This window comes from Maribacter sp. Hel_I_7 (assembly GCF_000688315.1).
Lineage (GTDB): Bacteria > Bacteroidota > Bacteroidia > Flavobacteriales > Flavobacteriaceae > Maribacter > Maribacter stanieri.
The window spans coordinates 1,899,969-1,957,639 of the sequence record NZ_JHZW01000002.1 but is presented as its reverse complement, the minus strand read 5'-3'; the positions used below and the strand labels follow the sequence as shown (position 1 = coordinate 1,957,639).

The window sequence follows — 57,671 nt, the reverse complement described above, 5'->3', positions numbered from 1 at the left end:
TGAGAATAATTCAAATATCGATAACAAGTTGATAGATGAAATGGAGAAAATTTATACTAAAACAAGAGATATTTCGAGAGAAAATAGTGCAATTGACCTTAATCAAGATTTTGGCATTCAATTAAATGATTTGCTGTTAGGTTATAAAAACGGTAATGTAAATGTAATAACCCGTAACCTGTCTAAAATACCTTGGAACACTATTCATGAACTAAATAAAACTGCTATTTACAGGGTATTACAAGAGTTAATGACAAATATGCGTAAACATAGTCAAGCGACTTTTGTAACCTTGGTCTTTAAAAAAGTGGGATCAAAAATTCATATAAATTACCGTGATAACGGAGTGGGATGTGATCTTTCTAAAAAAAATGGACTTCAACATACGGAATCCCGTATCGCTTCTTTAAAAGGAACTATTATTTTTGAATCTAAGCAAGGTGATGGCTTTAAGGCATCAATAATAATTTAGCGCATGTTCAAAAAAGTTTTAATCGCAGAGGATATGGAAGACATCAATAAAGGTGTACATACCCTACTGACAGAGTTAGGAGTTTCACATATTGATCAGGTTCAATATTGCGATGACGCGTATTTAAAAATCAAAAGAGCTGATCTTGATCAAGAACCTTATGATTTGGTCGTCTCTGATTTGTCTTTCAAAGTAGATCATAGATTACAAACGTACACTTCTGGACACGCTTTGGTGGAGAAGTTAAAGGAAGAATTCCCCGACCTTAAGGTAATCGTTTACTCTGTAGAGGATAGACTGCAAGCCGTTAGAACCCTTTTCAATCAACATAATATAGATGCCTATGTTTGTAAAAGTAGAAACGGACTTAAAAACTTAAGTCTTGCCATTAGCGAAATAGCTGAGGGTAAAACTTTCTTATCTCCCGAAGTGTCCAATGCTTTTAGCAGCGCAAACGAATTAGAAATTGATGACTATGATATCTCCCTGTTAGACAATCTAAGTAAAGGATTATCACAAGATGAAATAAGTGCTTTGTATAGAAAAGAGAATATTTCACCTGCCAGCCTAAGCTCTATAGAAAAACGACTTAATAAATTACGTATCCAGTTCAATGCCAACAATGCCATACATCTTGTGGCAATCGTAAAAGATTTAGGTCTAATATAAAATTAGAATTTTTACATCACTCTTACGGAAAACCGTAACTCCGTTTTACAAAATGCGCTTAGTTTTGAAATCGTATAACTAGAAATTTAAACACTAAACATAAACTATAACTTTTAATACTATGGCCATCCTGCTGAAGAGGTATTTCGGGGGAACTAACCAACTTGGCAGGTATGGCTTTTATCTAATATTCAAAGAGACTAAATACTTATCTGCCGAGGTTGTTTTTCTAAATTTCATCAATTCCTTTTTAACAAAAAAAATACAACTACATCATTAATCTCATCAAAATTTCACCCCTAGTATATCAATATCACATTAAACTCTTGAATGTGTAAATATCCTTTCAATTTTGGCTTTTTCAGAATTGGTGCTTACCTTGTTTGGCAGTCTATTTTTTAAGCAACCATAAACCATGATAACATTAATTGAAAGAGCCAATTCGTTCAGCGAACGAATTGCCATTAAAAGTGATGGCCAAAAGTATACATACAATCGATTATTAGAGCAGTCAACATCCGTTGCCGCTTACCTTCTACAAGACCAAAAAGATTTAGACGAAGCTAGAATTGCATTTCTAGTTCCTTCTAGTTTTTCATATGCCGCCGTTCAATGGGGAATTTGGAGAGCTGGTGGTATTGCTGTTCCTTTATGCGAAAAGCATCCCTTGCCATCAATTCAATATGTACTAGAAGACACTAAAGCAACTACAGTCATCTATACCGAAGCATTCGAAGAATTGCTTTCGCCTCTTTTTAAAAGCACCAATATTCAATTTCTAAAATATGCAGATATTACTCCTAAAAAATGTGAGTTACCCACAATAACCTTAGACCGAAGAGCACTTATCTTATATACAAGTGGCACTACTGGGCTACCTAAAGGTGTGGTAACCTCTCATGCCAATATTGAAGCACAAATTACGGCGCTAACAACGTCTTGGGAGTGGAACAAAAATGACCATGTGCTGAATGTTTTACCACTGCACCACGTACACGGTATCATAAATATGTTGAGTTGTGCCTTATGGAGTGGTGCCTGTTGTGAGTTCTTACCAAAATTTAGCCCGAAAGCTATATTTGATATTTTCTCAAAAGACGCGGTTAATGTATTCATGGCCGTACCCACCATTTATTTTAAATTAATCACCTACTTCAATGAACTTCCCCAAAATGAACAATTAGCAATTTCCGACCATTTGTCCAAATTTAGGCTCATGGTATCAGGGTCTGCTGCATTGCCGGTTAGTGTTTTAGAAGAATGGAAAGATATAAGCGGACATACATTATTGGAACGTTATGGAATGACAGAAATGGGCATGGCAATCAGTAACCCATTCAACGGCACACGTAGACCAGGTCATATTGGTCAACCATTACACGGGGTATCTATTCGACTTGCAGATGAAAATAACAATGCTGTTGCTGTTGGTGAACAAGGAGAAATTCAGATTAAAGGGCCTAATGTATTTAAAGAATATTGGGGGAAACCAGATGCCACGGCAGAGACATTTACGCAAGACGGATGGTTTAAATCTGGCGATATAGCCATTTTCGATATTGATAGCTATCAGATTTTAGGTAGAAACTCTGTAGACATTATTAAATCTGGGGGTTATAAAATCTCGGCATTGGAAATTGAAGAAGTACTGCGCACACATCCGAATATTAAGGATTGTGGCGTAGTTGGTATTCCAGATTTAGAATGGGGTGAAATTATTGGTGCAAGTATCATCTTAAAATTCGGAGAGTTATCTACCGATGATTTAACCTCGTGGATTCAAGAAAAATTACCAGCTTACAAAACTCCTAGAAGGTTTTTTTTTCAAGATGACTTACCTAGAAATGTTATGGGTAAGGTTACCAAAAACGAAATTAAAAAACTGTTTATTTAAAAAATCATCCAATGAAAATTTACGGGGTAGCACTATTGGCAGCATGTTTTTTAGTTGGAAAACTATTAGGGAATCTCTTAGGAAAACTGATTAACATTAATAGCGATATTGGAGGAGTTGGCTTTGCGATGATTCTATTGATCGCATCTAGTATTTACCTTCGAAAAAAAGGATGGTTAGTTCCTGAGACAGAGAAAGGCATCTTGTTTTGGAGTTCCATGTATATTCCGATTATTGTTGCAATGGCCGCAACATTGAATGTAAAAGCAGCCGTCTCTGGTGGCTTCGTTGCTGTCGTTGCCGGCATTGTAACCACTTTTGCATGTATGATGCTTGTACCGGTACTTTCCAAAATTGGTAAAAATGATACTAGCCCTAAAAACTAAGTATGGAAATCATTGATAAAGTCATTGCTAAAAACGGACTCATATTTGCCTTTCTCTTTGTTGGTTTTGTAATGCTGTTTTCATTTTTAATTTCTAAAAAGCTCTTACGTAATAAAATACCTGGTGTTGCCATTGCCATTCTCATTGGTTTGGCGCTCGCATTTACAGGTAATAAAAAAGGTATGGCCGATATTCCGCTTTTTGCTGGCATGGCAATTTTAGGCGGTTCCATGTTTCGAGATTTTGCTGTTGTAGCTACAGCCATGAGTGCCGATATTTCAAAAATTAAACAGGCCGGACTTGCAGGTATTATTTCGCTATTTATTGGGGTAACCGTGACCTTTTTTTTAGGTGCAACCATTGCTTATTTCATGGGGTACACCGATGCTGTAAGCATGACCACCATTGCTGCGGGCGCAGGCACCTACATTGTAGGACCTGTAACCGGTACAGCATTAGGAGCCAGTTCAGATGTGATTGCTATAAGTGTAGCAACGGGTGTTATTAAAACAATTTTTACAACTATCATCACACCTGTAATCGCAAAAAGAATAAAATTGGATAATCCGCATGCGGCAGTTGTATTCGGCGGTCTTATAGGTACTACGAGTGGTGTAGTAGCCGGTTTGGCCGCAACTGACGAGAAGCTTGTGCCTTATGGAGCTTTAACAGCTACATTTTATACTGGGGTTGGATGTTTGTTATACCCTTCAGTTTTTTATCTGATCTTAAAGTTCTTCGGGTTTTAGTTTTACAGTTAATAAACTAGCTATATAATTTATCATACGGAAGCTATATCAACTGATACATGCAATTTACTCTGTCCACTGCCGTACACTACTCCTTTTAAAGGCGGTACATCATAATAATCTCTGCCCCAACCCACTACAATATGCTGGTCTTTGGGTATTTGGTTATTGGTAGGGTCAAAATCTACCCAACCAAAACCTGGTATAAAAACAGCGAACCATGCATGCGATGCATCGGCACCTACCAACTTCTTTTTACCCGGTGCAGGTAATGTTTCTATATACCCACTTATATATCTCGCAGGTAAACCAATCGAACGAATGCAGGCAATGGCTATTTGGGCAAAATCTTGACAGACACCCTTCTTCTCTTTCATTACCTCTTCTATCGGAGTAGATATTGTAGAGAATTCTGAATCAAAATCAAAATCTGTATAAATACGTTGCATCAATTCATAAGCGGCTTCAAATACAGACCTTTCCCCTTTAAAAGAAACCTCAGCATAATCACGTATCGCCTTATCTGTTCTTCTTATAAAAATAGACTCTAATATGTATTGCTTAGCCTCTAGAATTTCTGGGTGCATGCCATTTAATGCTGCTAATGCATCGTTCATCGTTATACTCATACAGGCATCACTATTGAAAGATTCTTGAAATTGAGCATACGCTCTTTTAATTTTACTTCGAGTAGTAACCTTTAAGGTTTTATGTTCTGTCTGTATAGAAAAACGGGTAATATAATTACCGAAGAAATCTACTCGCTCACTTATCTCTGCCGGCTCTGGCGAAATATCAATACTGTATTCTAATAACTCTTGCCCTTTAGATTCTCTTGGGCGTAGCGTGGCTATATTATGACAATAGCTTACAGGAGCATTATAATCGTACTTAGTAATATGTGTAACGTTAAATATCATAATCAAATAGGAAAAGACTGCGTAAACAATTGGGTTTGCTTGTCTGTATGATTGAAATAGGTATTGGAAATGGACTGCGATGCCTTGTACAACAAATCTGAAAGCTCCTTTAAAAGCGTATCTAAATCTTCTCTTTTAAAATCTGTTTCTGATTTGGTCATTGCCAACTTTGTAGACTCTGCCAACCTCAACTTAGAAAATGCCTCGAAAATATACTTTTGATAATTATTTAATTGATGGTCATGCTTAGAATGTGGCAAACGTGCAATATCTTTTTGAATTCTATTAATCATAAAGGTCAACGAACGTGCATAGTCTAAATCTAACACTACCAAATCTAACACATGTGCCAACTCTATATGAGAGCGATAACTGTATCTATAAATATTTAAGCTTTCATGACTGGTCAATAAATATTCTAGCAGATCATACTCAACCTGCTCATCATACTTTATAGTCAATAAGGCTCTACATTTGGTAATATTTAAAGTGCTTTGCTCTAATTGTAAGCCTATGAAGTATAATAACAAACCTTGTTGTACCATAATGCTTTCTTCAATCAATCCCATAAATGCAATTAAGCGGGTAATTAATTGATTCAACACTTTTAAAATTTTATTGATTGAATGGTCTTCACCTTCTACCAAGGCATTCCATAGTTTTTGTATATTGTCAAACACACGCCACATGTCTGATGACCAAAGATTGCGAATGGAGTAATAGGAATTACTGAACATACTAATAGTATGTGCCAAACTACCTATTCTATTTTTATCTAAAATAACGGATAGCATCTCTTCATACGGATTGTCCATTGCCAGATTACCGTTCTTATCCTTTTCTACAAAACCTGGGTATGTACCCGTTAACTGAGTAACTGCTTTAAACAGTACTTTAAGCTTCTCAGAATCTGGCTTTTCATCTCTGTTCTGCACTATTGCCATTTGGCGCATTACCGTACGCAGAAACCGTGCATTGACCAATGTACGACCTACATAACGACCTGCCCAATATAAATTCTCGGCTGTTAAACTTGGCAGATCATCAAGACCAGAAATAGCAATCGATGATTTCTTTTGCCACTGCCTGTTTTTGTCTTCTTTTATTTCTGCATCATCCAAAATCCAAAAATCTTTACTTGTACCGCCTCTTTGGTTTGAAACTCTTACGGTTTCACCATCGGGTGCTACTCTTACCAAACCGCCTGGCATAACTGAATATTCACCTTTTGATGCAATACAAAATGATCTAGCGACCACATTTCTAGGTTCTAGTTTATCTTTGGAAAGATTAGGTGCGGTTGAAAAATTAATTCGCTCTTGCGCAACAAAACGATAAGGGCGCTCTATAATAACTTTTTTAAGCTCTTCTAATTCTTTAGCGCTCATTTGCTCACAAAAGTATATACTCTCTCTATTGGTGCGATCTATTCTCTTTATTACCAATTCAGATATATGCTCTAGCACATAGTTTCTTTCTTTCTCTTGCCCACACCACCACGACGCAATCTGAGGTAATTTTAATTCTTCCTCCAAAAAATACTTTGCAATTGCAGGCATAAAAGGAATCAATCCTGGATTTTCAATTACTCCGCTACCAATAGGATTGATGACAGCTACATTTTTTCTTCGTACTACATCTAGCAATCCGGCAACGCCCAAATGGGAATCTTCACGCAATTCTAACGGATCTGTAAACGCATCGTCTACTCTACGTAAAACTACATCTATCTGCTTTAAACCTTGCAATGATTTCATCCACAGAAAACCATCTCGCACTACCAAATCATTACCCTGAACTAACGGGTAGCCTAAGAACGAAGCCATATAGGCATGCTCAAAATACGTTTCGTTGTGCGAACCGGGAGTTAATATTACAATTGTTGGATTCTCTTTTTTACCTGGTGCCGCATCAATAAGCATTTGATTGAATTCTTGAAAGAAACCAGACAATCGCTTTACCTTCATTTCGGCGTACATATCTGACAGAATTCTACTTGTAGTAGATCTATTCTCCAATGCATACCCCATACCTGAAGGTGCTTCTGTACGATCATTAACTACCCACAATCGCCCATCTGTACCACGACAAAGATCTGCTGCATAAATGGATAGATACTGTTCTAATTTAAGTTCCATACCAGAACATTGCCTTAAAAAACCACGGTGACCATAAATAACTTCATAGGGCACAATGCCATTTTTTATAAGCTTTCGTTCGCCATAGACATCTTTAAGAACCAAATTGAGCAGTTCTGCCCTTTGCTTTAAGCCTGCCTCTACTTTTGTCCACTCATCTTGGTGCAACATAAAAGGAACCACGTTCAGGTTCCAAGGTCTGTGCATCCCTTTTGGGTCATTATATACATTATAGGTGACACCGTTCTCTGATAACAACCAGTCAATATCTTTTTGACGGGCGGTCAATCCTGTTATTCCTAAAGTGTCAAATTCGGTTAATAATTTATTCCAATAGGGCTTCATTCCACTGTTCAATGAATACATTTCATCATTGCCCTTTTGGGTATCATAATTATTAAACCCGCTGGTTTTCGTTGTTGGCATTACTTTTTTCGTAAATCGGTTACATGTGGATATTCAGGATTGACTGGCATTTCCTTATACACAAATGTATTTGAACCTGACTTAGGTTTTACCATTCTACCTTTAAAATTTGTTGTAGCGACCAATTCTTTCGGTGTCTCTTCATCTTGGGTCAAACCAATATCCCAAAACCTATTTATTCTTCTTGATTCCGCCTCAAGACTGTTTATAGGATAATTATCATAGGAAAGTCCGCCAGGGTGTGCCACAAAATAAGTACATCCTCCAATAGACTTTTGATTCCAATCATCTACAATATCAAATACCAATGGCGTATCTACACCAATAGTTGGGTGTAACGCCGACCAAGGGTCCCAAGCTTTAAAGCGCACACCTGCTACATATTCACCTTTTGTTCCGGTCGGACTAAGGTCTACTTTTATTCCGTTACAGGTCAGCGTATACCTTTCTAAAATGAAATTGTTAAGTTTTACCTGAATGCGTTCTAATGAAGAATCTACATAACGCGAAGTACCTCGCCCAGTCATTTCCTCACCCAATACATTCCAAGGTTCTATGGCCATACGAAGTTCTAATTGCATCGCATTTATTTCTACCATGCCATATAATGGAAAACGGAATTCGAAAAACGGGTCGAACCAATCTAACTTAAACGGATAACCCGCATCGTTTAATTGCCCAACAATATCTTTTATATCTTCTTTTACGTAATGCTCTAACAAAAATTTATCATGTAGTTCAGAACCCCAACGCACCAACTTATGCTTATAGGGCTTTTTCCAAAACCAAGATACCAATGTACGCACCAACAACATTTGCATTAAGCTCATTTGTGCGTGTGGCGGCATATCGAATGCTCGAAGTTCTAATATTCCCAACCTACCTGAAGAAGAATCTGGGGAATATAATTTATCGATACAAAATTCGGCCCTATGTGTGTTTCCTGTAATATCGGTCAGTAAATGACGAAACAACCTATCGGTCAACCAAAATGGCACTTCTTTATCGTCGGGTATTTGCGAAAATGCAATCTCTAACTCATATAAGTTTTCTAATCTAGTCTCGTCGACTCGTGGCGCTTGACTAGTTGGTCCTATAAATGCTCCTGAAAATAAATACGATAACCCAGGGTGATGCTGCCAAAAGGTCAATAAACTTCGTAGTAATTGTGGATTACGCAATAGCGGACTGTCTGCAGGAGAAACCCCGCCCAAGGTAACGTGATTTCCACCTCCTGTACCGGTATGCTTACCATCTAGCATAAATTTCTCAGTACCTAAACGTGCTTTTTTAGCTTCGGCATAAAGCGTCAATGTATTGTCGGTTAGCTCTTGCCAGTTGTTTGCCGGATGAACATTTATTTCAATAACCCCAGGGTCAGGTGTAACTTTCAATACTTCTAATCGATTATCGCGTGGCGGCTCGTACCCCTCTAAAATAACTGGAGTCTTCAGTTTTTTAGCAGTTGCCTCGATACTCGCAACCAAATCTAAAAAGTCTTCTGCACTATCTAAAGGGGGTAGGTACAAGTATAATTTATCTTCTCGAACCTCTGCACAAATCGCCGTACGTACAAAAGGTTGATTTTTGAGATTTCTTGTTGCATTTTTCCTTCTTCTTCTTCGTTTTAAATCGATGCCATAGGCTGGTAAATCAGGTCGTTTCTCAAAAAGTTCTGGCTCGGCAGTAGGTTCAGAAGGAATTTCAGGGTTTTTTGGTAAAGAGTCTAATGGTAATCGAAGCCCTATAGATGAATTACCAGGGGTCAACAATAAATGTTTACCTCTAAATTTCCATTGATTGGTTATCCATCTGCCTTCTTTTTTCACTAAAGGAAATACATGACCCACAGCTTTGCCAATACCTTGCTCTAAAATATCACCCAACTTACGACGCAGGTGCGTATCGTTCTTATTATATTTTTTTGGATCTACATCAATAGGCAATTTACCTTCTTCCCATAAAAAGTAAAAAGCATCTTCGTAAGCAGGTATGACAGATTCATTATCTGCTCCTAAAAATTTAGCCAATGTATTCAAGAACGCTTCTGTAATATTTACAGGCAGTTTATATTTTTCTGCAAAGGATGCCAATAATTTCGGTTCTCTCCAAATTGGCTCTCCATCCTTACGCCAATGAATTCCTATCAACCAACGGGGTAATGGTTCACCAGGGTACCATTTTCCTTGGGCATGATGCAAGACTCCACCTTTACCGAACACATCCATTAATTGTAAAGACAATTTACTTGCCAACTTACGTTTGTGCTCACCATCGGCCTCGGTATTCCACTCACCCGACTCCATATCGTCTACAGAAACAAATGTTGGTTCACCACCCATGGTTAATCGTACATCATTTGCCTGTAATTCATCTTCTACCACAAAGCCTAAATCATAAATGGCTTTCCATTGCTCTTCAGTATATGGTTTGGTAACCCGTGGAGATTCGAATATACGCGTAACAGAATTTTCAAATTCAAAAGTAGTTTCGGCAAAATCAGAAAATCCACTTACAGGCGCTGCACTTTCATAAGAGGGTGTACATGCTAATGGTATGTGACCTTCACCCGCCAAAAGACCAGATGTTGCGTCTAAACCGATCCAGCCTGCTCCTGGCAAATACACTTCTGCCCACGCATGTAAATCAGTGAAATCTTCTTCAGGACCCGATGGACCATCTAATGACTTTTCGTCGGACTTCAATTGTACTAAATATCCAGAAACAAAACGTGAAGCCAAACCTAAATGACGTAGTGTCTGCACCAACAACCATGCATAATCTCTACATGAGCCTAATTTACTACTTAAGGTTTCTTCACAGGTCTGTACCCCTGGATCCATGCGTAAGGTATAGTTCAAAAAATTGTATAAATCGCTGTTCAAACCAATTAAAAAATCTATACTACGCTTAGGTGTCATATCAATTTTACCCAACCACTCTTTTAAAAGCGGACCACTTTCAACCTTCTCTAAATAGGGTAGTAATTCCTTTTTTAATTCTTCGGAATACGTAAAAGGAAATTCTTCAACAGCTTCTTCAACAAAGAAATCAAACGGATTAATCGTTTTTAGATCAGCAATGATCTCAACATCTACCGAAAGTTCTGTAGTCTTTTCTGGAAATACGATTCGTGCCAAATAATTACCGAAAGGATCTTGTTGCCAATTAAAGAAATGATTCTCTGGTTTTATCTTTATTGAATACGATTCTATCGGAGTTCTACTATGTGGCGCAGGCCTCAATCTAAATATGTGTGGAGATAGGTTTATGCTTCTATCATAAATATATTTTGTCTTATGCTTAATTGCAACTTTTAACGCCATAGGTCGGTCTTATTTGTGTCTTACCTAATATAAGCACTTATAATCATAAGTATGCTTTGTAAGAAGCTAATCATCAAATTTTTGTCCATAAAATAATTGATGTGCCATAAATTGATAGATTGATAATGTTTTACCCGATTATATTATTTTTATACAGTTCTAATCATCCCATTTAAGAAAGAATTCATTCGTTCTTTTTTAGAAATATGGTAACTTGATAGTCAATCATAAAATATACCAATGAAGTATTCCATTTCCGCAAGTTCGACTTCAAAACAAAATGCCGCCCTCCATATTAAACAATCTGAAATTACTTTTGGAACTATTGCTGAATCATCGGATACGTTACCAAATCCAGCAGAATTATTTTTAGGTTCACTTGCTGCTTGTATTCTTAAAAATGTAGAGCGTTTCTCTGACTTTATGAATTTTGAATACACATCTGCTGAAATAAAAATAAGCGCTACTAGATTGGAAAAACCTCCAAGAATGGATGAAATCAATTATGAATTAATAATTAATAGTCAAGACAAAAGTATAAACCTGAACTTACTCAAAAAAAACATTGAAAAATTCGGAACTATTTTCAATACCGTATTAACCTCTTGCACTATTAATGGAAAAATTGAGATAGTATCCTGATTTAAAAATTGAGGTCTAAATCTGTTGAACATCAATTTCTGAAAAAGTTTTTATAGTTGAGAATAAATTTTAAAAATCGTAACTTATTTATCCGAATTTAAATGGACTAATATGGAAAAGGCACTGCAAACCATGATTGATAATATGCCCGAGAAAACCGGCAAGTCTTTAAATGAATGGAAATCTATTCTCAAAACAAAAACATTCGCTAAGCATTCTGAAGCTGTAAATTATCTTAAAAAAGAACATAATGTCACCCATGGTTTTGCGAATACCATAGTCACCTTGTCCAAAGAGGAAAACAATTCACCAGCTGATTTGGTCGACCAACAATATAAAGGCAAGGAAAACCTAATACCAATTTACGACGCACTTTTAAACGTTGTAAAAAGTTTAGGTGATAATGTTACTATTACCCCTAAAAAAACAACAGTAAGTATTATTCGCAAAAAACAATTTGCACTAATAAAACCTGCTACCAAAACCAGAATCGACCTCGGAATCAAAATTAAAGACAAGCCTACCACTGACCGACTAGAATCATCTGGACCGTTTGGTTCTATGTGTACCCACAGGGTTCAATTGATAGATGCGACCCAAGTTGATGCCGAGCTTAAAACCTGGCTCACTGAAGCATATAAAAAGGCAACATAAATTTGAATTCCTTTTCTAAATTATTCAATAAATACAGCTTATCACATATATTCACTTTTTGGTGTAGTACCTTTGCTTCATGAGCATTGAACAGACCGCAATTAAAACCACTTATTTCAGTATTATAGGGAATATATGCTTGGCTTTAATTAAAGGATTTGCTGGCTTTTTTGGCAATTCTTACGCCCTTATAGCAGATGCTATTGAATCTACTACAGATATATTTGCTTCCGTTTTAGTACTCTTAGGTTTTAAATATGCGGAAAGACCTGCAGATGAAAATCACCCATACGGACATGGAAAAATCGAACCTATTATCACATTTCTAGTTGTTGCTTTTTTGGTGGTTTCCGCCACGGTAATCGCATATGAGAGTATCGAAAATATTCAAACTCCACATAAAGTTCCTAAACCATGGACATTAATCGTTCTAGGAATCATAATTCTATGGAAAGAAATCTCATACCGTGTAGTTATCAAAAAGAGCGAAGAGACCAACAGCACTTCATTAAAAGCAGATGCGTGGCACCATAGAAGTGATGCTATTACCTCTATAATGGCATTTATAGGAATTTCGATTGCTGTTATATTTGGTGAAGGTTATGAAACAGCAGATGATTGGGCCGCACTTATGGCATCGGGCTTTATTCTGTACAATAGCTACTTAATTCTAAGACCTGCTTTAGGAGAAATAATGGATGAACAACGTTACGATGACCTCTTAGAAGAAATACGTATTAAATCATTAGAAGTACCGGGTATTATAGGTACCGAAAAATGTTTTATTCGTAAAGCGGGAATGAAGTTTCATGTTGACTTGCACGCCATGGTAGACGGTAATATCTCGGTTACCAAAGGGCATGATATTGCACACCTATTACAAGACCATCTCAATAAGGAGATTCCTAACCTAGAACATGTGTTAATTCATATTGAACCTGATGATGCTACACATCAAGATTATTTTTAGCCTCCATACCACCAAATAGATTAGTCCATTAGAAAAATTTTAATGCTTTCCATAGAATTTCTAACACAAAGGATATTATCGTTTTTCATTGTTTGTCTCATTTTTTAAATTAAGGCATTGAAGAAACTCCTTTGGTTCACCCTTATGTATGTGTCTTTCAAACCCGTATCACTTTTAAACAATAACAATTAACCAGAAATTTATGGAACATCCTGAAAAAAATGAAAACCAGAAATATACTACGTTTTTATTAATGTGTATTTGCTCTGGACTTTCCATGTATATAACCATGTATTTCAATACATATGAAATTAGCCATATTTATTTTAGCTGGACACGTTTATACATGACCCTAATTGGCGTTTCTGGCATGGCCATTATTATGTTCCTATTTATGCGTAAAATGTATACCAATAAAATAAAGAATATGACCATTGTAGGTGTAAGTTTATTGATAATGGGACTATCCACATTCTTGGTCAGAAATCAATTACCAATAAACGACATTGCATGGATGAAAGCAATGATTCCACATCATTCGATTGCAATACTTACAAGTACCAACGCCAACATCAATGACCCAGAGGTTCAAAAGTTGGCCGATGATATCATAAAAGCTCAAGAGCGCGAAATTATGCAAATGAAAGAAATGATCAAGAGGCTGGAGAATTAATAAACAAAATGTAAGCTACATTAAATGCCAGTTTATAGATGCAACAATGCTAAAGCATCTTCAGTTTTACCATCTGCTAACCACCGTTGCGCTAATTTGTGTATTTCTAAAACATCTTCAGCTCCATTTAAAATAGATTTTACCTCAGCGTGTTCTGTAATCTTGGCGATAGCTTCTTTAGTAGGCAATTCTTCTAAATTTCCTAATCTACCTAAATTATTGCCTGTTAGCACAACGCTATTTCGAACAGCTTCCGGTAGCATATCTACTCCTATTCCTTGGGTACGTATTGGTTTAGGTATTTCAAATAATGCATCACCATTTGCTCTGCAATACCAATTACCCCCCATGCGGGCAACTAAGTCTAATTTTGGAGTATCTAGATTTCCGTCAGCATCCAAAAACGCTTTCTTTACATGTATCTGTACCACTTTAGCCAACACCAAATTACCAGCTCCTGGTCCGTCACCCAATGCTATTACTTGATCTACCACACACTCAAAAGCTACAGGCGCCTCGCCTACTCTTGGTGGTTTTACTTTATCGCTTGGCACTTGAGTCAATCCGGCTTTTACAAACTCGTTTACGCCATCGCCATATTCGGTACTTGACAAAGACATTTGCTCTACCATATCATAATTCACGATATTGATCACCGTTTCTTTTACCTCCAACACATTCTCTAACGTATGCTTCGTAGTATTGTCACGACCTCTTCTAGAAGGGGAGAAAATCATGATTGGCGGATTTACACTGAATAGATTAAAGTAGCTGAACGGACTCAAATTTACATTGCCATCTTTATCAATCGTACTTGCAAAACAAATAGGTCTTGGCGCTACGGCAGATAATAGATACCCGTGTAATTCTTGTTGAGAAATACTGTTTGGATTTATAGAATTGATTTCCTCGTTCTTTGACATGTGTTATTCTTCTATTTTGTAAAGTATTCTTTTATTTACTTGGCAATATTGTTCCGGTTACTTGGCCAAAACCCACTCTCTTTCCGTCTTTTTCTGCAAAACCTCGCATAGTTACGGTATCATTATCTTCTATAAAAGTACGTTTGCTACCATCTTTTAATTCAAATGGTTTTTTACCGCCCCAAGAAATTTCTAATAATGATCCATATGAACTTTCGTCTTTGCCAGATATCGTTCCAGATGCCATTACATCGCCTACATTAATATTACATCCGTTTACGGTATGGTGCGCCAATTGCTGCATCATATTCCAATACATGAATTTGAAATTAGATTTGCTAATGGTGGTTTCTTCTGAAGTTGGCGAAGACATTCCGACCTCTAATTGAATATCATAATTTCTTTCTCCCTCGTACGCTAAATACAACAAGACTTCTGGTTTCTGTTCAGGACCTTGAACTTTGAATGGTTCTAAGGCTTCTAAAGTTACGATCCATGGTGACATAGATGATGCAAAGCTTTTTCCTAAAAACGGACCTAAAGGCACATACTCCCATTTCTGAATATCGCGGGCAGACCAGTCATTGAACAGCACAAATCCGAAAATATGTTCATCAGCTTCTTTTGTAGAAACGCGTTCACCTAACTCAGTACTTTTACCAACTACAAAGCCCATTTCCAATTCAAAATCTAAATTGCCTGAAGCTTTAAAAACTGGCACTTCCATATCATTGGTTTTCACTTGACCCATAGGTCTGTGAATATTTGTACCGCTAACTACAATTGATGATGCACGACCATGATACCCTACTGGAATATGCCTCCAATTTGGCAACAAAGCGTTTTCTGGATCACGAAACATTTTACCCACATTGGTAGCATGCTCTATACTAGAATAGAAATCGGTATAATCACCCACATGCACAGGCAAATGCATTTTTGCATCTTTTTGACCAACAAAAACTTCTGAATGATTTTTTAATGGTGAGTTTTCAATGGTCAATAATCGTTGCACATCTAAACGGACTTTATTAGTGATTTTCTTTCCTAATGCGATAAACTCATTTAAGGTTTTCTGTCGAAAATAAGATGCATCAACAGTTATTAAACCTAAGTCTGAAATTGCCGCTAAATCAACTATCTGCTCACCAATAGCCATGCCTGCTTTTGGGGTATCACCATTAACAGAGAAGACTCCAAAAGGAAGATTATAAATAGAAAAATCTGAATTATCGGGTACGGAAACCCATGTTTTTAGTGTTGTCAAGTGTTTACTTATTTCTGTTATAACCAAGATTGATAATAATCTCCATCATCTAATTTCATTGCATTTTCCGTAACCATTAAAGGTTTAAAAGTGTCAATCATTACCGCTAGTTCTTCTGAACCTTTTTGACCGATACTACGCTCTGCCGCACCTGGGTGCGGACCATGAGGGATACCTGCGGGATGCAAAGAAATATTACCTGGCTGCACTCCGTTTCTACTCATAAAATCTCCATCAACATAATACAGCATCTCATCAGAATCTATGTTCGAATGATTATAAGGTGCCGGTATCGACAGTGGATGATAGTCATACAACCTTGGGACAAAAGAACAAATTACAAAGGCATTTGTCTCAAATGTTTGATGTACTGGTGGCGGTTGGTGAATTCTACCGGTAATAGGTTCAAAGTTGTGAATGGAAAATCCGTACGGGAAATTATAACCATCCCAACCTACTACATCAAAAGGATGCCCAATGTAGACCATTTCATGCATGACACCTTGCTTCTTCACTTTTATCAAGTGCTCATCGGTATCGGTAAACGTTTCTAAATCTTGCGGCAGTTTATAATCGCGCTCACAAAACGGAGAATGCTCTAATAACTGTCCGAACCAATTGCGATATCTTTTAGGAGTGTAAATAGGAGAAAACGATTCTGCGTACAGAATACGATTGTCTTCGCTATCAAAATCTATCTGATAAATCGTTCCTCTAGGAATAATTAAATAGTCTCCATATTCAAAAGGTATTTGTCCAAAAATGGACCTTAAAACGCCAGTACCTTTATGAATGAACAACATTTCATCGGCATCGGTATTCTTATAGAAATACTCGCGTAACGATTTTCTAGGGGCAGCTACGCCAATAATAATATCGCTATTTACCAAAAGTGGTTCTCTAGCTTCCAAAAAATCATCTTTTGCCGGAGCATTAAAACTCACTAATTTCAACGAACGTATATTCTTCTCCAAAGCAATTTTAGGAGAAACATCTGTACTCTTCAATATCTCTTTGACCATTGTTGGTCTATTGTGGTGATATAATAAAGAGGACATACCGTCAAACCCTATAGTACCGAACAATTGTTCTGAATACAACTCTCCATCTTGTTTTCTAAACTGCGTATGCCGCTTAGGCGGCAACGCTCCTTGCTTATGATATATAGGCATATACGTTGATTTTACTCGAAAGTCGAGATTAAAAACTACGAGGCTTACCCCGAAAATTTGAATTTATGTTTTAAGAATACCTCATGAAAAATCCACGAGGTATGTAACTAATTCTTCTCTTAAAAATACGCTATTCTTGGTTGCTCAAGAAATCTGTTGAACTTATAAAGTTCCTCTTAATTCTTGCTCACGTTCAATAGCTTCAAATAATGCCTTGAAATTTCCTTTTCCGAAAGAAGTAGCTCCTTTTCTCTGAATAATTTCAAAAAACATAGTTGGTCTTGCTTGTACCGTTTTTGTAAAAATTTGAAGTAAATATCCTTCATCATCACGATCAACCAAAATACCTAGCTTTCTTAACGATTCAATATCCTCATCAATTTCACCTACCCTTTCAGTCAATACATCATAATACGTAGTTGGTATTTTCAGGAACTCAACTCCTCTACTTTTAAGATCTGAAACCGTCTTTACAATGTCGTCTGTTGCAACGGCAATATGCTGAACACCTTCACCTTCGTAAAATTCTAAATACTCATCTACTTGAGATTTTTTCATACCTGGTGCCGGCTCGTTAATTGGGAACTTAATACGACCGTTACCGTTACTCATTACCTTACTCATTAATGCCGTAAAATCTGTAGAGATATCCTTATCGTCAAAAGACATAATTTGCTTAAAGCCCATAACATTGGCATAGAAATCTACCCAATAGTTCATTTTACCCTCGTGTACATTACCTACCATATGATCCACAAATTTCAAACCTGTAGATGTTGGTTGGTAATCACATTCCCATTTTTGGTATCCTGGTAAAAATGTACCATTATAATCTTTACGCTCAACAAAAATATGAACTACCTCACCGTAAGAGTAGATACCAGAAGTAACCACCTTACCATGTTCATCTTTCTCCGTCTTAGGCTCCATATAACTTTTGGCTCCTCTTTTCATAGCCTCTTCATAAGCATATGTAGCATCATCTACCCAAAGTGCAGTAACTTTTACTCCGTCACCATGTTTATCAATATGTCTACCTACATCAGTACCACTTTTAAGCGGAGATGTCAATACCAATCTTATCTTATCTTGCTCTATTACATAAGATTCAAATTCTCTACTACCAGTCTCTAAACCTTTATACGCTAAAGATTTAAACCCGAAAGCTGTCTTATAATAATGTGCTGCTTGTTTAGAGTTACTTACGTACAATTCTAAATAATCTGTTCCATTGATAGGCATAAAATCTTGTGCCTCTTTGTGTTTGTTCTCTGCTTTTGTTGCTGTTGACATAGTGTTGAGTTTTATTTTTGTTTTATTAATTGTTGCTCCTGCAACATATATTGTAAAAAAAATTATGCTGTTGTCGTTTGGGTTTTCATTAAAACGGCTAAAGCGGCTAACAATGCTTTATTAGCTTCTCTGACACCAAATGAGATTCGTACTTTACCTGGAGCTCCAAAATTGCCTACAGGGCGTACCATAATACCACGCTGCTCTAAGAATGAGGTAAATTCCATATCATTGATTGGCGGATCTATTAGTACGAAATTACCTTGTGCAGGCCAGTATTTAATATTCAAAGCATCAAGTCCGTTCAAAACAAAGGTTCTTTCTTCTTTTATCAGAGCTACGGTCTTGTTAACAAAATCTACATCTTCCAATGCTGCAATTGCCCCTTCCAATGCCAATGAAGACAACAAAAATGGCTTACAGATTCTTCTCATATAGTTACTGATCTCTAATGGAGCATAGCAATATCCTACGCGTAAGCCTGCCAAACCATAGGTCTTTGAAAAGCTGTTAATGGCAATTACATTTTTGCCTTCTACAACAAATGGAAGACCAGATGTATAATCTTCTGCATCAGCAAAATGTCTATACACTTCATCTAACACCAAAATTACATGCTCTGGTAACTTTTCTATGAAGCTTCGCAATTCTTTCATAGGAATGTAATTTCCTGAAGGATTATTTGGAGAAGCAAGAAACACAAGTTTCGTTTTATCGGTAATAGCCTTTAGGATTCCGTCTAAGTTATAATCATAATTTTCGGTCATAGGCACATTAATTGCCTTTGCCCCCATCCAACGCGTAAAAGCTGTATAAGGTAGAAAACATGGCTGACTGACAATAACCTCATCATCTTCACTTAAGAATGCCTTAGAAATCATATCTATTATTTCTGAACCACTATTTGCCGTAATGAAATTGTCTGCAGTCAAAACCCCGTCAAAATCCTTTACTAATGCTTCTCGCAATCTGATATCCGTATTATCTGGATAAAAACTTAAATCATCAAGAGTTTTTGCTAAAGCTTCTTTTACTTTTGGAGAATAGCCTAGCGGATTTTCATTTGAAGAAAGCTTGTGTACCGTAACGCCATCGGGCATTACAATTTTCTTACCACCACCTTTGTAAGTGCTATCTTCTAATATATATTTCTTGAAACTTAGTTGCATATATTTCTACTTTAGACCATTTTACCCTATGTAAAAATACAATTATTTTTTAATATTGTTGCATTAACAACAATATTAACGATAAACTCCTTTACTTTTGGAAGAATAACATATGATGTATGGACAGGACCGAAGGATTTGGAGTATATATAGACCGTACTCTTAAAAAAGTACAGAGCACCTTTTTACAAGTATTTGCCGAAAACAATATTGATTTAACTATTGAACAATGGGTCATATTACAACGTGTACATTTAGAAGGCAAAGATGCTTCACAGGCAGATATTGCCAAATCTAATTTTAGAAATAGGGCAACAACATCTAGAGTTATTAGCGGACTTTGCAAAAAAGGTCTGTTAAGAAAGTCTAGATTTAGGGATGATCAAAAAAGATATAAATTGGTAATCACCGAAGAAGGATCTGCACTCATCAAGCAGGTGATGCCATTTATTAAAGACTTAAGAAGAGTTAGTACGCTGGGAATCACCGAAGAAGAATTTGAAATATTCTACAAAGTACTTGATCAGCTATGGGAAAATTTCGATCAATACGAGGGGCGTTCATAGCCGTAAATTGGCATATTAAAGAAATAATTAAATTTTTGTTGATTTTGGTTTTACCAGTCTATAAAAATCACTAAGTTTGCACCCACATTTGAAAAAATGGTGTCGGTCGCATAGCTCAGCTGGATAGAGCATCTGCCTTCTAAGCAGACGGTCGGAGGTTCGAATCCTCCTGCGATCACTCTGAAGCCCCTTTTAGGGGCTTTTTTGTTTTTAGTACTTTCCTCTTACATTCATTTTCTTCACTTATCTGCCTATCTATAGAGTTACTTTAACATTTTTATTATTTTTACCAATTAAGAAAAAATTCATTTTAGATGTATACTTTGACTTATGAATCTGTCGCTACTGAAACACTTAAAAGCTTTGAAATGGAAGAGCTTCTTGAGAAGGCGCGTGAGAACAATATGCGTGATGATATTACAGGTTGTCTAATCTATTACAAAGGTGGATTTGTACAGTTGCTTGAGGGCGATAAAGAAAAGATTGAAGCTCTCTACGCTAAAATTGAGATAGATCCACGCCATAAGAATGTCACAATTTTCTCAGAGGATGAAATAAGTAAGCGAACTTTCCCAAACTGGGGCATGGCCTACTACCCAATTAATGAGAATAATACCAACCAATATGAGTACGAACAGTTTAAAAGAAATCTAATTCTTTTATCTGATCTAGTTGAACCTACCAATATTACCTCAAAACAATTCTGGAAAAAAATTAAAACCATGATTGCGGAGCCACCAATGTAAAGATTGGTATTTAACGACATTTGGTTTTATAATATTACTCGTCATTATCATCATCATCTTGTTGAATTAATGGGTGATCAGTTTTGCCCAACCCTATAATTTTAATAATATTAATTATGGTATTGTAAAGCATTAGCACTACCACTATTAATGCAGAACTCAATATTGCACTTACCGCTATAGTTACATAGTAGATGAAATCAAACCAATTCTCTGGAATGTTTTCACTCTCTGTAACAGGTAAATTGAATACCAAAAAGAAAAGTAACGATGCAATAAAAATAGCCGTATCCAACTTTGCTATTTGCATAATATGCATGTAATGATCATTTTTTAATGTTGAATTAGTTCCTGAACTAACACCTAACAAGGTCAACATTAAAGCTAGAATAGTAGCCGAAGCTAATACGATGGTATTACACAAGGTGTTTAAACCTGTTAAACTAGACTTGATCAGAACTTTTGCCTCATAACCACTTAAATTGCCTAACATAAAAGTACCCAACCCTATAAATCCTAAAGAAATAATTCCTCCTATTATTGCCCTCTTTGTGTATCCTGATATTTTCATGATTAATTATTATTAATGGTTGATTGAAAATCGACTATTACCTACTAATTCTTGAATATGAATCTGATAAACACCCAGGTTACCACTACCCCAAAAACTACATGAGCTACTACTAACTGAACAAAAAAGGAATACCAATTAATTTCAGGTGGTTTAGAATGGCAATTCTTCATAATTAACCATCCTGCTATACCAATTATTCCCAAAACAAATCCAAGAACTATTCCTAACCATAGACTTATATAATTAGAGATATACAAGTAATAGAAGTAAAGCATTGCTGCCATACAAATGCCAATAGTAAAATGGAGTATCCATCCCAAAAAATTATTCTTCTGAATATTTGAATTTGAAAACTTAGAACGATTTAAAAGACCATTCAACAAATGGGCTTCATTAAACTTTGATCCAGTCAATAATTCTAAAATATGACTAAAGACAGTCATCATCAACGTACCTAAAATTCCCGAAAAAAATATCTTCAAAACTTCCATAGTACATATTAAATTAAATAGTTATAGTTATGAAAATTAGTGAATTAACCACTTAATTCATCGAACAATATTTATTGCGCAAACAATTCATTTGAATGGATTATTTTTTGAATGAACCTAACGCTTTTTACATCTCATTAGTTTTTATTTTGCAGTAGGCATGAAGTATTGTCCGCAACTATTTAACAACTACAAAAACCAATTACTAATTAAAATTTTTATGGAAGAACTAATAGGAACTTTAGCAGGAATATTTACTACGGTAGCCGCTGTACCGCAAATATTCAAAGCATGGAAAACTAAAAAAGTAGATGATGTTTCTCCCAAAATGTTTTTAGTATTAACACTAGGCGTTGCACTGTGGACAGTTTATGGCATCTTAAAAGCAGATACCCCCATTATTATAACAAACGGAATCTCAACTATATTGAATAGCACTATGTTATTTCTAATTCTAAAATTTCGAAATACTTAAAAATTGTATTATTAGATATTCTCGCCTATATCAGGTGGGTTAAACATTGCATTATATGGACAAATGGAAGTGGCCAATATTCTCAAACTTTGCAAAGTGAACAATTTTTCTCACTTAAAACTATCAAAAAAATGAAAGAACTATTCAACACCTCTTGGGAAACAGCAATGCTAATTATACTTAGTACTCTAGGTATTTATACTGCGGTTATATTATTTACCAGAATAAGTGGCAAACGTAGTTTTTCAAAGATGTCAAGCTTTGATTTTGCGATGACAGTTGCCATAGGTTCCATTGTTGCCTCAACGATTTTATCCTCTTCGGTAAAATTGATCGAAGGTGTTTTAGGTTTGGGTGTGGTTTATTTAATACAATCCATTATTGCGTTTGCACGTAGAAATAAGACCGTTCAAAAAATAGTTGACAACTCTCCATTATTATTGATGGACGGTAATGAAATTATCTCTTCCAATTTAATAAAGGCAAAAGTTACTGAAGGCGATTTACGTTCAAAATTAAGAGAAGCGAATGTAACCGAGCTTAGCCAAATAAAAGCAGTAATTTTTGAAACTACCGGTGATATTTCTGTACTACATAAAGAGGACAATAATCCTATTGACCTTTGGTTAATGAAAGATGTAAAAAGAAATTAATGTCTTTAGAAAATTCTTTAGAACAAATCAATCATTTATTTTTAAAATCTCAATTTCTCAATACTTCTAGCTCTTTTGCTTTTACGTTCATCTTCTAATTAAAAGAGCAAATCAATTGTGTTTTCAAATTATAATTTCATGGTTCAAAACATAGAACTAAAAATTAAAATTATGATTTCTAAATATCAAAATTGTATAGACGCGTGCCAACAGTGCTTTATTGATTGTCAAAACTGTATTGTAAATATGGTTGGTAAAAGTAGTATGAACGATTGTCCTAATTGCTGTATTGAATGTGTTGATAGTTGTTTATCCACTATTAAACTTTTAATTGCCGATAGCAAATTCGCTACTAAACAGGCCGAGTTATGTGCAGAAATATGCGAATGGTGTGCTCAACAATGTCAAGAGAACGACCATGAACACTGTAAAATTTGCGCAGAGTCATGTCTTACATGTGCAGCAGAATGTAGAAAATTGGCAGCCTAATTGAATACTAAGAACCCCGTATAAATCTATAGAAATGAAAGATATCCAAATTAAAAAAAGTGAGGAACAATCTTCCCAACCTGGACAAGAATATAAAATGACACCAGAACCAATTTCCATTCGCGATAATTATAATGGAAGTGATAAATTAAAAGACAAAGTAGTTCTTTTAACAGGTGGTGATAGCGGCATAGGCAAAAGTATTGCTTTACACTTTGCAAGAGAAGGAGCCCACTTAGCAATTATTTATCTAAGTGAAGATGATGACGCTAGACAAACCATGGCTGAAATTGAAAATGAAGGCACAAGATGTTTATTACTTAAAGGCGATATTAAAGATGAGGAATTTTGTATAAAGGCAGTCAATAAAACCATTTCACATTATGGCAGCCTAAACTGCGTTATAAACAATGCTGCAATGCAATTCCCAGCAGAACATATAGAAGAGATAACCTCAGCAAACCTACACACTACTTTTGAAACGAATATCTACCCTTATTTCTATATCGTAAAGGCAGCCATTGGTTTTTTAAATGAAAACGATACTATCATAAACACAACATCTGTAACCGCATATAGAGGATCTGAGCATTTAATAGATTATGCCAGCACCAAAGGGGCCATTGTTTCCTTTACGAGAAGCCTGTCTAAATCATTAGCTAAAAAAGGTATACGGGTCAATGCAGTTGCTCCTGGTCCTATTTGGACACCACTAATACCAGCAACATTTAATGGTGAGGATTTAGAAAACTTTGGAAAAGATGTGCCTTTAGGCAGACCGGGACAACCAGCTGAAGTAGCTCCTGCTTACGTATACCTAGCAAGTCAAGATAGTAGTTATATGACAGGACAGGTTTTACATGTTAATGGCGGAGAAATAATTGGTGGATAAATTATAATGGGATAAGATGAAAGCGAATGAAACCTTTTGCATTTACATGGCTGAAGACGATATGGATGATCAACAAATATTCAAGGGCGCCATTTCAAGTATAGATAAGGATTTAGAACTTACCATATTCTCTGACGGCGTAGCTTTACTAGAGGCTCTTAACAATAAGAAACATAAACCAAATGTTATCTTTTTAGATTTGTATATGCCCAAAATGAATGGCGAAGAAACACTATTAAAAATAAGGCAAAATTCAATTTTAGATAGAATTCCCGTAGTCATATTCTCAAATGAATATAATATAGACCACATATCCGATTTGTTTGAATATGGTGCAAATAGATACTTACACAAACCTAATTCGTTTCAAACATTAACAACAGCACTTAATAGAACTATTGAATCTATAAAAAATAACACTTTAGGAGGCACTGCAATAATTAAATACGCAGAATAAACATTTGACAATCAAATTTAGAATGGTCGTTAATATAATTCAGGGTGTAATATTGAACTCTTGAATACGTTAATCTATTAGTGATTGAGCTATTTTTAAAACCAATCGCATTACAGTAAAGGCACATTTACCTATACCTTGCAGTTAGATTTTAACATATTTTATTTAAATATTTTATTTTAAAGATTACTTATTTTTAATGTTTAATTCATTTTTTTGACATGAACAAAACTATATTAAATGTCTTCCTGGCTGATGATGACAGCGACGACAGAACTTTCTTTTCTGATGCATTGCGGGAAATTCCCATACAGACTAAAATATCTGAATTTAATAATGGTGTAGATTTAATGGCAGAATTGCTTTCGGGCAATGCAAACAAACCAGATGTAATATTTCTAGATTTAAAAATGCCAATGATGGATGGTTTTGAATGTCTTGCAGATATACGTGATTTAGACAAATACACTGATACACCTGTTATTATTTATTCTACTTCTTTTCACCCTAAAGAAATTACACGATTAAGTGAAATGGGCGCTTCGTTATATCTACAAAAACCATCTTCTTACAATCAACTAAAAACACTTCTACACAAATGTCTACGATATGTAAACAATACAGAAGGAACTAAAATTGACAAAGAATTCGTTATCTCCATTTAAAGAATACCACCTAAAGCTTCTCCTTATATTTTAATATAATTCTAAAAAGAATACTTACCAAAACCATAATTAATATCTAGGATTATCTACTTCTAGAATTACCTCTCCATATTATTAGTTTTACATTCTACTACCCTTTATCCAAAAAGTAATTATCTCTCCTTAATGCTCTTTAAAGACAATATATAAACATTCTTTTAACTTATTATTGAAACAATTAGAAACAAAAAAGCCAACTCAATTGAGCCGGCTTCTTCATTTTCTGTTTTAATTTATTAAGCTGAAAGCGATACGTTTCTAATATTCATTAAATACGCTTTAGGTGTACACTTAAATTTATTTCTAAATATTTTAGAGAAATAACTTCTGCTCGTAAATCCTATTGAATAAACAATCTCTGAGATATTCATATCAGAAGTTTGTATCAACTCTTCTGCTAAAATCAATCTTTCGTTTCTAATGAAATTTGTTACCGTAGTACCTTCCATTACTTTAAATCCTTCTTGAAGCTTTGTTGGTGAAAGACCATATTCTTTACTTAAGTCTGTTACTGTGTATGGAAACTCTGGCTTTCTTTTAATTGCATTAACTGCTTCTTCAATTCTTAAAAGCTCTTTTTTAGTTAAAATCGTAGAAACTTGACCGCTGTTCTCAATATCTTGCTTACAGTGTAAAATTTCTAATGCCAATGTGAAGTTTACAATACCTTCTATAAGAAGTTTTCTAACCAACCCAACTTGAGTAATTGCTCTAATCTGTAATAACTGTTCTTTTATTTTAAGATTAAAAGTACCTATATGTGGTTGACCATCCTCATTTGAAAACGAAGCGAACAACTGCTCATATAGCTCTGTATTATTTACATTCTTACTTAAAGCTTCTCCATCTTGGGTTACTTTAATTATAGATATGTTAGACTTTGTAGCCTCTCTTAATTTTATATTGATTGTTTCGTTTGACCCACCTACAACTACTGTTTGTAATGCTTCAACCTTATTCGTTTCTTTTCCTTTTGTAAAACTGAAATTACCTTCTAAACAGTAGATAAAATATAAACTACGGTTTTCATCCAATTTTAAATCAAAATTGAAATTTTCTTTCAGATCCATATCATATTCCGTATAAGAAATTCCAGAACCTAAAGAAACTGTTTGTATTCTCCCTGTTCCTTTCTCGTTATCATATTGAAGTATACGGTCTCCTTGAAAGCTAGAAATACTACCTCCTAAAACACTATTGAAATAACTTAATTGATTATGGACTACTTGCATGATATATTATTTAGATGGTTATTGCTATTTGCAGCTTCTTGCGCTTTAAAAGCACCTGAAAAATTAGAACTAACTTGTTGCTCGTTTAAATTTTGGTCATAAGAACCTTTGGGTCTTACATTACCAACTCTAGCATATTGAAGATTTTTCATAAAGCCTACATTTCTTGTTGATACAAAGATGCAGGGTATGCAAGGTAAATCTGTTACATCATTTCAAGAAGCTGTTACACAATTTTAAGAAAGATGTAATTTTAGATTATAAATTTCAATCTAATTATAACAATGTGGGAAGATAAATAGTGAACTCGGCACCCTTGTTTAGCTCACCTTTTGCCAGTATAGCACCATTGTGAGATTGTACTATTTTTTTACAAATAGATAAACCTAATCCTGTTCCGGAAAATTCGGTTTTTCCATGAAGTCTTTGAAATATCTCGAATATTTTTTCTTGATACTTTTCTTCGAACCCTATTCCGTTATCTATAAATTGTAGTTTAACATAATTGATATTGGGTAGTAAAGCATCTACTGAAGACGTATTACCATTAACCACACTGCTTAAAATTTTAATTTGTGGCTGCACACCTTCTTGTACATATTTAAGGGAATTACCTATAAGGTTGGCAAATAACTGCTCTAACTGAAATTGTATTCCGTTTACTACAGGTAAGCTCACAGAATCTACTGTAGCGTTTAAATCATTAATACGCTCTCCCAAATCTTCAAGTACATTATTTAGAACGTCGTTTAAATCTACACGCCTTGGCTGCTCAGTAACCTCATCTACTTTTGAATATGATAGTAGATTGTTGATTAGATTACGCATTCTGTCGGATGAAGATTTAATTTTATCCAAATACTGCTGAGACCTAATACTTAAATGCCCCTGTTCCTCTTCATCTAAGCGACTAACGAACATTTGAATCTTACGCAGGGGTTCTTGTAAATCATGACTGGCAACGCGGTTAAAGGCTTCTAAATCTGCGTTTGTCCTCTTAAGTTCTGAGTTTTTGATCTGCAGTACAGATTCTGATTCTATCTGCTTGGTTACATCTCTTATTACACCTACCATATACCAATTACCTTCTTTTTGGTAACATTCGCCAATGGTATTCATATACTGTAATTCACTAGATTTTGTATAAACCCTAAATACCAAATCTAACTTTGCTTTGTTTATTCTAGCTTCTTTAAAACTCGCCTTTACTTTTTCCAAATCATTAGGATGTAAAAAAGTCAATAAACGGTCGTATTTATTGTCAAACTCATTAGGCTCAAAACCAAACAATCGGTAAACATTATCCGAATATTTAATTTCTTCTTTTCCTAAATTCCATCTAAAACTGCCAATATTAGCTACATGCTCTGCTTCAGACAATAATCTATTCTGAATAAAAAGTTGCGCTTCATATTTCTTTTCTTGAGTAACATCTTTAGAAAAAAGAACTAATCCATCATTCATTTTAACTGCACGCGTACTGAGCCATATCGAGACATCATTAAAAATAAATTCTCTAGTATATTCTTTATTCTCCCCTGTATTATAGCATTCGGCAAGTATACTTAATACTCCATTTTCTAAATTTTTAGGGTAATATTCTAGAATAGTCTGTCCTGCAATTAATTCTGTTTCTTCATTAGCAATTTCTCCCATTCGATTATTTATATAATCAATGAGGAAATCCTTAATCTCATTCTTTTTATTGAGAACAGGTTTTAAATAACAGATTATACTATCATTACTATCTAAAACTCTTACACCAAAAAGGTTTGATATTTCAAGTTCGCGTGTACTGGATTCAATATTTCCTAAAGGTAATTTTGATTCTTTGTCTAATATATAATCAAGTTGTAACTCCGTAATAGTAATTAAAACACCGTCATAAAACGATTCTATTTTTACATTGTAATTGATGGTATCGGTATCCTCTATTCTTGAAATATTAAAAACTTCGGACTCTTGGTTTTCTAAAACCTTATTTGCCAATAAGATAATTTCACCACCATTATTAAATTGAATTAGAGGAAGACCTTTTATACTCTCAGAAGAATTTGTAAAAAATTTATTAGCCTTATGGTTTGCATACTTTACAATATACTCTCTAGTCTTTAAAGAACCTTCAACTGATGTAGCTATATACAATAGAGCAGCATTGGCATCATCTACTATTTTCTTAAAAAAATCATCTGCCATACCGTCTAACATTCTTTAACACTTTTTAAATAATCTTTTTATTAAGATACTACAAAATAAGTGGTTCTATAGCGTTTTCACTAGTGCTAAAACAAAAAAAGTTGTTCCTAATGAAACAACTTTTGTACTACTTATTATACCTAGAAATTAAATCTTCAATAAAAAATTCTCTTTCTTAAAATCATTCAAATGATATGCCCAGTTCATTTTCACTACTTGCTTTAATGACTTTTTAAGCTCAGTAAAACTAGATGGTTTTTTAATATAAATATTCGCTCCTTTTTCAAATGTTTCTTCAATATCTCTTTCAGCAGAAGATGTTGAATAAATAGCAACCAATAAATCTTTTAAATGAGGAGTACGTCTAATAGCTTCCAAACATTCAAAACCATTCATAATTGGCATATTCAAATCTAGAAACACCAAATCTGGAGTATTATCGGTATCGCTCAATAAATATTCCATACAGCTTTTACCATTTTCTAATTGGTGTAAATCTGTATTTAGTTCAATCCCCTCCAATGCATCTGCAAAAAACTGTCTGTCGTCTTCGTCATCGTCAACGAGTAGTATTCTTAATTTATCCATTTTCACTTTTAATGTATTGAAAGAAGAACCGTTCTTCTCACTTTTTTCTAAACTTCAAATACTGAGTAATGGTTAACCCAGTAACTTTTTTGAACTGATTTGATAAATGAGGTACGCTACTAAAATTCAAATCATGAGCAATCTCACTTAAACTTGTATTATCTAATAGCACCAACTCCTTCACTTTTTCAATGCGCACTAATATATAAAAATTCTCTATTGAGGTAAAAGTTTTACTAGAAAATAGATTAGAAAGATATGGATAACTAAAACCCAGCTGATTAGATAGCGATTCTGATATTTTTACGTTTCTAATATCGCCTTCATAAACCATTTTCTTTATATAAATCTTAATCTCCTCAACGATATCTCGATTCTCTTTCGTTTGAATCTTTATACCAAAACCTTCTAGTTCTTCTGAAATTGACTTAAGTTTTTCATCACTTAAATTTTCAGGCAACTTAATGGTTCCATCTTGCAAAATTTCAAAATCAACCCCAGCAGCGACCATTGTTTTTTGAAATACTTCATTAACCAATTTTTCAGGGTTATATATGAAACTATATTCCATTCAATAAATCACAATTAATTCGCAACATAAAAGTTTGTAAAATTATTATTTTAGAAAAACATTATATAACAAAATACGATAAATTATTACCACTTTTAGACCCTAGACAAAAAATCATATACAATGTAAGATTTAAGCTACAAAATTTAAGTTGTAAGTAATAAACTACAGGAAAATCATTACCCTTTGGTAAAAATTAAAGAAGCGTATGCCGGAATATTAATCTTCCCTGTCCAATTTTTAGCATCTGTATTCTCTTCTACCACCTCAACACTATCCACCGGCAACTCAGAAAAAGCTTCATCATAAATTTTACTGGCCGCATTTATCTTTAATTGAAAAGGCTCATTTGCTTTTAAACCAATACCATAATTTTCATATTCTTGGTTACTAAAATTCAATACTACGAGTACTGGTTCTGTGGGATCATTAGCGTCAAATCTGTTATAAGCCAATATCTTAGTATCATGATTAACGTGCAAGATTTCAATGTGCTGACTTCGCAATCCTTTAGCACCTGCAGATTCTCCTGTTCTCAATTTTATAATATCTCCAATCAATTTCTCTATACCCTTGTGTTTCTTTTCCTTTTCCCAATCTAAGCCTTCGGTATCTTGAAAATATTCGTCCTCAATAAATTCTTGCCCTTGAAATAACATGGGTATGCCAGGCGCGGTCAATGTAAGTACAATACCTAAAATGGCTCTTTTTTTAGCAAAATCACTTTCTGCATCACCAGGCTGAATCTCTTCTGGTACTCTTGCCTTACCATTAGCTACCTCATCATGAGATTCTGTATACACAATACGACTAAAGGCATCATTACTATACCTAAATTCTAAAGCATCTACCACTTTCTGTAAATCTCTGCTGTCATCATGTGTATCTTCAATTACCTCTCTTACCGGATGTACAAAATTCATATCCCACTGAGAGCCATAATCCAGTCCATTTTCCTCTATAGAATCCGTTACCCTACTATCACCTTTTAAATCTTCTGCAATAGTAAGTATATGTGGATACTTCTCTCGAATTTCTGAATTGATATCGCGCATAAGAATATTACCTTCTTCAATTTCAGTATCATATCCAAGACCACCACCCTCATAACGTATGTAAGATGTAGCATCCATTCTAAGACCATCACAATGATATTTTTCAATCCACATTAATGCATTGTCCCTCAAATATTGCCTTACCTCTTCCCTACCATAATCTGGTCTAGTATCTCCCCAAGGTGTATCGCTTCTATGGTCATTGTAGAAATAAATTCCACCTTTGTCATTCTCGCTCCATCCATCAAACTGCCATAAATCTACATCAGACGGACCAAAGTGGTTGTAAACCACATCCATGATTACAGCAATTCCTATTTTGTGCGCTTCGTTTACCAATTTGGCAAATCCATCAGGACCACCATAATCCTGCTCAATAGCAAATGGGTGTGCAGGATTATATCCCCAAGATATGCCACCGGCAAATTCTGCAACAGGTAGTAATTCAATGCAATTAATACCTAATTTCTTTAAGTAAGGTAATTTGGTTATTACATCTTCAAACGTACCAATAGCGTCTGGGGCAGAACGGTTAAATGTACCTACATGTAGTTCATAAATAACAAGCTCGTTCCAACTTGGCATATTAAAATCGGCATCGTCCCATGAGAAATCTAGTCTTCTAATAATAGAATTACCATCGCTATTCGTTACTTCAAAAGCATATGGATCATTTCTAGATAACAGTTTACCGTTATATTCAATAAAGAATTTATACTCATCTTCTTCAGAAGCTGCATCGGTACTTACAGCCCAATAGCCATTTTCTTCTGCTTCAAGAGCAATTTCATTTTTATTCCAATCATTAAAGCTACCACCTACGAAAACCTTCTTCGCATTCGGAGCCCACACTCTAAAGGTTACAGCACCATCATTTATGACAGCACCCATACCTGCCGATTTTGTTATTGTAGTATTCATGTGTCAAAAGTAGACTGCATGAAATGCAAATAGTATCCTTAAAAGGAGATGCTTTAACTCTAAAACTATTTTACACTAAATTTTTATTAAAATGGTATCGCTGCCTGTAGTTTACTGATGATTAGGGGAATATTAAAAATATGACCTCGCTAACCAAACAAAGCAAATGGCTATAAATGAATTGAAAAAGCGATACTCCAGACTAAAAAAACTATTGATTTTTAGGTACCAGTATTTTAAACACAGAACCTTCGCCTGGAATGCCTTCTGCACTTATACTACCTAAATGATTTTGAACAATCTTTTTTACAATAGCCAATCCAATACCTGTACCAACATACTCTTGCTTAGAATGTAGTCGTTGAAATACTTCAAATATTTTTTTAGAAAATTGCTCTTCAAATCCAATTCCATTATCGGTAATGGTGATTTGAACATATTCTTTATTATTCAATAAATTCTCATCTATAGATTTAGCATTTGTAATTATCTCTGTTTCTACGGTAACTACTGGCGCTACATCGCTTCTAGAATACTTAATGGAGTTCGATAAAAGATTGTACATCAATTGGCGAAATTGGAATTTTACCACTTCAATTTCAATTGAATTTTTTAGCGTAATTGTACCACCCTTTTTACTTAATTCTTCTCCTAAATCATTTTTAACATCGTCTACGAGATTTTTTAAATCGATTGTTTCAAACACCCTTTTTTCGGTATCTGCACGAGAGTATGATAAAAGGTCATTTATTAATGATTGCATTCTGTATGCGGCAGACTGTATTTTTTCAAACTTAGTCTTTCCTGAAGATGATAGTTTATCATATTCTTTCTCCATCAACACCTCAGAAAACATTTGAATTTTACGTAGCGGTTCTTGTAAGTCATGACTGGAAATATAAGCGAAGGACTGAAGTTCTTTATTCATTTCCTCAAGCTTTAAATTACTATCTGCCAGTTGTTTTGTTCTACTACTTACTTCTTCCTTTAATTGATCAGCAAATGATTTTTGCTTGTCTATATTCATGGCAGTACCAATAAAACCTACCATTTTACCTTCCTCAAATTTAGGAACTCCCAATACTTTAAACCATTCAAATTTACTAGTAGCATAATTTATAACCCTATATTCTAAGGCAAAACCTGTCTGTTGTTCTACTGCTTTTCCAAAACCTGCATATACTATTTCTAAATCATGTGGATGTACAACATCGACCCATACTTGTCCGGTAAAATCAGATTCCTTTTTTATGCCTACGTAATCTAATAATGCCTTGTTTGCATATTCAATATTAATATCATTGTCGGTAATCCAAATCCACACTGGAGATAGATTTGCCAACTCCCTAAACCTACGTTCACTTTCTCTTAATCGCCTCTCAGCAAGTACCGCTTCAGTGGTGTCCGTACAAACTGTTAAAACGCCAGCAACATTTCCAGATTCATCTTTTACAGGGCTATAACTAAAGGTCCAATAAATATCTTCAATTCGACCATTTCTATAAAAAGGTATGAGTTGGTTTTCCATTTTAATGGTCTCCCCTTTCTCGGTTACAGCTGTCAATAACGGGTTAATTTCATCCCAAATTTCCGGCCATGATTCCTTACCATTTAATCCTAAAATAAAAGGATGTTTACCATCTGTACCCAAACTTGGCCTATATGCGTCATTATAAAATCCTTTTAATTTTTTTCCCCAAAACAAAAACATGGGAAATGGGCAATTCAATAAAATATTTAAAGTGGTCCTTAAACTTTGAGGCCAACTTTCTGGCGGACCTAAAGGGGTCAAAGACCAGTCTTTCTCTCTCATTAACCTACCCATCTCACCACCATCATCGAGAAAATGAAATTTTTTATTCATAAGAATCTTAAATTGAAGTATCTATATTACGATTAACGGTCAAAATTCTAAACATGCCAAAATAAATCGCGCAATAAGAATAACACAATTTTCAACACAATATTTTGAATTGTATTTGCAAATAAAGCAAATTGAAAGGATAATCTTAACTCAATAAAATTGAATTTCGTTTTTTTTTAAAATCAATAAACCACATACTATAAAAATCATCAAAAAACTCTCATTTTCACCCAAAAACAAGTAAAAAACCATTGAAAATAGTCAAATAATTCATAAAACGCGTAAATTTCTTGCATTTTAACTAATTTTTACTATGTTATAGATTAACCCAATTATATTCTATGCGACAATTAAAGATTACCAAACAAATTACGAACAGAGATGCCAAATCATTAGAAAAATATTTCCAGGAAATCAGTAAAATAGATTTAATTACTGCAGACGAAGAGGTTGAACTGGCACAGAAAATTCGTGATGGTGATCAGAAAGCACTAGATCAACTAGTGAGCGCAAATTTAAGGTTCGTTGTGTCGGCTGCTAAGCAGTACCAAGGTAGAGGTTTGCGCCTAACCGACCTTATCAATGAGGGTAATTTAGGGTTGGTCAAGGCAGCTAAACGCTTTGATGAAACCAGAGGATTTAAATTTATTTCTTACGCCGTTTGGTGGATTCGCCAATCTATTCTACAAGCACTATCTAACAAATCTAGGATGATACGCATACCTCAGAATAAAATTGCCGTAAACACTAAAATCTATCAAGTATATTCCACTTTAGAGCAAGCCAATGAACGACCGCCAAGTGCCGGTGAAATTGCCACGGAACTAGATATAAATGTGTCAAAAGTTAAAAGTTCAATTAAGAATTCAGGTAAATCTATTTCTTTGGATGCCCCTTTTAAAGAGGGCGAATCTTCATCTTTATACAACGTTCTAGAGTCTACCACAATGAACAGTCCAGATAAAGGAATGATTGCAGAATCTTTGGAGACCGACATTAATCAGGTATTGAAAAAAATACCAGAGCGCCAAGGAGATGTCTTGCGCCTTTTCTTTGGCTTAGGCAACCAACCCGCCATGAGCCTGGTTGAAATTGGTGAAGTTTTTGATGTAACCAGAGAACGTGTGCGTCAAATAAAAGACAAAGGTTTAAAATCGTTACGCCGCACAAATAATACAGAAATCTTACGCGCTTACTTATAAAAACAGGCTAAACACACTAGCTAAAATTCTCATTTAGAGCTTATTATTAACATCTGTAAGCAATAGTATAACACAAGCTTAACACCTCTAATTTGGAGTTGGCAAGGCATATGTTATGTTACTGCTTTAAATATTATTACATGAAATTTATTTACATCAAAAGAGAAACTCATATCAAAGAATTATACAGAACACGTACCGGACTTAAAAAAGCGAAAGTGACATCTATTGCAAAATACTTTATGGGCATTCGCATAAAAACATTACACACTTATAAGCAAATTTACCTTGGGCGTAAAAATAATGCCATTGAAAAAATGCTTTTTATCTAAAAAAACAATTACACATATATTATCCAATAATTTAAATTGAATTCATGAAAATACTAGTAATAGGAGCCGGAAACATGGGATTGACGTATGCAGAAGGCATGTCCAAATCAAAATTACTGAAGAAAAGAAATATAATGGTACTCGATACTTCTGAAGATAAATTAGAAGAATTAAGAGAAAATCCACAATTTGATGCTTTTGATGATTTAAAGAAATGTGCCCCACAGGCAGATATCATTTTTATAGCTGTAAAACCATATCACGCAGAGAGTGTTTTTCTAAAATTAAATCCGTTAGTAAAACCTGGTCAAATCGTTATTTCGATAATGGCAGGTGTTACTATAGAAACCATTCAAAACTTAACCGGACTCACAAAAATAGTGCGCGCCATGCCTAATTTACCAGCATCAATAGGCAGAGGATTGACCTCATTTGTTGCTTCTGAAGAAGTAACCAGAATTGAACTGCTGACTATTGAAAGTTTGCTTGACACTACAGGGAAGTCTATTCAAGTAAGTAATGAAAATTTCATAGATGCTTCTACCGGAATTTCAGGTAGTGGTCCTGCTTATGTATTTTACTTTATGCAAAGCATGATGGAAGCTGCATTGAAAATGGGCTTTACACCTAATGTATCTAAGGTATTGGTAGCACAAACATTTACGGGAGCTATTGAACTTTTTAATCAAAATGAATTGTCACCAAATTCTTGGATGGACAAAGTTGCCAGTAAAGGCGGTACCACACGTGCTGCCTTAGATTCTATGGAAAATAATAATGTAGGAGAATTAATTAAAGATGCTGCGTTCGCCGCATTTGAACGTGCCGTTGAACTTGGAAAAGAAAAGGTAAATGTATAAACAGAAAATAGTAATAAAGGTAGGCACCAACGTAATGACCAATAAGGACAATCGTATTGTGAGACCGGTATTGCGAAATTTGGTACAACAGATTGCTGAATTATATGAAAGAGATATTATAACCGTACTAGTTTCTTCAGGCTCCGTTATTGCGGGGCGTGAAGTATTAGGTGCTTCATCTATTGAAGACGATACACAACGCAGGCAAGTATACTCAGCCATAGGGCAACCGCGTATGATGCGGTTGTATTACAATATATTTAATGATTACGGAATGAAATGTGCACAGGTACTGCCTACAAAGCGAGATTTTACACCAGGTGTGCATAGACAGAATATGATTGATTGTGTCGAAGGATTATTATCTGAAGGTGTAATTCCTATTGCAAATGAAGATGATGCCGTTTCGGTAACCATGAGCATGTTCTCAGATAATGATGAGCTAGCCAGTTTAATTGCACAGCTTATTGATGCCGATAAGATGATTATTCTAACTGATATTGACGGACTTTACACTGGTCACCCAAATTTAGACAGTAGTGATCTTATTGAACATGTAAATCCTGATGAAAATCTTGATGAATTTATAAAAGACAGTAACAAAAAAGCCGGTGAAGGTCGTGGCGGCATGGGGTCTAAATTAGATTATGCCCAACAAGCAGCTGCCAACAACATACCAACCTACATTGCAAACGGTAAAAAAGACCGAACCATAATTAATATTATAGACGGAAAAAATGTGGGTACAAAAGTGACCCTAGAAGAAAAAGCAGAAGCGTTATGAAAATAATTTCAACAGATATAAAGAATAAGGTTTTAAGTAGTATGATGCAACTTTTGGATACTAACCGAAATAGCATTCTTACTGCTAACAAAAAAGATTTAGAACTATTTAATCTAGAAGACCAAGCGATGTACGACCGGTTAATTGTTACCGATGGCAAGATTGATGGTATGATAGCATCTATTAAAGAAGTTAGGTCACAAGAAGATCCCGTGAGCAAGACCATTTCTACAAAGTTATTGGAGAACGGATTGGAAATAAATAATAGAACCTCTCCATTTGGCACTATTTTAATTATTTATGAATCTAGACCAGATGTTACCATTGAAGCGGCCGTATTAGCATTTAAAGCTAACAACAAAATTTTTCTAAAAGGTGGTAAAGAGGCATTACATAGTAACACCGTTCTTGTTGAACTTTGGCACCAAGCTTTAAAGGAAAACGGTTTATCAAAGAATTTCATTCAACAATTGATTTTAAACCGAGAAGAAACCCAAATGTTCTTGAAAAATCCGCCAGAGAAGTTAGATTTGATTGTACCACGTGGTGGCGAGCGTCTTATAAACTTTGTAAAGCAACATGCCACATGCGCCGTGTTAGTTAGTGGCCGCGGTAATAATTTTCTATATATAGATGAAGATGCCAATTGGGAGAAAAGTGTAAAGGTTATTCTTAATGCAAAAACCGCTAAAATATCTGCGTGCAATGCATTGGATAAAATATTAATTAGCTCACAAATTGAAAATTATGAGGATAAGCTAAAGGACCTTTACAACTTACTAACTATAAATGGTGTTGAAACTTTGGTAGACTCAGATGTCAGTTCCTTAATTAAAGTAGCTAATCGCATAGAAAATCCATCCGTTTGGAAAGAAGAATTTCTAGCCATGAAATGTTGTTTGGGTTCTGTGGAATCTCTTGAAGAAGCAGTTGAGAAAATCAACGATAATTCTGGAGGACATTCTGCCACGATTATGACCACCAATAAAAATTCGGCCATGCAATTTATGGAAGAAGTAGATTGTGCTGCCGTGTACCAAAATGCATCTACAAGGTTCACAGATGGTGGGCAAATGGGTGTTGGCGCAGAATTAGCCATTAGTACAGATAAGCTTCACCATAGGGGGCCACTTGGTCTCAAGCAATTGGTCACCAATAAATACTATGTATTTGGCGATGGTCAAGTTCGAGAATAGCTAACGGAATAATTTACTAGAAAATCGAAATTTATGTTTGAAACAATTGAAAACATAGACGGTGCATTAGTCTATCATGGCAATATGCACAATCGTATTTATTTAACCGAAGCAGATCATGTTGATTTAGACAGCCTACTTCCTAAAATGAAACAACTTGCCAAAGAAAAGCAATATGAAAAAATTCTTGGCAAGGCCTCTGAAAAAGGGGTGAATACTTTTAAGTCTAAAGGGTTTACGATAGAAGCTAAAATCCCCGGACTTTATAATGGTACTATAGATGGTTATTTTCTTGCCGATTATACCAATCAAAAACGTCTTTTGAATGATGAAAAAAACAATAAGACAATTGCCACTGTAAAAACTATTGCTAAGGCAGCCAATAAACCAAATTCGGATTCACATTTTGAGTTGCCATTGAATCTCAATATTAAAGAGCTTACTTCTATTGATTTTAGTACATTAGAAGATTTGCACGAGAAAGCTTACAAATATCATCCTCATCAAATTAAAGATGTTTCTTATTTCGCACAACTAGAGCAATTGGACCATCAATTTTATGGCCTGTATAAAAACGGAGAGTTATTAGTCTCTGCCATTTTAGACGTGAATACCAATGAGGCAAATGTTGAAATTGTTGATTTTGTAACTCATCCAGATTATAGAGGTCAAAATTTATCTTATTTCTTGGTACAAGAGATTAAAAAACAAATGGATAAACTTTGCTGCAAAACCATATACACAATGGTTAGGGCCACTTCTTACGGATTAAATATTACTTTTAGTAAACACGGTTTTATTTTGGCAGGAACGCTCATTAACAATTGTATTGTTAGAGATTCTTTAGAAAGTATGAACGTATGGTATTACAAAGGTATTAACGCATAAGTCTTTTAGACATATCATTAGCTATAAATATGCTGATTAAGAATGCTAGCCCATTCTTAATCAGCATATTTTGTCTATTGTCTCACTTTATGACAATAATTCTTTGATTCCATATATTTTTGTGCTTTATTTGATATATTACAACTAATATATTATCAAATTCACTAATGAAAGGTTCAGATAATACGAATTTCATACCCAACCTTTCCTATGATTGTGTCATTTTCGGCTTTAATGGGAAAACACTAAAAATACTTATTCTTGAATATCAGAATACTGGCTTTTTTGCACTTCCTGGCGGATTTATCAGAAAAAACCAAAGCTTAAAAGAGGCGGTAGACCAAGGGGTAGAAGAACGTACCGGCTTAAAAAATGTATTCTTAGATCAGTTTCAAGTTTTTGGATCTCTTGATAGATCTGATTCTTTTGCAATGCGTAAAATATTAGAAGCAAATAATAAAGATATAGAAGAAAATAAATGGATGATGAACCGCTTTATAACCGTAGGTCATTATGCATTAATAAATTACGAAGACGTAGACCCAAAACCCGATCACCTTTCAGATAGTATTGGCTGGTATGCAATTGAAGATGTTCCCAGATTAATGATGGACCATAATGATATTGTTGACAAAGCACTTGAGGTTCTTCGCAATAACATTAGCGAGAAAATAATTGGTATGAACCTGCTACCTCAGAAATTTACCATGAAGCAATTACAACAAGTCTTTGAGGCTATTTTAGACCAAAAATTAAGACGTACCAGTTTTCAGCGTAAAATGCTATCCTTAGACATATTAGAACGGCACGAAAAACTCTTTGAAGGCAAGGCTCACAAAGCTCCGTACCTATACAGCTTTACATAAAAAATTAAATCTAAATCAAATTATTAAAACAACAACAATGAAAAACTCAACACTCAACAACTTTTTAAAATGTTTCGTTCTCGCCATTTTCATGAGCGCTACATTAACGACCTATGCCCAAAAGAAATTTGGCGGTCTTGCACTTTATACGGTAAGAGATGACATGGGCACAGATGCTAAGGCAACTCTACAAGCCGTTTCAGATGCCGGTTATAAGAACATTGAAGCAGCTGGTTATGAAGATGGCAAGTATTACGGCATGACACCTACTGATTTTAAAGACCTATTGAAATCTTTAAAATTAAAACCAATAAGTACGCACCAAAGTGCGGTTACTATTGATAATGCAGATAAAATGATGGCAGATGCAAAGGCTGCAGGTTTCAAATATTTTGTAGTTCCAATTCCACCAATGGGTATGTTTACTTTTAACCAAGAAAATAGAACAATGGGCATGACCGGTACCGTTGAAGATTTGGCTAAAATTTTAACTACACTTGGCGAGAAAGCGAACAAGGCAGGATTGAAATTATTATACCACAATCATGATTTTGAGTTCAAGAAAAATGCTGACGGTATCGTACCTATAGATTACCTATTAGAAAATGTAAATCCTAAATTATTGAATTTTCAAATGGATTTATTTTGGGTAACAAAAGCTGAAGCAAACCCAATTGCTTACTTCAATAAATACCCAGGTCGTTTTAAAATATGGCATGTTAAGGATATGGATGAGCAAGGTAGATTTGCACCAGTAGGTACAGGTTCTATAGGTTTCAAAAATATTCTTGATAACAAAGAACTTTCTGGCATGAAATACTACATGGTAGAGCAAGACATGACTTTTGAAGGTCTTAAGCCTTTAGATGCTATTAAAATTAGTCATGACGGACTTAAAGAAATAGGGTTTAAATAAGCAGTTAAAACTACAAGAAACATTATGAAAAATCTTATTCAATTAACGACTATACTAGTCGTTACGATATTCTGTACTTCTATTTCTGCGCAAGATGTGGTACTTACGGGATCACAGGTTCCTGCTACAACTACTGAATTCGGACAAATACGGGGTTATATCCATAATGATATTACTACGTTTAAAGGTATACCCTATGCACAGGCAAAAAGATTTGAAGCTGCCGTAAACCCTACAAAATGGGAAGGTATTAAAAGCACGACCATGTATGGTCCGGTTGCTCCTTTATTGAATCCTACTACTGCTATTCAAGATGAATCTGAATTCGTTTTTGATCATGATTGGGGATTTCCAAATGAAGATTGCCTTAGTTTAAATGTATGGACACCTCAAGCAACTACCGCTAAAAAAAGACCGGTATTATTTTGGATTCACGGTGGCGGATTCACAACCGGCTCTAGTCACGAATTACCATCATATAACGGAGAGAACTTAGCTAAAAAGGGTGATGTAGTGGTCGTTTCCATCAATCACCGGTTAAATGTTCTTGGTTTTTTAGATTTATCCGCTCATGGCGAAAAATATAAGCACTCTGCCAACAACAGTATTCTAGATATGGTAAAGGCGCTAGAATGGGTAAAGAACAATATCGAAAACTTTGGTGGCGACCCTAATAATGTTACCATTTTTGGTCAATCTGGTGGTGGAGCCAAAGTAACTACCCTTATGGCGATGCCTAAAGCTAAAGGACTTTTTCATAAAGCTATAAATCAAAGTGGCTCTTTTAGAACAGCCATGTTAGAGAAAGAAGATACGCAAGCAATTGCCACAGAAACATTAAAGATTCTCGGTTTAAACACAACGAATGTTGACAGTATTCAAAATATACCTTTTGAAGTTTTAGCAGAAGCAAGTGGCAAAGCACTTAAAGTTGTTGGCGCACAAATGAAAGCGGCAGGCAAACCTGTTATTGGTTTCGGATTAAATTGGGGGCCCAGTAGAGATGGCACGGACCTTCCATATCAATTAAGCTCTAAAGAAGCGTTAGCAGTTTCTAAGGATATTCCTTTCTTAATTGGTACCGCAAAAAACGAGTTCGCCCCTTTTGCTAATATGCGTTTTGTTGGAGCTTCTGATGAAACTATCATGAAGCACATTAAAGATACCTACAAAGATAAAGCTGATGCCTATGTAAAAGCCGTTAAAAAAGCATACCCAAACGATACAGAAGCAAAAGACCTTTTAGATGTTGACACCATGTTTAGACCTGGCGCCGTACAAGAAGCCAATGATAAATCTGGGTTAAATGGAGCACCCGTATATATGTATTTATTTACATGGCAATCTCCAGTGTTTGATGGTAAATATAAGGCACTGCATTGTATGGAACTTCCGTTTGTTTTTGACAATATAAATCTTGCCAATAAAATGACCGGTGGCGGTGAAGAAGCTCATCAACTTGCTGATAAAATGAGTAGCGCATGGCTAAATTTTGCAAAAACCGGTAATCCTAATCATGCTGGCTTACCAGAGTGGCCAGCATATAACAGTAACAATACCGCAACGATGCATTTTGATGTTACGTGTGAAGTAAAGCCACAGCTGGATAAAGAATTATTCAGTATTGTTTTAGGCAATTAAATAGTTGATCCTATTTATTTCGAATAAAAAAGCCCTGTCGTTCAGATAGTTAAAATGGTCGTTGGCAGCATTTCATTCTTTAAATAAACCCTCAACATTTAATTTCCTAGAATATCAATTTAACATATAAATCAATGAAAAAAATAACTTTCAAATTTAGCGCAACTACCTTCATCATACTTTCTATGATGGCAAGTTGTAGTGAAAAATATACTTCTGAAGTTAAAGAAGGTATTACTATAGTTACAAATGAAGATGGTGCTACTTTAGGATATTCAACCGAATCTGGCGTTGCCATTATTGCGCAAGACAGATATGCGTTTAAAGATTTGAATAAAAATGGAAGCCTGGATAGTTATGAAGATTGGCGATTGCCTGTAACGGAAAGAGCCAAGGAATTGGCAAGTAAGATGAGTCTTGAAGATATAGCGGGACTTATGCTATACAGCTCACACCAGTCAATACCATCTGGCAGTCGTGGATATGGCTCTTCGGTATATAACGGAAAACCATTTGAAGAAAGTGGCGCTGCTTCTAGTGATTTATCTGACGGGCAAAAGAAATTTTTAACAGACGATCATTTACGCCATGTATTGATTACTTCAGTTGAAAGTCCGGCAGTAGCTGCACAATGGAACAATAATGCCCAAGCATTTGCTGAGAGTTTGTATTTGGGTATACCGGTAAATACCAGTTCAGACCCAAGACATGGCAGTGATTCTTATGCAGAATTCAATGCCGGTGCAGGTGGCGCAATTTCTATGTGGCCCGGCACTTTAGGCATTGCCGCATCTTTTGATCCAGAATTAATGAAGCAATTTGGGGAAATTGGCTCTGTAGAGTATAGGGCTTTGGGTATCACAACTGCTTTATCTCCGCAAATAGACCTGGCTACGGAACCACGTTGGAGCCGTTTTGATGGTACTATGGGTGAAGACCCAGATTTGACTACAGATTTGGCACGTGCGTATGTAGATGGCTTTCAGTCATCAGATGGTGGCGATTGGGGAACACAAAGTGTCAATGCCATGATAAAACACTGGCCGGGTGGTGGTCCAGAAGAAGGTGGTCGTGATGGTCACTTTGGTTATGGTGCTTATGCTGTTTACCCAGGAAAAAATATAAAAGATCATTTACAGCCTTTTACGGAAGGGGCATTTAAGTTAAACGGACCTACTAAAATGGCTTCTGCCGTTATGCCTTATTATACCATTTCAGACGGTGAAGGTGAAGCGGTTGGTAACGGATTCAACAAATACCTTTTAACAGATGTACTTCGTGGAGAATATGGTTACGAGGGTGTCATCTGTACCGATTGGGGCATTACAAACGATGTCAAGGCGGTTGACAAATTTGAAGGTAAAAGTTGGGGCGTAGAGACTATGACCATTGCAGAGCGTCATTATAAGGCAATTGCTGCAGGTGTAGATCAATTTGGCGGAAACAATGATATGGGACCGGTAATAGAAGCCTATAATATGGGCGTTGCAGAACATGGGGCAGAAGCTATGCGTACCCGTTTTGAAGCCTCGGCCGTTCGTTTACTGACCAATATTTTTAGAGTCGGACTATTTGAAAATCCTTATTTAGATGTTACCGAAACTTCTAAGACCGTAGGTAATAGCGAATTCATGAAAGCTGGTTTCAACGCACAATTGAAATCAATAGTGATGCTTAAAAATCAAAAAAACACTTTACCAATTAAAGATAAAAAGAAGGTGTACATACCACAACGATATGTTGCACCAAGTACCAATTGGTGGGGTATGACATCTGAAGAAAAAATGGTTGACCCATACAATCTAGAGGTGGTAGCCAAGTATTTTGACGTGGTATCTACACCTGAAGAGGCAGATTTTGCCCTAGTTGGTATTTATAGTCCAGATGGCGGTGTTGGTTATAACCGTACCGATCTAGAAAAAGGAGGTAATGGTTACGTTCCTATTAATTTACAGTATGTAGATTACACTGCAACTACGGCTCGTGAAGTTAGTTTGGCCGGTGGTAGTCCATTAGAAGATTTTACGAATAGATCTTATAAAGGAAAATCTGTTAAAACTATTAATACAACAGATATGCAATTGGTCAATGAGACGAAGAAAAAAATGGGCGACAAACACGTTATCGTTTCCGTAAAAGTTTCTAAACCAATGGTTTTTTCTGAAATCGAGAAAAGTGCTTCTTCCATACTAATTCACATGGGCGTTCAAGACCAAGCTTTAATGGAAATTATTACAGGAGCTGCCGAACCCTCTGCACTACTCCCCTTTCAAATGCCTGCCGATATGTTAACCGTAGAGGCTCAATTTGAAGATGTACCAAGAGATATGCAGCCGTATATAGATTCTGAAGGTAATTCATATGATTTTGCATATGGATTGAACTGGAACGGAGTTATAGCCGATGAACGTGTAAAGGCGTATAAATAATTACAATTACCAAACAACGGAGATTGCCCTAAGGAGATTTTTCTTCTTGGGGCTTTTTTTTGGATGAAATGGTTTATTCATTCTAATTATCCTTTCAAATGTATAAGGCATATTAAACCTTTCCATAAAAACAATGTCTAATTCCATTAGTATAGATGTTTCTATTTTTGCAGACAGATCAACAACCATTAAGAATTAAAAAATGAGAATGACTACAGGATTACGCATGAGAATTATTCACCGCTACTTAGGTTTCTTCCTAGCTGGTATTATGGCTATGTACGCCATTAGCGGAATTATCATGATTTTTAGAACTACCGATTTTTTAAAGAGCGAAAAAATAACGGAAAGACAATTGGACCCAAACTTGTCTGCCGGTGAACTTAGTGGTGCTCTTCGCATCAAAGGCGGCGTAAAACCTGAAAAAACAGAAGGAGATATCGTTTATTTTAAACAAGGTCAATACAATTCAAAAACAGGTATGGCCACGGTAAAAAAAATGGAGCTTCCTTTTATCTTGGATAAAATGGAGCACTTACATAAAGCGACCACCAATAGCCCTGTGTATTTTCTGAATATATTTTTCGGCTTGTCATTACTCTTTTTTGTAATTTCTTCCTTTTGGATGTTTATGCCAAAAACTACTGTATTTAAAAAAGGTGTTTATTTTACTTTGGGCGGTATGCTACTGACCATCATACTACTCTTTGTATAAGTAATACGCATAAAATTATAGCTTAAAAGCCACCAGTTGAGGAAACTTAAATCGTGGCTTTTTCATTTTTTAACCACTACTACACTATAAAAGTAATTCAATCTTAGTATCTTGAAGATTATAAGTTAAAATTACTTCCCCTACCACTTTTACCCAAACAGTTAAATAACAGCTACATACATAAAGCTGTCAGCTATCTATTTTCACATACACCAATATTTGTGTTGGTCAATACTTTTAAAAGGTTCCCGAAAATTAAAATCAATAAATTTCTAAAACCATTACTATGAGTAAACCAAATAACAATGAAGTTCGTGAATATGAATTAGAAACATGGACAAGATGCGCTACCAGTTATAATGATACTTGGGCTACTTTAACTAATGAAACGTTGCCATTATTAATAAGAAAAACGGTTATTAAACCTACTAGTTCTGTATTGGATATTGGCTGTGGTGCAGGTAACTCTACTAAGAAAATTAGTGATTCTGGAGCTGACGTAATTGGAATAGATTTTTCCGAAAAAATGGTAGCGGAAGCAAGTAGTACGCATCAAAATATCACCTTTAAACAATCTGATGCAGAGAACATTCCAATTGAAGACAACTCAAAAGATGTGGTGATTTCAAATTTTGTAGTGCATCATTTCGCAGAACCAAGTAAGGTCTTTAAAGAAATAAGTAGAGTTCTTAAACCGAATGGAAAATTTGCCTTCGCTGTTTGGGGAGCAAATGAAGAACAAAGCTCGTTAGGTGCTTTTTTTCAAGCCTTCGCTAATCATCATGAATTATCAGCACTGCCTCACGGTCCGTTATTCGGAGTTACAGATTTTGAGACTTATGACGAACTTGCAACTCAAGCGAATCTGAAAAATTTTAAACTAGAAAAGATAGATACGCAGTGGAAGATGGATTCGCTAGACCCACTTATAAATGGTTGTTGGGATTGGGGCAACCTGCATTTATTCCCTAAAGAGAAACAACAAGCCATTAAAGCTGATTTTATTAAAAATTGCGAGCCTTTTAGAAATGAAAATGGATACTCATTTCCGCACTCATCAATGATCGGGTATGCAGAAAAATATAGCTCTTAGCTTAAAAATATATCTATGATAAAATTCTTTCGGAAAATTCGTTTACAACTTATCTCTGAAAATAATCCTTCCTCTTCGACAGGTAGATTCAGTAAGTACTTACTATACGCTGTAGGAGAAATTATTCTAGTTGTTGTTGGAATATTGATTGCCTTGGCTATTAACAATTCCAATGAAAATCGAAAAAGTTTAGCGCAAGAACAGGTAATTCTAAAACAGTTAGCAACAGATTATAAAGCGAACCTTATACAGTTAGAAAATAAAATTGAAATGAGGCGTAGACTAATCGCTGAAAGCTTAAATGTTCTGGACATTACCGCAAAAAACAAAACTATAAGTGAAGATTCACTTTCCGTAATTTTTGCTACTTTTTTTATGGACCCAACTTTTGACCCCATAGAAAATGATGTGATGAATTCTGGCAATATTAAATTGATACAAAATGACTCACTGAAACAAGCTTTGTCTCACTGGACATCGGACGTAAAAGCCTATTCAGAATCTGAACATATACAACATGACCATTACATTTCTGAAATAATACCTTTTATGAAAGAAGTAGGTATTATGCGTAATGCAAACCACGTTTTTTGGAGGGCACAAGAACTTAGAATGGGATTTTTGGATAAGGGTAAAAACGACAAAATTTTAACCATCGGTAAAAGCCAAAAACCAATAGCTGTGGATGCTATTTTAAAAGACCCAAGATTAGAAGGTCTAGTCACCTTCATTTTTACATTTTCTCAAGTTTGTAATTTAGAGGGACAAACACTGAAAGAGAAAATGGAAAAAATTATTGAAATTCTTGAAAGTGAGATTGAATAGATAAGCACATTTGTCATAAAAGAACTTTGGTAATGAAGCACCAACTTAAAATCATATTGACCTTAATCATGTGTCCACTACTCTATTATTCTTGTAATAAACGACTCTACAGCTCAACGTTTCATCACAACAACATAGACCGTGAATATGTCCTTTATATTCCTGAAAAATTACCAGAAAATGCCCCGTTAGTTTTTGTGCTTCATAGTTATGGGCGTTACGCAAAAGACCATATGCAGAGCCTTCAATTAGATAGTCTTGCCGAAGTACACAAGTTTGCTGTCTGCTACCCACAAGGTACTTTAGATGTTAATACAGGTCAGCCCTATTGGTCTGGCGGGCTAGGTTCTACATCTATTGATGATGTTGGCTATTTAACTGCGCTGGCAAAAGAGCTACAAACCACTTATAAACTAGATGCAGATAGAACTTTTACGTGTGGTATTTCTAATGGCGGTTTTATGAGCTATACTTTGGCTGCAGAAGCTCCAGAGGTATTTAAAGCTGCGGCTTCTGTAACGGGAACTATGACAGGGCGCGTTTGGGACACCAGAAAAACAATCTCCAAACCAGTACCTATTTTACAGATTTCCGGAGTAAAAGACAGCGTTGTTCCTATAGACGGCAGTATGTCTACCGAATATGGATGGGGAGGTGCTCCACATATGGATATCATTATGAAATATTGGGCTGCATTTAATCAATGTACTAAAATTGACACTTTGACTATTTCAAATACTATTGATGCCTATCACTACAAAACGTGTATAAACGACAATGAAGTCTGGTATTATAAGTTGAAAGAGTTTGGACACGATTTACCTACTTTAGAAAATTCGGGCATTAATGCCAATGAACTGATATGGGAGTTCTTTTGCAGATACTAAATTCAATCTGTCTTTGAAAATTGGTTAAGAGCGCTATAAATTATCGACCTTAGCCTAAGATAAAAATAGACCATGACTTTAGAATCCAATCAAGTATCAGTTGTTATGTTAGGTGCAAGTGGTGCAGTAGGTACAAAAGCCTTACATACACTTCTTCAGTTAAAGAATATTAAGCAAATTACCTTGCTGGGCAGAAGTCCTATTTCTAATATTACTGCCAGCAACGTGCAACAGCATAAAATAGATATTAGTGATGCTAGTTCTTACCAGAACTTTGTACAAAATAATACCATTGCAATTTGTACACTTGGGGTTGGTCAGCCTTCAAAAATCAGTAAAGAAGATTTTATAAAAATCGATAAAACCGCAGTATTGGATTTTGCGACGGAATGTAAAAAAGCCGGAGTGAAACATTTTGAATTATTGGCATCGGTAGGTATTAGTTCTACCTCATCATCTTTTTACCTCCGCACTAAAGGCGAGTTGGTAGAAGAGCTAAAGGCTTTGAATTTTGACCGACTAAGTATTTTTCAACCTTCTATGATATTAACGCCCAACAATCGCTACGGCATTGGGCAAGCAATTACCTTGAAAGTATGGCCATTATTAAAACCGGTATTAATTGGAGGTTTACGAAAATATAGAGGTGTTCCCGTTAGCATTTTAGGGCAAGCCATGGCAAAGAATATTCTGAAAGATGGTAAAGGGCATGAAACCCTTCAATGGGACGATTTTTATGCTATCAGTACCTAAATCAGCAAAAATCATATCTTAAACCTAAACACCATTTAGAGCATAATTATGGCTCTAAATTTATCAACCTAACATAAAATAAAACGCGCTTTTCTGAATTTCAATATCATAAGAAAAATACCATCAAACTTCTGTATCTTGCAGTAGACCAAGCTAAGTACACTCCCCTACCACTTAAGCACATCTAATATTAATTAAAAATTCTGAAACTATTATTCGCAATCCTTTTGGGAAGAAGTGAATGCTTGTTAGTTTTCATATTCAAAATATATAGTATAAACCTAGCCCAATAAAAGGCTACAAGAACCAAACTACCATTTATGAAACATTTTTTACTGTTATTCCTATTTGTAACAACATCCATCTCAATTCATGCCCAATCTAAACTGATCATAGCAGATTCCTACCTAGATGTCAGAACCGGAAAATTAATTTCTCCGGCTAATCTGCTCATCGAAAACGGAACCATAAAATCTATTAATCCAAAGGTATTGCCTGAAGGTGTAGAAACTGTAGACCTATCGGGTAAAATACTTTTACCGGGTCTTATGGATATGCACGTGCATTTAGACGGTGATTTTACAGGCAGCTGGGATTATGTCTATAAAGAAAGTGCTAGCCAAGGTACTGTTAGGGCTGTGGTCAATGCAGAAAAAACATTAATGGCTGGGTTCACTACCATAAGAAGTATCGGGCAATTACATATTACACCCGAACTTATCGATGTTGCCATTTCCGAGGCTTCTGATAAAGGGATGATCGCTGCACCTAGAATTATTCCATCGGGACATATGATTTCTATTAGTGGCGGACACGGAGATATTTCTCTTGGTCTTGCCGAGGGATTAGTGACTGTTGGACCTAATGACGGAATCATCAACGGAAAATATGATGCTATCGAAGCAGTGAGATATCAAATTAAACATGGTGCTAAATTCATTAAAATGCATGCAACGGCAGGTGTACTTTCTATGGAAGATGCAATAGGCGCACAACAATTAAGTAATGAAGAAATGAAAACCGTTGTAGACGAAGCCGCTAGACATCATATTAAAGTAGCTGCCCACGCACATGGTACCGAAGGTATTAAAGAAGCTATTAAGGCTGGTGTGTATTCTATTGAGCACGGTTCTATAATAGATGAAGAAGGCATCCGGTTAATGAAAGAAAACGGAGTTTACCTAGTACCAACAAGAGGACTCGCTACCATAATCGAGCCTATGATCGATAAAATGGATCCCGTTATGGCCGGTAAAGCTGAATATGTAATGCCTATTGCCAAGCAAAACCTGAAGAATGCTATAAAAGCTAATGTGAAAATTGCCTTTGGTACAGATACACCTATCATCCCTCATGGAAAAAATGCTATTGAATTTGCGGCATTAATGGAGTGTGGCATGAATTCTATGGAAGCTATACAAACAGCTACCACCAATAGTGCAGAAATGTTAGGTCTTGTGGATCGTGGTGAGCTAAAACAAGGGTTACTAGCAGATATTATTGCCGTAGATGCCAACCCCATAAATGATATCTCCACTTTAGAACATGTGAAGTTTGTAATGAAAGGTGGAGTCATTTATAAGAATGAAAAGTAAATAACCTCGGGGCAAGCCCGCGATACATTGTATTGAAAAATAATTAATATTTCGACACAATCGTCGCGGCATTTGAATCTCGATTATCGAGTAGAAGCCACTTGTTGGTACTATAGTCAATCAATTAAAAAACAACATCATGAAATCATCGCATCACATTTTAATCAGAACACTTCTTTTAGGCTTTTCCGTAATATTATTTTCAGGTACTGTAGCATACGGCCAAACGAAAGCCGAACAGATAGATGAGCTTTTAAAGGAATATCTAGCCTATTCTAAATTTAATGGTTCTGCTCTAGTTGCCAAAGATGGAAAGGTCATTTTCAAAAAGGGATATGGCATGGCGAATATGGAATGGGATATTCCAAATAACCCCAACACCAAACATCGCCTAGGCTCTGTGACCAAGCAATTTACTGCCATGCTTATTCTACAATTGGTAGCCGAAGGTAAACTAGATCTGCAGGCACCTATTACTAACTACTTGCCAGAGTATCCAAAAGAAAACGGAGACAAAATTACCACCCATCATTTATTAACCCATACTTCTGGTATACCGAACTACACGTCATTTCCCGATTTTTTCAAAGACGTAAGTAGAGACCCGTACACACCAGAAGAGTTTACTACAAAGTTTCAAGATATGGAGCTAGAGTTTACTCCCGGCGAAAAGTTCAATTACAGTAATTCCGGTTATTTTTTATTGGGAGTGCTTATTGAAAAACTATCCGGTAAAACGTATGAAGAAATGCTAGACGAGAAGATATTTTTTCCATTAGGTATGAAGGAATCCGGATTCGATCATCATTCCGACATCCTAAAAAATAGAGCAACAGGTTATGAAAATAATGGAAACGGTTTTATCAATTCCTCTTTCCTAGATATGTCTATTCCGTATGCTGCAGGATCGTTATACGCTACCGTAGAAGATTTATATCTATGGGACCAAGCATTGTATACCAACAAATTGTTACCCCAAGAATATATGGATATGTATTTTAAACCACGCATACCCGCTTTCGGCAGTTTTTATTATGCCTACGGATGGATGGTAGGTACTGAAGCCCTAGGTAACACAACCGATAGTATAGCAGTAATTACCCATGCTGGTGGTATTAACGGATTCAATACACAAATTTCAAGACAGCTTTCAGACAAGTCATTGATTGTGCTTTTAAACAATACAGGTGGTGCCCCATTAGGTAAAATCACGCAATCTATACTTGGTATCATAAACGATAAAAGTTACGACCTCCCTAAAACTCCTTTAGCATCTAAACTTTTAGAGGTCATAGCATCAAAAGGTATTGATGCAGGGGTTGCATATTTTAATAAAAATAAAGACAACAAAGATTTTGATGTCAATGAAAATGAAATGAACCAAACGGGATATCAACTATTGAGATCGGACAAAACCAAAGAAGCTATTCAAGTTTTTAAACTGAACGTAGACGCGTATCCAAAATCTGCCAATGTATATGATAGTTATGCCGAAGCATTAATGAAATCTGGCGATAACAAAGGTGCTATTGAGAACTATACAAAAGCGGTAGAAATGAATCCTGGTAATGAAAATGCCATAGATATGCTTACAAAATTAGGTGTCGATACCAGTAACTTAACAAAAGTGTTCGAAGTACCAGAGGCACTATTAGAAAGCTACATAGGTGTCTATGAATTAATGCCCACTTTTAAAATTACCATAACCAAAGAAGACAAGCAATTAAAAGCACAAGCAACAGGGCAGCCGATGTTGGATATTCTCGCCAAATCGAACGATACTTTTTATTTAAAAGAAGTTGCTGCTCAAATTCAGTTTATTAAAGATGAAAACGGAGCAATTGAAAGTTTAACTCTATTTCAAAACGGGCAAGAAATGAATGGTAAGAAGGTGGAATAGTGTGAGATTATTTAGTCTTATCACCCACCCCTAGCCCCTCCCAAGAGGGGAACAACTAGCGTCTTTAAATAAAATATATTCTAAGAATAATTTTATGAAAACAGAAGTTTCAACTAACAATAATTTCGCAATCAAAAGCGTACTTCTCCCCTCTTGGGAGGGGATAAAGGGGTGGGTCTTACGATGAGAAAGATTATTCCATACAACCCAAATTTAGTTGAACTCGCCAGAACATTAAGAAATAAAACTAGAAGCCCGAAAATCTTGCCCCAACCCTAAAGGGTGGATTTTCTACAATAGAGAAATGAAAAAAGATAAAACAAACATATCTGGAATGCATCATGGAGCAACACCTTCGGTATTTAGAAATGCCGCAAAACTGAGAGCTTCTATGACTGAAACAGAATGTATTTTATGGAATTATCTTAAAAACAAACCACAGGGTTTCAAATTTAGAAGACAACACCCCATTGCAGGATATGTTTTAGATTTCTATTGTCATAGATTAAAACTATCAATTGAAATTGATGGTGGTTATCATTTAAAACAAGAACAAATAGAAAAAGATAAGGAAAGAACGATGTACCTAGAGGATATCGGCATTTCAGAAATTAGATTTACAAATAATCAAGTTATAAATGAATTTGAAGCGCTAATTGATGAAATTAACTCAATATTGCGCGCGGGCGCCCTTTAGGGTCGGGGCGAGCGCTGGCATTATAAAAACGCAATTCCCCAACAATCAACAACTCGCAACCAAAAACGAAAACCTCCCCTCTTGGGAGGGGATAAAGGAGTGGGTACTACGATGAGAAAGATTATTCCATATAATCCAAAATTAGTTGAACTCGCCAGAACATTAAGAAACAAAACAAGAAGCCCGAAAATCTTGCCCCAACTCTAAAGGGTGGATTTTCTACAATAGAGAAATGAAAAAAGATAAAACAAACATATCTGGAATGCATCATGGAGCAACACCTTCGGTATTTAGAAATGCCGCAAAACTGAGAGCTTCTATGACTGAAACAGAATGTATTTTATGGAATTATCTTAAAAACAAACCACAGGGTTTCAAATTTAGAAGACAACACCCCATTGCAGGATATGTTTTAGATTTCTATTGTCATAGATTAAAACTATCAATTGAAATTGATGGTGGTTATCATTTAAAACAAGAACAAATAGAAAAAGATAAGGAAAGAACGATGTACCTAGAGGATATCGGTATTTCAGAAATTAGATTTACAAATAATCAAGTTATAAATGAATTTGAAGCGCTAATTGATGAAATTAACTCAATGTTGCGCGCGGGCGCCCTTTAGGGTCGGGGCGAGCGCTGGCATTATAAAAACGCAATTTCCCAACAAACAACAAACTCGCAACCAAAAACGAAAACCTCCCCTCTTGGGAGGGGAACAGCTAAAAACTATAATTGAATAATTACATACCTATACCCATTTCCTCACCCAACACTGGTATCTTGCATGTATAAATTACCATTATGAAAATCAATTTATTGTCTTGTGATGCCCCAAGACCAGACAGAAGGGCTATTGCCAATTGTATTGTAGAGATATCAACTAACTGTAGTGCATCGCTAGCAAATGAACTTACCGATATACTTTTAGAAGGTGATGCCGTTGACATAGAATTGGATGATAAAAATACCGGGTCTGCATTACGTGCTTTGCGAAAGCTTAGTATTGACTATGAAATTATAGAATAAAACACCTACCCCTAGCCCCTCCCAAGAGGGGAACAGCTTATAATTATTATTCATTTTTTTAGATATATCAACACCGAACTGCGCGCGGGCACCCTTTAGGGTTGGGGCGAGCGCTGGCATTATAAAAACGCAAATCCCCAACAACCAACAACCAAAAAAACCGCAACCAAAAAAGAAAACCTCCCCTCTCGGGAGGGGATTGAGGGGTGGGTGCTACGGTGTACTAATTTCAACTACAAACCCAGCTCGTTATATTCTCTTTACACCCTTATATTTTTCTTAGAATTTTACGGAAACCCGTAAGAAAATATACCGTAATCTTCTTTATATTGCAGTACCAAGCAAAGTATACTCCCCCTACCACTTTAGCTGAAATATTGCACATACACCATACTAATTACGAATATTTGTAATTGTGCACATAGACAATTGTTGTGTGTCATGCAAAAAAAGACTTAACCAAATAATGGAAATTGAAGATTTTTTAAAACTAATTCAAAAATGGGCGAATAATGTTCCCTTAGTAATACTAGGGAGTGGTGCTTCTGTTCCTTTCTCTCTACCTTCAATGTGGACTTTGGGTGAATATCTAAAAAACAATATTACTTTTTTAGAAACAGAAGACATAGAACAGTTCAATGAATTTGTTAAAATTTTTGATGAAACAGAAGATTTAGAAAGAGCTCTTTCTGATTTAAATTTAAACCCTAAAGTATTAACAGAAATTGTAAATAAGACATGGGAATCCGTAAACACAGCTGATTTAAAAGCTTATGAACAATTTATATCTACAAAAATCGATTTTCCACTAACAGAATTAATTAAACATTTATTGTCTTCTGCTGGACGTAAAGTATCAATAATTACAACTAATTACGATAGACTTGCTGAATATGCTACAAGTTTTGCTAATGGAGTAATTTGTACTGGTTACAATCAAAATCCTATTGGGTATTTTTCAAGTACAATCCATAAAAACAATTTAAAAAGCTTACAAGGATTTTCAGGTCAAGTCAATATTTGGAAAGTGCATGGTTCTTTGGATTGGTTTAAAACAAAAGATGAGGAAAATATTCAATTTCCTTTACGACATACAATTCCTAAAAACTACATACCATCAATTGTAACTCCTGGTTTGAGTAAATATTTTCAAACGCACCAAGAACCTTTTAGAACTATTTTCACAGAAGCAGATTCAGAGATTGAAAATGCAAGAGGTTTTATTTGTATAGGTTATGGTTTTAATGATTTACATGTTCAACCAAAACTAACAGGTCAAATTAAAAGTGGAAAACCAATTATAGTAATAACCAAAGAATTAACACCAAAAACTAAACAAACTATTATTGATAATGATTGCCCAAACTATATTCTAATTGAAGAAGACAAAAGTAACTCAAAGAATTCAAGAGTATTTTCTTCAAAATTCGGAGAACAAGTAATTAATGATGTTAGCTATTGGGAATTAAGTCAATTTATTAAACTAATCAAATAACCATGTCAATATTCAAATTTGAAGATAAACAGTCCATTGGAACAGTGTATAGTGTTGACACGTCTACTTTAGTTATTAAAATAGAAGATTTAGACAAATTAAGACGCTTACAAGTAAATCATCTTGTAGCTATTAAAAGTTCAAAATCTGGACAATTCTTAATTGGTATAATTAATAGAATTACAAGAAAGCAATTTGACGACCAAACAGAAGTTGAAAACAGTGAGCTTTCCAGTTTTATTTTAACGGAAAATATAATTAAAGTTAATTTAATCGGAACAATTTTAGACAAATATGGCTCAAAAGAAAATGTATTTAAAAGAACTTTAGATACTGTCCCAGAAATTGATGCAATGTGTTTTTCTTTAGAAGGAGAAAACATTACTAATTTTATGAGAACCATATCAACACAAGAAGATTATGCCACTCCATTATCAATTGGTAATTATTCTATTGACGAGCAAGCTAAAGCATTTTTAGATGGGGATAAATTATTTCAACGTCATGCGGTTATAGTTGGTAGTACTGGTTCTGGTAAATCTTGGTGTGTAGCTAAACTAATAGAACAAGTTGCTACTTTGCCAATGGCAAATGCGTTGTTATTTGATATTCATGGTGAATACAGTACAGACAGCTTTAAAGCTAATGGAATACAACACTTTAAAGTCGCAACTCCGTCAGATTTAGGTAAAAAGGGAAACTTAGAAAAAGGAATTTTAATGCTCCCCTATTGGCTACTATCTTATGAAGAAATGCTAGCTATGTTATTAGATAGAAGCGACAGTAATGCTCCAAATCAAGCAATGCTGTTTTCTAAAATAGTATTTGAAGAAAAATTAGCTTTTTTGAATTCAATTGGAGATACGGAATTTAAAGATGCAATAACAATAGATAGTCCTATTCCATACAAAATGGATAATGTAATCAATAAATTAAAGAGTCTTGATACAGAAAGGGTTGCAGGTGCTAGAGGAGATAAAGCTGGTCCATTCAATGGAAAATTAACTAGATTCATTCAAAGGCTAGAAGCTAAAAGTCAAGATAAAAGACTAGGCTTTTTATTTCAAATCTCAACTGATGAACTTGATATTAATTGGATGTCTAAATTATGTGAAAACTTAATATTAGGTTCTGAAATAAATTCTAATAATGCGGGTGTCAAAATTCTTGACTTTTCAGAAGTGCCATCTGACGTTCTTCCATTAATTATAGGGTTAGTAGCTAGGTTAGTTTTTAGTATTCAACAATGGACATCAAAAGAAAATCAACATCCTATATCACTATTATGTGATGAGGCTCATTTATACATACCCGAAAGAACTAGTCAAGATTCTGCTAGTAGTTTAGGTTT

General features: G+C 35.3%; 55 protein-coding genes and 1 tRNA gene (2 of these 56 cut by a window edge). 39 read left to right on the top strand and 17 right to left on the bottom strand.

Features of this window, described 5'->3' with window-relative positions; translation table 11 throughout:
• The 5 genes from P178_RS0110080 to madM all read left to right on the top strand — a co-directional run.
• On the top strand, nucleotides 1–472 hold the 3' end of the coding sequence (locus tag P178_RS0110080) for a tetratricopeptide repeat protein (protein ID WP_027066114.1). 1,193 nt of this gene lie to the left of the window's left edge; the window shows 472 of its 1,665 coding nt (coding positions 1,194–1,665); the start codon falls outside the window, past its left edge; it ends in the stop codon at nucleotides 470–472.
• 3 nt (nucleotides 473–475) lie between these two features.
• Nucleotides 476–1,141 carry a response regulator gene (locus tag P178_RS0110075; protein ID WP_027066113.1) on the top strand — a complete coding sequence of 222 codons (666 nt, stop codon included), beginning with the start codon at nucleotides 476–478 and terminating at the stop codon, nucleotides 1,139–1,141.
• A 415-nt stretch (nucleotides 1,142–1,556) separates the two neighbouring features.
• Nucleotides 1,557–3,035: an acyl-CoA synthetase gene (locus P178_RS0110070; protein WP_027066112.1), complete on the top strand. Its 1,479-nt coding sequence runs from the start codon at nucleotides 1,557–1,559 to the stop codon at nucleotides 3,033–3,035.
• Between the two features lie 11 nt (nucleotides 3,036–3,046).
• A complete protein-coding gene (gene madL, locus P178_RS0110065) occupies nucleotides 3,047–3,421 on the top strand; it encodes a malonate transporter subunit MadL (RefSeq protein ID WP_027066111.1) in 375 nt (124 codons plus the stop codon).
• Between the two features lie 2 nt (nucleotides 3,422–3,423).
• Complete coding sequence (gene madM / locus P178_RS0110060) at nucleotides 3,424–4,170, top strand: malonate transporter subunit MadM (protein WP_027066110.1); 747 nt, start codon at nucleotides 3,424–3,426, stop codon at nucleotides 4,168–4,170.
• Nucleotides 4,171–4,202: 32 nt separating this feature from the next.
• Here madM and P178_RS0110055 read toward each other — a convergent pair whose 3' ends face one another.
• The 3 genes from P178_RS0110055 to P178_RS0110045 are packed head-to-tail and all read right to left on the bottom strand — an operon-like array spanning nucleotide 4,203 to nucleotide 10,980.
• Nucleotides 4,203–5,090, bottom strand: a complete 888-nt coding sequence (locus P178_RS0110055) for a transglutaminase N-terminal domain-containing protein (protein WP_027066109.1) — start codon at nucleotides 5,088–5,090, stop codon at nucleotides 4,203–4,205.
• Nucleotides 5,091–5,092: 2 nt separating this feature from the next.
• A complete protein-coding gene (locus tag P178_RS0110050; RefSeq protein WP_027066108.1) occupies nucleotides 5,093–7,654 on the bottom strand; it encodes a circularly permuted type 2 ATP-grasp protein in 2,562 nt (853 codons plus the stop codon).
• Nucleotides 7,654–10,980, bottom strand: a complete 3,327-nt coding sequence (locus tag P178_RS0110045; RefSeq protein ID WP_027066107.1) for a DUF2126 domain-containing protein — start codon at nucleotides 10,978–10,980, stop codon at nucleotides 7,654–7,656. Before P178_RS0110045 ends, P178_RS0110050 begins: the two co-directional genes overlap by 1 nt.
• A 240-nt stretch (nucleotides 10,981–11,220) precedes the next feature.
• On the opposite strand from P178_RS0110045, the gene P178_RS0110040 reads away from it, so the two are divergent.
• From P178_RS0110040 to P178_RS0110025, 4 genes are all read left to right on the top strand, one after another.
• On the top strand, nucleotides 11,221–11,622 hold the full coding sequence (locus P178_RS0110040) for an OsmC family protein (protein ID WP_027066106.1): 402 nt from the start codon (nucleotides 11,221–11,223) through the stop codon (nucleotides 11,620–11,622).
• A 111-nt stretch (nucleotides 11,623–11,733) separates the two neighbouring features.
• A complete protein-coding gene (locus P178_RS0110035; protein WP_027066105.1) occupies nucleotides 11,734–12,276 on the top strand; it encodes a DUF4287 domain-containing protein in 543 nt (180 codons plus the stop codon).
• A 79-nt stretch (nucleotides 12,277–12,355) separates the two neighbouring features.
• Nucleotides 12,356–13,246, top strand: a complete 891-nt coding sequence (locus tag P178_RS0110030) for a cation diffusion facilitator family transporter (RefSeq protein WP_027066104.1) — start codon at nucleotides 12,356–12,358, stop codon at nucleotides 13,244–13,246.
• A 202-nt stretch (nucleotides 13,247–13,448) separates the two neighbouring features.
• Nucleotides 13,449–13,919 carry a DUF305 domain-containing protein gene (locus P178_RS0110025; protein WP_027066103.1) on the top strand — a complete coding sequence of 157 codons (471 nt, stop codon included), beginning with the start codon at nucleotides 13,449–13,451 and terminating at the stop codon, nucleotides 13,917–13,919.
• A gap of 32 nt (nucleotides 13,920–13,951) precedes the next feature.
• Here the strand turns inward: P178_RS0110025 and P178_RS0110020 are convergent, their stop codons facing one another.
• The 5 genes from P178_RS0110020 to P178_RS0110000 form a co-directional block, all read right to left on the bottom strand.
• Nucleotides 13,952–14,842 (bottom strand): flavin reductase family protein, encoded by an 891-nt coding sequence (locus tag P178_RS0110020; RefSeq protein ID WP_036146023.1) that lies wholly within the window; start codon nucleotides 14,840–14,842, stop codon nucleotides 13,952–13,954.
• Nucleotides 14,843–14,873: 31 nt separating this feature from the next.
• Nucleotides 14,874–16,109, bottom strand: coding sequence for a fumarylacetoacetase (fahA, locus tag P178_RS0110015; RefSeq protein WP_036146516.1), 1,236 nt, complete (start codon nucleotides 16,107–16,109; stop codon nucleotides 14,874–14,876).
• Nucleotides 16,110–16,126: 17 nt separating this feature from the next.
• A complete protein-coding gene (locus P178_RS0110010) occupies nucleotides 16,127–17,281 on the bottom strand; it encodes a homogentisate 1,2-dioxygenase (RefSeq protein WP_027066100.1) in 1,155 nt (384 codons plus the stop codon).
• A 162-nt stretch (nucleotides 17,282–17,443) separates the two neighbouring features.
• The gene (hppD, locus tag P178_RS0110005; RefSeq protein WP_027066099.1) at nucleotides 17,444–18,574 is read right to left on the bottom strand and encodes a 4-hydroxyphenylpyruvate dioxygenase; all 1,131 of its coding nucleotides are present in this window, start codon (nucleotides 18,572–18,574) and stop codon (nucleotides 17,444–17,446) included.
• A gap of 62 nt (nucleotides 18,575–18,636) precedes the next feature.
• On the bottom strand, nucleotides 18,637–19,743 hold the full coding sequence (locus P178_RS0110000; protein WP_027066098.1) for a pyridoxal phosphate-dependent aminotransferase: 1,107 nt from the start codon (nucleotides 19,741–19,743) through the stop codon (nucleotides 18,637–18,639).
• 119 nt (nucleotides 19,744–19,862) lie between these two features.
• Here P178_RS0110000 and P178_RS0109995 point away from each other — a divergent pair, with 119 nt between their 5' ends.
• From P178_RS0109995 to P178_RS22635, 3 genes are all read left to right on the top strand, one after another.
• A complete protein-coding gene (locus P178_RS0109995; protein WP_027066097.1) occupies nucleotides 19,863–20,309 on the top strand; it encodes a MarR family winged helix-turn-helix transcriptional regulator in 447 nt (148 codons plus the stop codon).
• A gap of 104 nt (nucleotides 20,310–20,413) precedes the next feature.
• Nucleotides 20,414–20,487 (top strand) — tRNA-Arg (locus P178_RS0109990).
• Between the two features lie 136 nt (nucleotides 20,488–20,623).
• Nucleotides 20,624–21,055 carry a BLUF domain-containing protein gene (locus tag P178_RS22635; protein WP_051638226.1) on the top strand — a complete coding sequence of 144 codons (432 nt, stop codon included), beginning with the start codon at nucleotides 20,624–20,626 and terminating at the stop codon, nucleotides 21,053–21,055.
• A 34-nt stretch (nucleotides 21,056–21,089) separates the two neighbouring features.
• Here the strand turns inward: P178_RS22635 and P178_RS0109980 are convergent, their stop codons facing one another.
• Both P178_RS0109980 and P178_RS0109975 read right to left on the bottom strand, forming a co-directional pair.
• Nucleotides 21,090–21,626, bottom strand: a complete 537-nt coding sequence (locus tag P178_RS0109980; protein ID WP_036146020.1) for a hypothetical protein — start codon at nucleotides 21,624–21,626, stop codon at nucleotides 21,090–21,092.
• A 44-nt stretch (nucleotides 21,627–21,670) separates the two neighbouring features.
• The gene (locus tag P178_RS0109975) at nucleotides 21,671–22,120 is read right to left on the bottom strand and encodes a DUF6789 family protein (RefSeq protein WP_027066095.1); all 450 of its coding nucleotides are present in this window, start codon (nucleotides 22,118–22,120) and stop codon (nucleotides 21,671–21,673) included.
• Between the two features lie 220 nt (nucleotides 22,121–22,340).
• On the opposite strand from P178_RS0109975, the gene P178_RS0109970 reads away from it, so the two are divergent.
• From P178_RS0109970 to P178_RS0109945, 5 genes are all read left to right on the top strand, one after another.
• The gene (locus tag P178_RS0109970) at nucleotides 22,341–22,595 is read left to right on the top strand and encodes a SemiSWEET family sugar transporter (protein WP_027066094.1); all 255 of its coding nucleotides are present in this window, start codon (nucleotides 22,341–22,343) and stop codon (nucleotides 22,593–22,595) included.
• Nucleotides 22,596–22,726: 131 nt separating this feature from the next.
• A complete protein-coding gene (locus tag P178_RS0109965; protein WP_027066093.1) occupies nucleotides 22,727–23,248 on the top strand; it encodes a DUF421 domain-containing protein in 522 nt (173 codons plus the stop codon).
• A 523-nt stretch (nucleotides 23,249–23,771) separates the two neighbouring features.
• The gene (locus P178_RS0109955) at nucleotides 23,772–24,629 is read left to right on the top strand and encodes an SDR family oxidoreductase (RefSeq protein WP_027066091.1); all 858 of its coding nucleotides are present in this window, start codon (nucleotides 23,772–23,774) and stop codon (nucleotides 24,627–24,629) included.
• Between the two features lie 16 nt (nucleotides 24,630–24,645).
• Entirely contained in the window at nucleotides 24,646–25,086 is a 441-nt protein-coding gene (locus P178_RS21755) for a response regulator (protein ID WP_081819416.1), read from the top strand.
• 221 nt (nucleotides 25,087–25,307) lie between these two features.
• Nucleotides 25,308–25,751, top strand: coding sequence for a response regulator (locus P178_RS0109945; RefSeq protein WP_027066090.1), 444 nt, complete (start codon nucleotides 25,308–25,310; stop codon nucleotides 25,749–25,751).
• Nucleotides 25,752–26,026: 275 nt separating this feature from the next.
• Here P178_RS0109945 and P178_RS21750 read toward each other — a convergent pair whose 3' ends face one another.
• The 7 genes from P178_RS21750 to P178_RS0109910 form a co-directional block, all read right to left on the bottom strand.
• The gene (locus tag P178_RS21750; protein ID WP_051638224.1) at nucleotides 26,027–27,022 is read right to left on the bottom strand and encodes a helix-turn-helix transcriptional regulator; all 996 of its coding nucleotides are present in this window, start codon (nucleotides 27,020–27,022) and stop codon (nucleotides 26,027–26,029) included.
• Nucleotides 27,013–27,174: a hypothetical protein gene (locus tag P178_RS23230; RefSeq protein WP_155941606.1), complete on the bottom strand. Its 162-nt coding sequence runs from the start codon at nucleotides 27,172–27,174 to the stop codon at nucleotides 27,013–27,015. The genes P178_RS21750 and P178_RS23230 overlap by 10 nt, the downstream gene beginning before the upstream one ends.
• A gap of 124 nt (nucleotides 27,175–27,298) precedes the next feature.
• Nucleotides 27,299–29,230 (bottom strand): sensor histidine kinase, encoded by a 1,932-nt coding sequence (locus P178_RS22630; protein ID WP_051638223.1) that lies wholly within the window; start codon nucleotides 29,228–29,230, stop codon nucleotides 27,299–27,301.
• 135 nt (nucleotides 29,231–29,365) lie between these two features.
• Nucleotides 29,366–29,806 carry a response regulator gene (locus P178_RS0109925; RefSeq protein ID WP_036146018.1) on the bottom strand — a complete coding sequence of 147 codons (441 nt, stop codon included), beginning with the start codon at nucleotides 29,804–29,806 and terminating at the stop codon, nucleotides 29,366–29,368.
• Nucleotides 29,807–29,843: 37 nt separating this feature from the next.
• Nucleotides 29,844–30,377, bottom strand: a complete 534-nt coding sequence (locus tag P178_RS21740) for a helix-turn-helix domain-containing protein (RefSeq protein WP_051638222.1) — start codon at nucleotides 30,375–30,377, stop codon at nucleotides 29,844–29,846.
• Nucleotides 30,378–30,556: 179 nt separating this feature from the next.
• Nucleotides 30,557–32,353, bottom strand: coding sequence for an alpha-amylase family glycosyl hydrolase (locus P178_RS0109915; protein ID WP_027066088.1), 1,797 nt, complete (start codon nucleotides 32,351–32,353; stop codon nucleotides 30,557–30,559).
• 211 nt (nucleotides 32,354–32,564) lie between these two features.
• Entirely contained in the window at nucleotides 32,565–34,217 is a 1,653-nt protein-coding gene (locus P178_RS0109910; RefSeq protein ID WP_036146016.1) for a PAS domain-containing sensor histidine kinase, read from the bottom strand.
• A gap of 341 nt (nucleotides 34,218–34,558) precedes the next feature.
• Here P178_RS0109910 and P178_RS0109905 point away from each other — a divergent pair, with 341 nt between their 5' ends.
• The 22 genes from P178_RS0109905 to P178_RS0109795 form a co-directional block, all read left to right on the top strand.
• Nucleotides 34,559–35,419 carry an RNA polymerase sigma factor RpoD/SigA gene (locus P178_RS0109905; protein ID WP_027066086.1) on the top strand — a complete coding sequence of 287 codons (861 nt, stop codon included), beginning with the start codon at nucleotides 34,559–34,561 and terminating at the stop codon, nucleotides 35,417–35,419.
• A 140-nt stretch (nucleotides 35,420–35,559) separates the two neighbouring features.
• Nucleotides 35,560–35,751, top strand: a complete 192-nt coding sequence (locus tag P178_RS0109900) for a hypothetical protein (protein WP_027066085.1) — start codon at nucleotides 35,560–35,562, stop codon at nucleotides 35,749–35,751.
• A gap of 44 nt (nucleotides 35,752–35,795) precedes the next feature.
• The gene (proC, locus tag P178_RS0109895; RefSeq protein WP_027066084.1) at nucleotides 35,796–36,611 is read left to right on the top strand and encodes a pyrroline-5-carboxylate reductase; all 816 of its coding nucleotides are present in this window, start codon (nucleotides 35,796–35,798) and stop codon (nucleotides 36,609–36,611) included.
• On the top strand, nucleotides 36,604–37,395 hold the full coding sequence (gene proB, locus P178_RS0109890; RefSeq protein ID WP_027066083.1) for a glutamate 5-kinase: 792 nt from the start codon (nucleotides 36,604–36,606) through the stop codon (nucleotides 37,393–37,395). Before proC ends, proB begins: the two co-directional genes overlap by 8 nt.
• Nucleotides 37,392–38,591 carry a glutamate-5-semialdehyde dehydrogenase gene (locus P178_RS0109885; RefSeq protein ID WP_027066082.1) on the top strand — a complete coding sequence of 400 codons (1,200 nt, stop codon included), beginning with the start codon at nucleotides 37,392–37,394 and terminating at the stop codon, nucleotides 38,589–38,591. Before proB ends, P178_RS0109885 begins: the two co-directional genes overlap by 4 nt.
• Before the next feature lie 33 nt (nucleotides 38,592–38,624).
• Entirely contained in the window at nucleotides 38,625–39,479 is an 855-nt protein-coding gene (gene ablB / locus P178_RS0109880) for a putative beta-lysine N-acetyltransferase (RefSeq protein WP_027066081.1), read from the top strand.
• A gap of 167 nt (nucleotides 39,480–39,646) precedes the next feature.
• Nucleotides 39,647–40,345, top strand: coding sequence for an NUDIX hydrolase (locus P178_RS0109875; protein WP_027066080.1), 699 nt, complete (start codon nucleotides 39,647–39,649; stop codon nucleotides 40,343–40,345).
• A gap of 37 nt (nucleotides 40,346–40,382) precedes the next feature.
• Nucleotides 40,383–41,261: a TIM barrel protein gene (locus P178_RS0109870; protein WP_027066079.1), complete on the top strand. Its 879-nt coding sequence runs from the start codon at nucleotides 40,383–40,385 to the stop codon at nucleotides 41,259–41,261.
• A 24-nt stretch (nucleotides 41,262–41,285) separates the two neighbouring features.
• Nucleotides 41,286–42,902, top strand: coding sequence for a carboxylesterase/lipase family protein (locus P178_RS0109865; RefSeq protein WP_027066078.1), 1,617 nt, complete (start codon nucleotides 41,286–41,288; stop codon nucleotides 42,900–42,902).
• 185 nt (nucleotides 42,903–43,087) lie between these two features.
• Nucleotides 43,088–45,331: a glycoside hydrolase family 3 N-terminal domain-containing protein gene (locus P178_RS0109860; protein WP_410477206.1), complete on the top strand. Its 2,244-nt coding sequence runs from the start codon at nucleotides 43,088–43,090 to the stop codon at nucleotides 45,329–45,331.
• Between the two features lie 202 nt (nucleotides 45,332–45,533).
• A complete protein-coding gene (locus P178_RS0109850) occupies nucleotides 45,534–46,046 on the top strand; it encodes a membrane protein (protein ID WP_036146010.1) in 513 nt (170 codons plus the stop codon).
• Between the two features lie 286 nt (nucleotides 46,047–46,332).
• Nucleotides 46,333–47,139 carry a class I SAM-dependent methyltransferase gene (locus P178_RS22625; RefSeq protein ID WP_027066074.1) on the top strand — a complete coding sequence of 269 codons (807 nt, stop codon included), beginning with the start codon at nucleotides 46,333–46,335 and terminating at the stop codon, nucleotides 47,137–47,139.
• 15 nt (nucleotides 47,140–47,154) lie between these two features.
• Entirely contained in the window at nucleotides 47,155–47,964 is an 810-nt protein-coding gene (locus tag P178_RS22620) for a DUF6090 family protein (protein WP_051638221.1), read from the top strand.
• Nucleotides 47,965–47,996: 32 nt separating this feature from the next.
• Nucleotides 47,997–48,851, top strand: coding sequence for an alpha/beta hydrolase family esterase (locus tag P178_RS0109835; RefSeq protein ID WP_081819415.1), 855 nt, complete (start codon nucleotides 47,997–47,999; stop codon nucleotides 48,849–48,851).
• Nucleotides 48,852–48,923: 72 nt separating this feature from the next.
• Complete coding sequence (locus P178_RS0109830) at nucleotides 48,924–49,604, top strand: NAD(P)H-binding protein (protein ID WP_027066072.1); 681 nt, start codon at nucleotides 48,924–48,926, stop codon at nucleotides 49,602–49,604.
• A 320-nt stretch (nucleotides 49,605–49,924) separates the two neighbouring features.
• Complete coding sequence (locus P178_RS0109825; protein ID WP_051638220.1) at nucleotides 49,925–51,199, top strand: metal-dependent hydrolase family protein; 1,275 nt, start codon at nucleotides 49,925–49,927, stop codon at nucleotides 51,197–51,199.
• Nucleotides 51,200–51,338: 139 nt separating this feature from the next.
• Entirely contained in the window at nucleotides 51,339–53,099 is a 1,761-nt protein-coding gene (locus P178_RS0109820) for a serine hydrolase (protein WP_027066070.1), read from the top strand.
• Nucleotides 53,100–53,403: 304 nt separating this feature from the next.
• Nucleotides 53,404–53,796, top strand: a complete 393-nt coding sequence (locus tag P178_RS0109815; RefSeq protein ID WP_027066069.1) for an endonuclease domain-containing protein — start codon at nucleotides 53,404–53,406, stop codon at nucleotides 53,794–53,796.
• A gap of 232 nt (nucleotides 53,797–54,028) precedes the next feature.
• Nucleotides 54,029–54,421 carry an endonuclease domain-containing protein gene (locus P178_RS0109810; RefSeq protein ID WP_027066068.1) on the top strand — a complete coding sequence of 131 codons (393 nt, stop codon included), beginning with the start codon at nucleotides 54,029–54,031 and terminating at the stop codon, nucleotides 54,419–54,421.
• Between the two features lie 179 nt (nucleotides 54,422–54,600).
• Complete coding sequence (locus P178_RS0109805) at nucleotides 54,601–54,825, top strand: hypothetical protein (protein ID WP_027066067.1); 225 nt, start codon at nucleotides 54,601–54,603, stop codon at nucleotides 54,823–54,825.
• A gap of 466 nt (nucleotides 54,826–55,291) precedes the next feature.
• On the top strand, nucleotides 55,292–56,320 hold the full coding sequence (locus tag P178_RS0109800; protein ID WP_027066066.1) for an SIR2 family protein: 1,029 nt from the start codon (nucleotides 55,292–55,294) through the stop codon (nucleotides 56,318–56,320).
• A 2-nt stretch (nucleotides 56,321–56,322) separates the two neighbouring features.
• Nucleotides 56,323–57,671, top strand: the 5' portion of a protein-coding gene (locus P178_RS0109795) for an ATP-binding protein (protein WP_027066065.1). The gene runs 394 nt beyond the window's last position; the window shows 1,349 of its 1,743 coding nt (coding positions 1–1,349); its start codon is at nucleotides 56,323–56,325; the stop codon falls past the right edge of the window.

Bases quoted from the DNA above. Each gene is read 5' to 3' on its own strand.
- P178_RS0110075 (WP_027066113.1), top strand. From the start codon at position 476: ATGTTCAAAAAAGTTTTAATCGCAGAGGATATGGAAGACATCAATAAA.
- P178_RS0110070 (WP_027066112.1), top strand. From the start codon at position 1,557: ATGATAACATTAATTGAAAGAGCCAATTCGTTCAGCGAACGAATTGCC.
- madL (WP_027066111.1), top strand. From the start codon at position 3,047: ATGAAAATTTACGGGGTAGCACTATTGGCAGCATGTTTTTTAGTTGGA.
- madM (WP_027066110.1), top strand. From the start codon at position 3,424: ATGGAAATCATTGATAAAGTCATTGCTAAAAACGGACTCATATTTGCC.
- P178_RS0110055 (WP_027066109.1), bottom strand. From the start codon at position 5,090: ATGATATTTAACGTTACACATATTACTAAGTACGATTATAATGCTCCT.
- P178_RS0110050 (WP_027066108.1), bottom strand. From the start codon at position 7,654: ATGCCAACAACGAAAACCAGCGGGTTTAATAATTATGATACCCAAAAG.
- P178_RS0110045 (WP_027066107.1), bottom strand. From the start codon at position 10,980: ATGGCGTTAAAAGTTGCAATTAAGCATAAGACAAAATATATTTATGAT.
- P178_RS0110040 (WP_027066106.1), top strand. From the start codon at position 11,221: ATGAAGTATTCCATTTCCGCAAGTTCGACTTCAAAACAAAATGCCGCC.
- P178_RS0110035 (WP_027066105.1), top strand. From the start codon at position 11,734: ATGGAAAAGGCACTGCAAACCATGATTGATAATATGCCCGAGAAAACC.
- P178_RS0110030 (WP_027066104.1), top strand. From the start codon at position 12,356: ATGAGCATTGAACAGACCGCAATTAAAACCACTTATTTCAGTATTATA.
- P178_RS0110025 (WP_027066103.1), top strand. From the start codon at position 13,449: ATGGAACATCCTGAAAAAAATGAAAACCAGAAATATACTACGTTTTTA.
- P178_RS0110020 (WP_036146023.1), bottom strand. From the start codon at position 14,842: ATGTCAAAGAACGAGGAAATCAATTCTATAAATCCAAACAGTATTTCT.
- P178_RS0110010 (WP_027066100.1), bottom strand. From the start codon at position 17,281: ATGCCTATATATCATAAGCAAGGAGCGTTGCCGCCTAAGCGGCATACG.
- hppD (WP_027066099.1), bottom strand. From the start codon at position 18,574: ATGTCAACAGCAACAAAAGCAGAGAACAAACACAAAGAGGCACAAGAT.
- P178_RS0110000 (WP_027066098.1), bottom strand. From the start codon at position 19,743: ATGCAACTAAGTTTCAAGAAATATATATTAGAAGATAGCACTTACAAA.
- P178_RS0109995 (WP_027066097.1), top strand. From the start codon at position 19,863: ATGGACAGGACCGAAGGATTTGGAGTATATATAGACCGTACTCTTAAA.
- P178_RS22635 (WP_051638226.1), top strand. From the start codon at position 20,624: ATGTATACTTTGACTTATGAATCTGTCGCTACTGAAACACTTAAAAGC.
- P178_RS0109980 (WP_036146020.1), bottom strand. From the start codon at position 21,626: ATGAAAATATCAGGATACACAAAGAGGGCAATAATAGGAGGAATTATT.
- P178_RS0109975 (WP_027066095.1), bottom strand. From the start codon at position 22,120: ATGGAAGTTTTGAAGATATTTTTTTCGGGAATTTTAGGTACGTTGATG.
- P178_RS0109970 (WP_027066094.1), top strand. From the start codon at position 22,341: ATGGAAGAACTAATAGGAACTTTAGCAGGAATATTTACTACGGTAGCC.
- P178_RS0109965 (WP_027066093.1), top strand. From the start codon at position 22,727: ATGAAAGAACTATTCAACACCTCTTGGGAAACAGCAATGCTAATTATA.
- P178_RS0109955 (WP_027066091.1), top strand. From the start codon at position 23,772: ATGAAAGATATCCAAATTAAAAAAAGTGAGGAACAATCTTCCCAACCT.
- P178_RS21755 (WP_081819416.1), top strand. From the start codon at position 24,646: ATGAAAGCGAATGAAACCTTTTGCATTTACATGGCTGAAGACGATATG.
- P178_RS0109945 (WP_027066090.1), top strand. From the start codon at position 25,308: ATGAACAAAACTATATTAAATGTCTTCCTGGCTGATGATGACAGCGAC.
- P178_RS21750 (WP_051638224.1), bottom strand. From the start codon at position 27,022: ATGCAAGTAGTCCATAATCAATTAAGTTATTTCAATAGTGTTTTAGGA.
- P178_RS23230 (WP_155941606.1), bottom strand. From the start codon at position 27,174: ATGAAAAATCTTCAATATGCTAGAGTTGGTAATGTAAGACCCAAAGGT.
- P178_RS22630 (WP_051638223.1), bottom strand. From the start codon at position 29,230: ATGTTAGACGGTATGGCAGATGATTTTTTTAAGAAAATAGTAGATGAT.
- P178_RS0109925 (WP_036146018.1), bottom strand. From the start codon at position 29,806: ATGGATAAATTAAGAATACTACTCGTTGACGATGACGAAGACGACAGA.
- P178_RS21740 (WP_051638222.1), bottom strand. From the start codon at position 30,377: ATGGAATATAGTTTCATATATAACCCTGAAAAATTGGTTAATGAAGTA.
- P178_RS0109915 (WP_027066088.1), bottom strand. From the start codon at position 32,353: ATGAATACTACAATAACAAAATCGGCAGGTATGGGTGCTGTCATAAAT.
- P178_RS0109910 (WP_036146016.1), bottom strand. From the start codon at position 34,217: ATGAATAAAAAATTTCATTTTCTCGATGATGGTGGTGAGATGGGTAGG.
- P178_RS0109905 (WP_027066086.1), top strand. From the start codon at position 34,559: ATGCGACAATTAAAGATTACCAAACAAATTACGAACAGAGATGCCAAA.
- P178_RS0109900 (WP_027066085.1), top strand. From the start codon at position 35,560: ATGAAATTTATTTACATCAAAAGAGAAACTCATATCAAAGAATTATAC.
- proC (WP_027066084.1), top strand. From the start codon at position 35,796: ATGAAAATACTAGTAATAGGAGCCGGAAACATGGGATTGACGTATGCA.
- proB (WP_027066083.1), top strand. From the start codon at position 36,604: ATGTATAAACAGAAAATAGTAATAAAGGTAGGCACCAACGTAATGACC.
- P178_RS0109885 (WP_027066082.1), top strand. From the start codon at position 37,392: ATGAAAATAATTTCAACAGATATAAAGAATAAGGTTTTAAGTAGTATG.
- ablB (WP_027066081.1), top strand. From the start codon at position 38,625: ATGTTTGAAACAATTGAAAACATAGACGGTGCATTAGTCTATCATGGC.
- P178_RS0109875 (WP_027066080.1), top strand. From the start codon at position 39,647: ATGAAAGGTTCAGATAATACGAATTTCATACCCAACCTTTCCTATGAT.
- P178_RS0109870 (WP_027066079.1), top strand. From the start codon at position 40,383: ATGAAAAACTCAACACTCAACAACTTTTTAAAATGTTTCGTTCTCGCC.
- P178_RS0109865 (WP_027066078.1), top strand. From the start codon at position 41,286: ATGAAAAATCTTATTCAATTAACGACTATACTAGTCGTTACGATATTC.
- P178_RS0109860 (WP_410477206.1), top strand. From the start codon at position 43,088: ATGATGGCAAGTTGTAGTGAAAAATATACTTCTGAAGTTAAAGAAGGT.
- P178_RS0109850 (WP_036146010.1), top strand. From the start codon at position 45,534: ATGAGAATGACTACAGGATTACGCATGAGAATTATTCACCGCTACTTA.
- P178_RS22625 (WP_027066074.1), top strand. From the start codon at position 46,333: ATGAGTAAACCAAATAACAATGAAGTTCGTGAATATGAATTAGAAACA.
- P178_RS22620 (WP_051638221.1), top strand. From the start codon at position 47,155: ATGATAAAATTCTTTCGGAAAATTCGTTTACAACTTATCTCTGAAAAT.
- P178_RS0109835 (WP_081819415.1), top strand. From the start codon at position 47,997: ATGAAGCACCAACTTAAAATCATATTGACCTTAATCATGTGTCCACTA.
- P178_RS0109830 (WP_027066072.1), top strand. From the start codon at position 48,924: ATGACTTTAGAATCCAATCAAGTATCAGTTGTTATGTTAGGTGCAAGT.
- P178_RS0109825 (WP_051638220.1), top strand. From the start codon at position 49,925: ATGAAACATTTTTTACTGTTATTCCTATTTGTAACAACATCCATCTCA.
- P178_RS0109820 (WP_027066070.1), top strand. From the start codon at position 51,339: ATGAAATCATCGCATCACATTTTAATCAGAACACTTCTTTTAGGCTTT.
- P178_RS0109815 (WP_027066069.1), top strand. From the start codon at position 53,404: ATGAAAAAAGATAAAACAAACATATCTGGAATGCATCATGGAGCAACA.
- P178_RS0109810 (WP_027066068.1), top strand. From the start codon at position 54,029: ATGAAAAAAGATAAAACAAACATATCTGGAATGCATCATGGAGCAACA.
- P178_RS0109805 (WP_027066067.1), top strand. From the start codon at position 54,601: ATGAAAATCAATTTATTGTCTTGTGATGCCCCAAGACCAGACAGAAGG.
- P178_RS0109800 (WP_027066066.1), top strand. From the start codon at position 55,292: ATGGAAATTGAAGATTTTTTAAAACTAATTCAAAAATGGGCGAATAAT.